Annotated in this window: 43 protein-coding genes and 1 riboswitch (2 of these 44 only partly in view); of the genes, 11 read left to right on the top strand and 32 right to left on the bottom strand. The window is 44.4% G+C overall.

Annotated features, from left to right (window positions below; genetic code table 11):
- From MKZ09_RS04660 to MKZ09_RS04635, 6 genes are all read right to left on the bottom strand, one after another.
- Positions 1-389: the 5' portion of an ABC transporter permease gene (locus tag MKZ09_RS04660; protein WP_282579979.1), read on the bottom strand. The gene continues 517 nt to the left of window position 1, outside the view; only the first 389 of its 906 coding nucleotides appear in the window; it begins with the start codon at positions 387-389; its stop codon lies beyond the left edge, outside the window.
- 124 nt (positions 390-513) lie between these two features.
- Complete coding sequence (locus MKZ09_RS04655) at positions 514-2,016, bottom strand: ABC transporter substrate-binding protein (RefSeq protein ID WP_076208098.1); 1,503 nt, start codon at positions 2,014-2,016, stop codon at positions 514-516.
- A gap of 175 nt (positions 2,017-2,191) precedes the next feature.
- A complete protein-coding gene (locus MKZ09_RS04650; RefSeq protein ID WP_076208100.1) occupies positions 2,192-3,712 on the bottom strand; it encodes a response regulator transcription factor in 1,521 nt (506 codons plus the stop codon).
- Positions 3,705-5,528 (bottom strand): cache domain-containing sensor histidine kinase, encoded by a 1,824-nt coding sequence (locus tag MKZ09_RS04645; protein WP_076208103.1) that lies wholly within the window; start codon positions 5,526-5,528, stop codon positions 3,705-3,707. The genes MKZ09_RS04650 and MKZ09_RS04645 overlap by 8 nt, the downstream gene beginning before the upstream one ends.
- 178 nt (positions 5,529-5,706) lie before the next feature.
- Entirely contained in the window at positions 5,707-10,761 is a 5,055-nt protein-coding gene (locus tag MKZ09_RS04640) for an endo-beta-N-acetylglucosaminidase (RefSeq protein ID WP_081394404.1), read from the bottom strand.
- Between the two features lie 811 nt (positions 10,762-11,572).
- Entirely contained in the window at positions 11,573-15,943 is a 4,371-nt protein-coding gene (locus MKZ09_RS04635; RefSeq protein WP_081394405.1) for an S-layer homology domain-containing protein, read from the bottom strand.
- 168 nt (positions 15,944-16,111) lie between these two features.
- Between MKZ09_RS04635 and MKZ09_RS04630 the strand changes: the two genes are divergently transcribed.
- Positions 16,112-16,237 (top strand): DUF4023 domain-containing protein, encoded by a 126-nt coding sequence (locus MKZ09_RS04630; protein ID WP_051491363.1) that lies wholly within the window; start codon positions 16,112-16,114, stop codon positions 16,235-16,237.
- Positions 16,238-16,334: 97 nt separating this feature from the next.
- Here the strand turns inward: MKZ09_RS04630 and MKZ09_RS04625 are convergent, their stop codons facing one another.
- Both MKZ09_RS04625 and MKZ09_RS04620 read right to left on the bottom strand, forming a co-directional pair.
- Positions 16,335-17,039 (bottom strand): hypothetical protein, encoded by a 705-nt coding sequence (locus MKZ09_RS04625; protein ID WP_076138458.1) that lies wholly within the window; start codon positions 17,037-17,039, stop codon positions 16,335-16,337.
- 186 nt (positions 17,040-17,225) lie between these two features.
- A complete protein-coding gene (locus tag MKZ09_RS04620; RefSeq protein WP_076208105.1) occupies positions 17,226-17,747 on the bottom strand; it encodes a GNAT family N-acetyltransferase in 522 nt (173 codons plus the stop codon).
- A 169-nt stretch (positions 17,748-17,916) separates the two neighbouring features.
- On the opposite strand from MKZ09_RS04620, the gene mbcS reads away from it, so the two are divergent.
- Positions 17,917-19,512: an acyl-CoA synthetase MbcS gene (mbcS, locus tag MKZ09_RS04615; RefSeq protein ID WP_076208107.1), complete on the top strand. Its 1,596-nt coding sequence runs from the start codon at positions 17,917-17,919 to the stop codon at positions 19,510-19,512.
- 88 nt (positions 19,513-19,600) lie between these two features.
- Here mbcS and MKZ09_RS04610 read toward each other — a convergent pair whose 3' ends face one another.
- Together MKZ09_RS04610 and MKZ09_RS04605 are read right to left on the bottom strand one after the other, a co-directional pair.
- Entirely contained in the window at positions 19,601-20,179 is a 579-nt protein-coding gene (locus MKZ09_RS04610; protein WP_076138461.1) for an SMI1/KNR4 family protein, read from the bottom strand.
- An 11-nt stretch (positions 20,180-20,190) separates the two neighbouring features.
- Positions 20,191-20,628: a HEAT repeat domain-containing protein gene (locus MKZ09_RS04605; protein ID WP_036684913.1), complete on the bottom strand. Its 438-nt coding sequence runs from the start codon at positions 20,626-20,628 to the stop codon at positions 20,191-20,193.
- 227 nt (positions 20,629-20,855) lie between these two features.
- On the opposite strand from MKZ09_RS04605, the gene MKZ09_RS04600 reads away from it, so the two are divergent.
- Genes MKZ09_RS04600 through MKZ09_RS04590 form a run of 3 tightly spaced genes read left to right on the top strand, consistent with a single transcriptional unit; the run spans position 20,856 to position 23,908 of the window.
- Complete coding sequence (locus tag MKZ09_RS04600) at positions 20,856-21,356, top strand: DUF4358 domain-containing protein (RefSeq protein ID WP_036684911.1); 501 nt, start codon at positions 20,856-20,858, stop codon at positions 21,354-21,356.
- A 6-nt stretch (positions 21,357-21,362) separates the two neighbouring features.
- Positions 21,363-22,748, top strand: a complete 1,386-nt coding sequence (locus MKZ09_RS04595) for an MBOAT family O-acyltransferase (protein WP_076208109.1) — start codon at positions 21,363-21,365, stop codon at positions 22,746-22,748.
- A 20-nt stretch (positions 22,749-22,768) separates the two neighbouring features.
- Positions 22,769-23,908: a DHHW family protein gene (locus MKZ09_RS04590; protein WP_076208111.1), complete on the top strand. Its 1,140-nt coding sequence runs from the start codon at positions 22,769-22,771 to the stop codon at positions 23,906-23,908.
- Positions 23,909-24,071: 163 nt separating this feature from the next.
- On the opposite strand, the gene MKZ09_RS04585 is transcribed toward MKZ09_RS04590, so the two are convergent.
- The 5 genes from MKZ09_RS04585 to MKZ09_RS04565 all read right to left on the bottom strand — a co-directional run bounded on the left by MKZ09_RS04585 (position 24,072) and on the right by MKZ09_RS04565 (position 28,790).
- On the bottom strand, positions 24,072-25,481 hold the full coding sequence (locus tag MKZ09_RS04585) for a HAMP domain-containing sensor histidine kinase (protein ID WP_081394406.1): 1,410 nt from the start codon (positions 25,479-25,481) through the stop codon (positions 24,072-24,074).
- Positions 25,465-26,112: a response regulator transcription factor gene (locus tag MKZ09_RS04580; protein WP_076208114.1), complete on the bottom strand. Its 648-nt coding sequence runs from the start codon at positions 26,110-26,112 to the stop codon at positions 25,465-25,467. The genes MKZ09_RS04585 and MKZ09_RS04580 overlap by 17 nt, the downstream gene beginning before the upstream one ends.
- Before the next feature lie 84 nt (positions 26,113-26,196).
- On the bottom strand, positions 26,197-27,468 hold the full coding sequence (locus MKZ09_RS04575; RefSeq protein WP_076208116.1) for a glycoside hydrolase family 5 protein: 1,272 nt from the start codon (positions 27,466-27,468) through the stop codon (positions 26,197-26,199).
- Between the two features lie 79 nt (positions 27,469-27,547).
- Complete coding sequence (locus MKZ09_RS04570; RefSeq protein WP_076208118.1) at positions 27,548-28,150, bottom strand: DUF4367 domain-containing protein; 603 nt, start codon at positions 28,148-28,150, stop codon at positions 27,548-27,550.
- Positions 28,137-28,790: an RNA polymerase sigma factor gene (locus MKZ09_RS04565; protein ID WP_081394407.1), complete on the bottom strand. Its 654-nt coding sequence runs from the start codon at positions 28,788-28,790 to the stop codon at positions 28,137-28,139. Before MKZ09_RS04565 ends, MKZ09_RS04570 begins: the two co-directional genes overlap by 14 nt.
- 200 nt (positions 28,791-28,990) lie before the next feature.
- Between MKZ09_RS04565 and MKZ09_RS04560 the strand changes: the two genes are divergently transcribed.
- Positions 28,991-29,923, top strand: a complete 933-nt coding sequence (locus tag MKZ09_RS04560) for a stalk domain-containing protein (protein WP_218643145.1) — start codon at positions 28,991-28,993, stop codon at positions 29,921-29,923.
- A 118-nt stretch (positions 29,924-30,041) separates the two neighbouring features.
- On the opposite strand, the gene MKZ09_RS04555 is transcribed toward MKZ09_RS04560, so the two are convergent.
- Entirely contained in the window at positions 30,042-30,596 is a 555-nt protein-coding gene (locus MKZ09_RS04555) for a hypothetical protein (RefSeq protein WP_038568787.1), read from the bottom strand.
- Positions 30,597-30,781: 185 nt separating this feature from the next.
- On the opposite strand from MKZ09_RS04555, the gene MKZ09_RS04550 reads away from it, so the two are divergent.
- A complete protein-coding gene (locus tag MKZ09_RS04550) occupies positions 30,782-31,225 on the top strand; it encodes a hypothetical protein (RefSeq protein WP_036684901.1) in 444 nt (147 codons plus the stop codon).
- 79 nt (positions 31,226-31,304) lie between these two features.
- Here the strand turns inward: MKZ09_RS04550 and gshAB are convergent, their stop codons facing one another.
- From gshAB to MKZ09_RS04535, 3 genes are all read right to left on the bottom strand, one after another.
- Entirely contained in the window at positions 31,305-33,635 is a 2,331-nt protein-coding gene (gshAB, locus tag MKZ09_RS04545) for a bifunctional glutamate--cysteine ligase GshA/glutathione synthetase GshB (RefSeq protein ID WP_076208120.1), read from the bottom strand.
- Between the two features lie 19 nt (positions 33,636-33,654).
- The gene (locus MKZ09_RS04540; protein WP_232061141.1) at positions 33,655-35,007 is read right to left on the bottom strand and encodes an MATE family efflux transporter; all 1,353 of its coding nucleotides are present in this window, start codon (positions 35,005-35,007) and stop codon (positions 33,655-33,657) included.
- Positions 35,008-35,076: 69 nt separating this feature from the next.
- Positions 35,077-35,376 carry a MerR family transcriptional regulator gene (locus tag MKZ09_RS04535; RefSeq protein ID WP_076208122.1) on the bottom strand — a complete coding sequence of 100 codons (300 nt, stop codon included), beginning with the start codon at positions 35,374-35,376 and terminating at the stop codon, positions 35,077-35,079.
- Here MKZ09_RS04535 and MKZ09_RS04530 point away from each other — a divergent pair.
- From MKZ09_RS04530 to MKZ09_RS04520, 3 genes are all read left to right on the top strand, one after another.
- On the top strand, positions 35,364-35,666 hold the full coding sequence (locus MKZ09_RS04530; protein ID WP_143767391.1) for a hypothetical protein: 303 nt from the start codon (positions 35,364-35,366) through the stop codon (positions 35,664-35,666). The two genes, MKZ09_RS04535 and MKZ09_RS04530, sit on opposite strands and share 13 nt — an antisense overlap.
- 265 nt (positions 35,667-35,931) lie before the next feature.
- Complete coding sequence (locus MKZ09_RS04525; protein ID WP_036684895.1) at positions 35,932-36,843, top strand: ArsR/SmtB family transcription factor; 912 nt, start codon at positions 35,932-35,934, stop codon at positions 36,841-36,843.
- Positions 36,844-36,912: 69 nt separating this feature from the next.
- Complete coding sequence (locus MKZ09_RS04520; protein WP_076208124.1) at positions 36,913-38,187, top strand: MFS transporter; 1,275 nt, start codon at positions 36,913-36,915, stop codon at positions 38,185-38,187.
- Positions 38,188-38,504: 317 nt separating this feature from the next.
- Here the strand turns inward: MKZ09_RS04520 and MKZ09_RS04515 are convergent, their stop codons facing one another.
- The 5 genes from MKZ09_RS04515 to MKZ09_RS04495 form a co-directional block, all read right to left on the bottom strand.
- Complete coding sequence (locus tag MKZ09_RS04515) at positions 38,505-39,233, bottom strand: ECF transporter S component (protein ID WP_036684891.1); 729 nt, start codon at positions 39,231-39,233, stop codon at positions 38,505-38,507.
- Positions 39,215-40,885, bottom strand: coding sequence for an ABC transporter ATP-binding protein (locus MKZ09_RS04510; protein WP_076208126.1), 1,671 nt, complete (start codon positions 40,883-40,885; stop codon positions 39,215-39,217). The genes MKZ09_RS04515 and MKZ09_RS04510 overlap by 19 nt, the downstream gene beginning before the upstream one ends.
- Positions 40,858-41,748 (bottom strand): energy-coupling factor transporter transmembrane component T, encoded by an 891-nt coding sequence (locus tag MKZ09_RS04505; protein ID WP_076208128.1) that lies wholly within the window; start codon positions 41,746-41,748, stop codon positions 40,858-40,860. Before MKZ09_RS04505 ends, MKZ09_RS04510 begins: the two co-directional genes overlap by 28 nt.
- On the bottom strand, positions 41,748-42,737 hold the full coding sequence (locus tag MKZ09_RS04500; RefSeq protein WP_076208130.1) for a DUF4430 domain-containing protein: 990 nt from the start codon (positions 42,735-42,737) through the stop codon (positions 41,748-41,750). Before MKZ09_RS04500 ends, MKZ09_RS04505 begins: the two co-directional genes overlap by 1 nt.
- Before the next feature lie 71 nt (positions 42,738-42,808).
- Positions 42,809-48,412, bottom strand: a complete 5,604-nt coding sequence (locus tag MKZ09_RS04495) for an S-layer homology domain-containing protein (RefSeq protein WP_162636651.1) — start codon at positions 48,410-48,412, stop codon at positions 42,809-42,811.
- A gap of 164 nt (positions 48,413-48,576) precedes the next feature.
- A riboswitch (cobalamin riboswitch) is annotated at positions 48,577-48,777 on the bottom strand.
- A gap of 342 nt (positions 48,778-49,119) precedes the next feature.
- On the opposite strand from MKZ09_RS04495, the gene MKZ09_RS04490 reads away from it, so the two are divergent.
- A complete protein-coding gene (locus MKZ09_RS04490) occupies positions 49,120-50,841 on the top strand; it encodes a cellulase family glycosylhydrolase (protein WP_076190126.1) in 1,722 nt (573 codons plus the stop codon).
- A gap of 69 nt (positions 50,842-50,910) precedes the next feature.
- On the opposite strand, the gene MKZ09_RS04485 is transcribed toward MKZ09_RS04490, so the two are convergent.
- From MKZ09_RS04485 to fdrA, 8 genes are all read right to left on the bottom strand, one after another.
- Positions 50,911-51,204 carry a transposase gene (locus MKZ09_RS04485; RefSeq protein WP_076136793.1) on the bottom strand — a complete coding sequence of 98 codons (294 nt, stop codon included), beginning with the start codon at positions 51,202-51,204 and terminating at the stop codon, positions 50,911-50,913.
- Positions 51,205-51,225: 21 nt separating this feature from the next.
- On the bottom strand, positions 51,226-51,807 hold the full coding sequence (locus tag MKZ09_RS04480) for a hypothetical protein (protein ID WP_076207675.1): 582 nt from the start codon (positions 51,805-51,807) through the stop codon (positions 51,226-51,228).
- A 192-nt stretch (positions 51,808-51,999) separates the two neighbouring features.
- Complete coding sequence (gene arcC, locus MKZ09_RS04475) at positions 52,000-52,950, bottom strand: carbamate kinase (RefSeq protein WP_076105343.1); 951 nt, start codon at positions 52,948-52,950, stop codon at positions 52,000-52,002.
- 36 nt (positions 52,951-52,986) lie between these two features.
- Positions 52,987-54,252: a tetratricopeptide repeat protein gene (locus MKZ09_RS04470; protein ID WP_076207673.1), complete on the bottom strand. Its 1,266-nt coding sequence runs from the start codon at positions 54,250-54,252 to the stop codon at positions 52,987-52,989.
- Between the two features lie 34 nt (positions 54,253-54,286).
- Complete coding sequence (locus MKZ09_RS04465; RefSeq protein ID WP_256719288.1) at positions 54,287-55,288, bottom strand: hypothetical protein; 1,002 nt, start codon at positions 55,286-55,288, stop codon at positions 54,287-54,289.
- Positions 55,285-55,827: a hypothetical protein gene (locus tag MKZ09_RS04460; protein ID WP_218643142.1), complete on the bottom strand. Its 543-nt coding sequence runs from the start codon at positions 55,825-55,827 to the stop codon at positions 55,285-55,287. Before MKZ09_RS04460 ends, MKZ09_RS04465 begins: the two co-directional genes overlap by 4 nt.
- Before the next feature lie 89 nt (positions 55,828-55,916).
- Positions 55,917-57,347: a YlbE family protein gene (locus MKZ09_RS04455; RefSeq protein ID WP_076207671.1), complete on the bottom strand. Its 1,431-nt coding sequence runs from the start codon at positions 57,345-57,347 to the stop codon at positions 55,917-55,919.
- Position 57,348: 1 nt separating this feature from the next.
- Positions 57,349-57,671, bottom strand: the end of a protein-coding gene (gene fdrA, locus MKZ09_RS04450; protein WP_076207669.1) for an acyl-CoA synthetase FdrA. The gene runs 1,222 nt beyond the window's last position; only the last 323 of its 1,545 coding nucleotides appear in the window; its start codon lies off the right edge, out of view — the gene reads right to left on this strand; the stop codon is at positions 57,349-57,351.

Genomic DNA, 57,671 nt, shown 5'->3' with positions numbered 1-57,671 from the left:
AGGAAACTAAATGCAAAATAGCCGACAACGACCCATGACAGGAAGTAGGGCAGGAACATGCCGGTCTGATACACTTTGGCCAGCTTCTTGTTCACAATCTCGGACAGCACAATCGCCATCAGAACCGACAAGATCAAGCCAAGCAGGATAAACGCTCCATTGTAGAGCAAGGTGTTGCGGGTAATGATGTACGCGTCATTGGTGGTGAACAAAAACTTGAAGTTGTCTAGCCCCACCCATTTGCTGTTGATAATACTCGCCCAGAAGCCGTCGCGGCTAAAGCGGTATTCCTTGAAAGCAATAATCGTCCCTATCATCGGCAGGTAAGAGAAAAAGAGAAACCAAAGCGCACCTGGTAAAACCATGAGCAGCATAATCTTGTTATTCATAATATTTTTTATAAATCCGCTGATTGTCTTCACACTTAGATCCCTCCTGTATGTCCTTATATTTCAAAAAAAGACCGGGTCCAGAGGCCACGCCCCTGCCCCGATCTTCTCTTACGTTGATGTTTTACTTGTTGTTGGACGCTTTCCAGGCATCAATTTGCGATTGCGCTTCAGCGATAATTTTGTCCAAACCAGCTGCCTTGAATTTCTCAATAGCTTTCGGTAGATACTCGTCAGGATCAACGGTTCCAGTCATTAGTGGTGACCAGTATTCTTCTTTTACGTTCTGAACCGCAGCGATTTCAGTGGTCACCTTGGAAGTGTCGAAGTTAAAACCAAGCAGCGGTGCATTTACACCGGATTCATTAAACTTTTTGAACTCTTCCCATTTGTTCTCAGGGTCACCCTCGTTCAAATAGTTGATCATGATATTGCCCAGCGAGAAGGTTGGCATGTCATAGTTCTTGGATTCATCCAGGTTCTTCATGGAATTCTCACCAGTCTTCTCGTAGTGCACGCCTTCGATTCCGGAGTCAATCATGTTGCGCAGCACCGGATCGGTGTTGAGCAGGTTCAGGAACTCCATCGCTTTCTCCGGATATGCAGAGTTAGCCGAGATGGCTTGCATCGAACCCATAACAGACCAGTTGTAGATGTAAGGTTTGCCAGCTGGCGTGGAAACTACAGGATAGCCGTAGCTTGCCGACCACAGATTGTCCGCCATCGGCTGGGTAGCCGCGCGATCCATGAACCAGTTCGAAGATTTATATAGATCATCCACCGAAGTTGTAGTTGCTACTTCCGGCGAGATATAACCTGCCTTGTAATATTTGCGAACGGTTTCAAGTGTGCTTTTGAGTTCTGGGGATTCCAGAATGTTCACGATCTTGTAATCCTTCGTGTCCATATAAACAGCCATTGGCATCTTTTCAATGATGTAGTCGAACGGCAGTACTGGCATGAAATCCTTCACCATAGCGTAAGGCGTGATGCCCGGTTCATTCTCCTTGATCGTCTTCAGCAGTGGTTCAATGCTTTCCATTGTGTTCACCCCGGAAATGTCGAGGTTATATTTGTCGAGCAGCTCTTTATTGAAGCGCCAAACTTCTTGCGCCGGAAGCTCTTTGTTGGCAGGAACGGCATAATTATGTCCATCTACCTTGGAGCCTTCCAGGAACGCCGGATCAATCGTGTCTACGATGCCTTTTCCATATTCATTAAGCAGGCTGTCCAATTCCATAAAAGCGCCTTTGCGGGCATTTTGCACATAATCGAACGCCCAGGAGCACGTAAAGAGAATATCCATGGGTTCACCAGCGGCTACTTTGACCTGCATTTTTTGTGTATAATCGCCAAAATCAATCATATTCATCTTCAGGGTGACATTTATCTTCTCTTTAGTGTACTTATTGACTTCTTCCAAGACACGGTCCAGATCCTTCTGCGGTCCGCCGATCGTGTACCAGATCAGTTCGACCGGTTTCTCGGATGGTGCACCGTCGCCGCCCGCTCCTGAACTGTTAGTTGCCGCGTTGTTTGAATCGCCGCCACATGCGCTGAGCGCAAGCGAGAATGCCATAAGTGATGTCAGTAACAGGGAAAACCTTTTTCTTTTGTTGTTGCCCATTCCTGTATAACCTCCCCTTTGTTTACCTCAAGATCGCTGGCCTAATCCGGAATTAAACCAGCAGCTTTCTCCTTCAAGGACTATCTTTACTGTAATTTATGAAAGCATTTTCAAACAGAAGATAAACTAAATAAATCATGTAGAAAATAAAGAAAAAGCTTGCAGCGGGGGTCCGCTAGACAAGCCCTTTGTACTCCGTAGGAGATATCCCGACATGCTTCTTAAATTGTTTGTAAAAATAGCCGGTCTCCCAATAGCCTACTTTGAGAGCGATTTCATGAACTTTAAGTGAGGTATTCCGCAGCAGCTCCTTCGCCTTCTCAATCCGGTATTTATTGATATATTCGGTGAATGACTCATTCACCTCTTTATGGAACAGCTGTCCCAAATACACCGGGTGAATATGGTATTGAGCACCAAGGGTCTTCAGTGACACATCTTCATTGTAGGACTCATGGATATAATTCAGCACCTGCTGCACGACTGGACTCTTTACGTCCCGAACTAAGGCGTCTACCGTAATGGTAGCGGCTTCCTGAATAATCTGAGTCAGTTCATTTATGGAAATTGTGGAGCGAATGAGGCCAAAACCGTCTGCGAAAAGCTCCGGTTCTTCCACATGACGGATCTCCTGCAGCTGCATCTTGAAGCGGATCAACCATTCCATGGCAATGCCTTGCAGCAGCACAGGTGTAATTCCCTCCATCTGCCGCAGCTGCTCAAAATGATCCTGGATCCGCACCAGCAGCGCTTCCTTATCCTTCGCCATAATCAGCTTGAGATCATCTTCCCAATTCAGCGGCATACCTTGGACAGCAACCTCATGCCTGTCCTGAACTTCCTCATAATGCAGCAGATTCCGCTCTGGAAACAGCATGAAATATTCCTGAGTCATCTTTGCATGGGCATAACTCTGAGCCGCCGCCTCCTCCATCTCCTCCACCTTTCCTACGGACAGACGCATTGGCGGACCGCCAGTTAGGGATAACAGCAGCTGCGCATGAAGCCTCTCCACCGCTTCTTTACCCTGCTGATACTCACTAAGCAGATGCAGCAGCACGGTATCTCCATCCATATCCCGGAATGCAATCAAAGACGGGTTACCGCCTACAACCTCTTCCACCGCCTGAAATAGCTCGGCAGCGTCCTGTTCAGAGCGAAGCAGGGCCACCTGCACCAGCGGCTTATCTAGTCTAAGTCCCAGAAAATCAGTCCGTTCACTGAATTCCTTCGGCCCAATCTGGCACCGCAGCCAGCGGTACATCACATTATCGCGTAGAATGGAAATACTATGCGCATTGAATTGACTCTCTTGACGGGAGACACCCAGCTTCTCGGCGGCAGTCACTAGTGTTGCCCGGAACTCTTGCAAATTAATAGGCTTGAGCAGATAATTTTCAATGCCGAGCGCCATTCCTTCCTTAAGATATCCAAATTCATCATAACCACTGAGGATAACAACTTTGATCTCCGGCTGGATCTCCCGCACAGCCCGGATCAAATCCAGCCCGTTCATCAGCGGCATGGAAATATCCGTAATCAGTATATCTGCTGGAACAAACCGCAATGACTCCAGCGCTTCTTGGCCGTTCTCGGCGTGGCCGACAATCTCCATCCCCAGTGCTGCCCAATCCACAATGTCATATAATCCTTCGATAATAAAAGGCTCGTCGTCCACAATGAATATTTTATACATGGTTTGGATCATCCTCTCCCAGATCGGGAAAATACACAGTCACGGTTGTGCCGGTACCCGCTTCGCTTTGTAATTCAATGCCATACTCACTGCCATAAAGCAGCTTCAAACGTTCATGAATACTGCGCAGGCCGAATGATTCCGATTGTTCATCTGGCTGCAAAAGACCTTCTTTGAGCTGGACCAATCTGTCCGGGGCAATCCCCCGCCCATTGTCTGTAACTACCGCACGCAAATATTGGCCATCCTTGGCCACAGCCACACTGATGTGATTATCATTCTTGTCCACGCGCATCCCATGTAGAATGTAGTTTTCAATGATGGGCTGCAGCGACATTTTGAGTACAACTCTTCCGGTAAGCTCTTTCCCGCATTCCATTGTATAAGAGAATTTATCCTTATAACGGATGCGGAACAGCTCCAGATATAAACGGCAGGCCTCTAGTTCATCCTTCATCGTATGCTTGGGTTTCTGGTGAACATAGCTTTTGAACAACACCGACAAGCTGTAGATCATCTCCCCGACGTCTGATGCCCCTTGAGAGATTGCCCTCATCCGGATCACCTCCAAGGTATTGTAGAGAAAATGTGGGTTTACCCTGGCTTCAAGCGCGGCGATTTCGGTATGTTTTTGCTTGATTTCAGCCTTAAACACACGGTCTATATGAAGATTCAGCTCATCCAGCATGTCGTTGAAGCTCTTGGAGATCTGCCCCAGCTCGTCTTCTCTGACATCGGTAATCCGGGCATCCAGGTCACCGTTTTTCACTTTGCGGGTGAACTTGATAATTTTATGAGTCCGTCTGGCAAAATTATTGATAAATAAAGTGGGTGTAATAATTGCAAACAACAGGCAGATCAAGCAGATGATGAAGATCATGTTCCGCAATCCCCTATAGGTGGCGGCTAATTCCTGCTTAGGTACAGCACTCAACACAGTAAATCCGCCTTGGGTGTGAGTCTGCTTAGTAATGATCATTCCGCCAACTTCTTCACCATCTGTATAAGCAGAATTCATCTGCTCGGGATAAGGATAGCGCTTTCCATAATAGGTGCCCGAGGTATCAAATAACACATCCCCATCCGCTGCCAGCACCAGAATCTTTCCCTTGAAGTCATCCTTATAATTGCCCATACTCCCCCAGACCTCGCTGGCATCAAAATAGACTAGAAGCTGACCAATGTTGCGCAGTGATATCTTGTTATTGACCGGGGTACGAACCGTAAACATCGGCCCCTCCGGAGATGAGATCGCCTGACTGACCCAAGTGTTTGGAGCGGTGACACTGCCTTCCTCCTCCAGATACAGCGCATCCGGTACAAAAGAGTGGGCTGCATTAGTGGAAATAATCTGAAATTTGCCTTGGTCGTTATAGACATACAGCTGCTGCTCAGCTGCACTGTAGAGCATTAAACTGCGGATATCAGGATCATCTTCAACTTGATTGCGAAAAAACTGCACGGTATCCGTCGTAGCATTACTTTCGTTGAAATAGCGGTCCAGCCGGTACCTCACGTAATCTTCATACGGATGCTCCAGCAAATACGACGTATTAGCAGTCAGCTCCGTGTCCCGGTACACGTCCCGCATCATAGACTGTACAGAGTCATATTTCTGCTCAATATAGCTATTGATGCTCTCCACGGTACGTTTCTGAATCTCCATCTGCCGCTGCACTACAGCCTGAGACATGAGCAAGAACATCAGGTAGGAGAAGGTGATAATGGTGACCACGGCAATGACTGAGAAGAGCAGGATGATTTTCATAAACAGATTATTCTTCAGATACTTTCTGTACAATTTCCCCGGAAACATCAGCAACCTCCTACAGCAGGGGGAAGACTAAGCTTCGCTGCTTGTCATTATGGATAAAGTATAGCATGAGGTGCTTCCTGCCTGTGGCTGGTAAAAGCTTGCAATCCTCCGCCAAGCAAAGACAGTCTGCCCATGGAGCAAAGGGCTCCTTGGGCAGACCGTGGTGGGGCTATATCATCTACCGGATGTAATTCAAGATGAACTGCGCAGCCTCGGCACGGGTCGCCAAGCCACCGGGAACAAAATTCCCGTCCGTGCGGCCATTCAACAGACCCAGTGATGACGCAGCATTCACGCTGTCTGCCGCCCAGGCTGCTACCTCATTGGAATCGGTAAATGTTGCCGGAGCTGATGACTGAAGCGTTCCATGCTCCAGCACATAGGCACGCATTAGCATAGTGACAATCTCCTGGCGGCTGATGTTCGCACTCGGATCGAAGTGCTCAGCAGTGCGTCCGCCTACAATACCTGCCCGGACCAGGCGCGCCAGGTCCTGCTCATACCAGACACCAGAAGGCACATCACTAAATTTCAATTCCGCCTGATCTTGCAGTCCCAGCACGCCAGCCAGCAGCTTCACAAATTCTGCTCTTGTAATACTGCGGGCGGGTTCAAATCCATTTTCGGAACTGCCTTGTACCAGATGTTTAGCCGCCAGCTGGCGGATAGTGTCCGCAGCCCAGTGAGTAGACGGAACATCAGCGAAGGATTTATTGTACTCCAGCACAGCCAGCCTACCTGTTCCGCTAAACTCCCCTTGCAGGAAGCCATTCGCGTACACTCCGCCGAGATAGGTAAGCGAACCCCCTTCAGCAATAGCATATAAACCAAGCAAATTAGTATTATAATCCGTATTTGTTGCACTCCATTGTAAGGTTACTGGTTTGCTGAAGCTTGGAAGACGGCTAGATGTGCCATTTCCCGCGATGATGCTCAGATCAAACGTCATACCCGTACCCCGCAAGACCACCCCACGCTCTGCTTTCAGTGTGCTCATGTTCAAAGTCTCCGGGCTGAGCTTCGCCTGAATCTTGCCGCCTGAAGCTTGGGCTTCATTAAGCAGAGCCTTCAATTGCACCAGCAATTCCGGCGCAATACCAAGTGTGGTTCCCGAGGCAGCCAATTCAAGTTGATGGATCCCTAGCAATTCACCTGCATTCACAGGCAGCTCAATAGCTGTAACGCCTGCCGGCACATTTACCGTCACTTTGCCGTTCTCAGTAGATGTACTGAGTGCACTTGCTGGAACTGTCAAAGTTGTGCTAGTAGGACTTGGAGGCGGCGTTGCTGTCGCTGCCGGAGTCGTCCCACCAGTTCCCATACCTGTCCCTGGAGCCAATGTCGGCTGCGGTGTAGATACAGGAGTATTGTGGACCTTAAAATCAATAGTTCCGCTCTTTTGAACAGCCGTATAAGGGTGGCCATTCAGTATTTTGGTGTTGGTGACTACGGCCGTGTACTCGCCGCTGTCCGTTTCTTTTGCAGAAGCAATCGTATAATCACGCTCCACAGCACCTTCAATGGCCTGCCCGTCTTTCAACCATTGGTAGCTTAACTCGCCATAAACTGCAGAAGCTACTACGGCAAAAGACACCTTATCACCTACAACTGCCGGATTCTTATCTACGCTATTAGAGGTGATAACTGGCGCATCGGGTGTCGGATGTACTGTCACCGTAAGTTCATTACCGGTTCTTGTTGAAGGCTCCGTTCCCTCTTTTCCAATCAGAACCACACGGAACTGCGTACCGCTGTCTGCTTCAGAAGCTGTAAACGCGTATACCGCCGAAGTCACGCTCTCCACCACAGTCCATTCCTCTGCGGTTGCTGCCTTCGTCTCCCAGCGAATTGATTCCACATCCCCGCGGATCTGTACGAACAGCTTCACTTCTTCACCCATAATGACATCAAGTGCAGACGGAAGATCGGTTATGAAATCAGGCACTTCCCATGGTGCTTCAGCCGGAGTTACATTAAGTGTGTACTCTGCTTCACTGCTGCCACCAGATTCATTGGTGACGATGATCTTGTACTTATCGCCATCCATCACTGTAGTCAAAGCAGGGATAGTATAGAAGGCGGACATTCCCAACGCATCTCCATAACCGCTGCCTGTGTCCGCATACCAGGCATAAGTCAGCTGCCCCGCGCCAGTGGCAACTGCCGTTAGTGTCGCGGACGTATTTTCACGAAAGGAGCCTTCCCCTACGATCTGCACCTTTGGAGCTTGCAAGGCCCACTTCGCCTGTAAGTTCAGTTCACCGGTTATTAGATCTTCGGCAAAATTCCATCTTCGCGCACCTTCACCTTCTCCAACATACCAGCCTTCCAGGTCATAGCCCTCTCTGGCAATACCCGTAGGCTCCAAGAGCAAAGTGCCATACACAGCCTCGGCCACAGTATTTGCTGGTTCACCCCCATTAGCATCAAAGAGAACGGGATAGCTGCCTTTCACATAGACCGGTTTGGAGCGGTTGCCTGCATAATCCTCCATCACCACATGCACAACTTTTGCCGTCGAGGTAAAGCTTAAGCTCGCCTTAGTTGTCCGTCCACGGATAATCATCGGCTTATTGCCAGAGCTATACGTTGTGGCAAAAGATTTCGGATTCCCATCTTCATACACATACATATACCGCCAGTCTCTGGTATTCGGCATCGGCAGATTCAGTTTGCCGTCCGTCCAGGACCATTCTTCCGCGTAAGGTTCCGCGACCGTGTCGATGAACCGGCCGCTGACCGAGACTGGATCGGTGTTGCCTGCGGTAACGGTGACAATGTAATCATCGCCGTTTACCGGCATCCCCGTGAACAGCGCAGTGCTTGCACCTGCCGGGGCAACCACTTGCTGTGACACCGGTTCGGATGTCGTAATCCAATTCAAAGACTGCACTCGAACGGTAATGTCACCGGAAGCTTGGGTGGAGTTCGTCCAGTTCACAGTCAACTCCCCGTCCGCGCTTGAATCCACCTTCACTCCGGAAACCGCCGCATCCAGATCAAAAGCCAACGATGCCGCTTCACCCTCCACTCCATCCGCACCCACTGCAACCACTTTAAGGGTTCCAGATTTCACCGGGAGATGCTTCAGATAGAACACCTCATCGTATTTGCCGCCCATAAATACATCATTCACGTACACATTATATTGCTTGATCTTAGTGTAATCGGGATCTAGCTTCCACTTCACAACCATTTCACCTGTATCTGTAAAAGCTTCTGCAACTGCTAATTCCGCAGGAGCTGCGGGCTTTACGGCAGACCCGTCATAAACGCGCAGCTGTCCGACGTTCATCTGGTAGGTGGACGCTGTTCCTTGCCCGGGATCGAAGACCAGTCCAAGGGCTGCAATATTATGACCCGCGTATGCACTCAAGTCCAACTCCTTTGTCACCCAACCCTCCGAGTGCTGACCACTGTTTGGAACAGCGACCTCTACTACGGTATTCGGATCATCAGCCAGGATGAGTCCTACCGCCATCGCCGAAGCATCCGTGGCAGACGGCTTATTGAAGCTGATCGACAGCTTGGAGTTGCCGTTGACCTCCAACTCTGTTTTGTACAGACGCAAGAAGTTCTTCGCATTTAGATTGCCGTTCACCACCAGTGAACTGCCACCGTTATACGCACCGATCTGCTCATAGTTGTAACGGTTTGTACCCGCAAGGTTGTACTCCGGTCCATAATCAAAATCTACGGTAAGCTTATTGCCAGCAGTATCCTGCCACCACTGCCAAGTCACTGGGATATCCTGCAGGCTCATATTAGACCACTCATCCGGGTTCGATACTTCACCGTTCACGGAATAGGACAAGCCCTGTCCAGTGTTAAAGTTGGTGTAAAAGTTCTTGTCCTTAATTACCGAACGCTCCGCAATGACGGACGAGATTCCCGGCCAGTAACGGTTGTCGGCATAAACATCGGACACGGTATTGGTTGCCGATTTGATCGTATTCTTAGGGTCCACGTTCGGGCCTGACCACCATAGCTGCTCACGCAGTTTTGTCATCCATTGGTAGCCATTTTCGGATCTGTGCGAGACCGGGTAAGACAGGTTCATGTCCTCATCCAGACCGGCATGAACAAAGTCCGCACCGAGTGTAGCCAAGCTGAGCCGTGGCAAGCCATTGCTGTCCAGCTTGCTCATCAACGCTGTTCCGTTAACGGACTTGAACCGGTCGCGGCCTGCTTCCAGCCCTGCAAAGCCAACTTCAAACAAGTTGTAGCTTGTTCCCAGACTGGCATTCAGATTGCTTAAGTAATTAGCCGCGTTGGTAATCTGCGTATTGCCAGCCCCGTAGTCGAAGAAAAACGAATTGGAGACGGGTTCCTTGGTGCTTTTATCCACTAAAAAGGAGATATTGGTATCATTAATCGTCCGGGCGAACGTATTAGCACCGGTATTGGTGTTCAGCGAGTCGTACCACTGTACATACAGGCCCCCCTCTTGCAGCACCTTCATAAACGCGATGTAATCGGGGATATCCTGGGTCGCTACATTCGGATTCATCTCTTCCTGATTTACAAAATAACCGTCAAACCCGAAATACCCGGCCATCTCGATCAGTTTATCCGCCACCGGAAAATTACCATTCTCATCTTTAACTATCATTTGTTTGTACGTCTGCTGTCCACGGTCATTATTGGAAAAAAAGATTCCCGCCAATGACAACACGCCGTTCTTATGCGCTGCATCGGTGTAGGTAGGGTTCGGGATGTTCAGCATGCCGAATTCGAACCATTTTTGCTGCCAGTCCTTCTGGGCCAATTCATCATAATATTCCGGCGGGGTGTACGCAGTCGCTGTACCGTGCCAATAGGAGTAGTAATCGATATATTGCCAAAAGTTAAAATGATACTGCGCAAACTTGTTCGTATACGGCGCGTTCTCAATAAAAGCATTCCCGTAGTCGCCAGCAACGTTGATCATCTGTGTATCTGCGCTAAGCGCTGGGTTAGCTTGGGTTGCAGCAAATGGGGCATTCCGCTTTTGCAGCGGCACCCGCGATCTCAACAGCTCTGCATCCGGATCGGTTGCCGGACTCCAGTTCGCAATATGGCTGCTCGTATATCCATGTACATTAGGCTGATTGGCACCCGGCGCACTGTCTCCTGTAAAAGGCCACGTATCGCCGGCGTAAGCCGTTAGGGGAAGTCCTGAAACTAGCAAAGCTGCCGCCAGAACAGCTGATGTCAGCTTACGACGCGCCTTTTTACCGGTGTGAAGGTTCATTTTCCACTCTCCTCGTCCTGTAGTTGTTTCGGTTACTCTCATCCATGAAGCGTAATGTGTGCTGTCTATGTCGCCGAACAGCCAGGTAGATTACTTCTGTTGTCCCGTCCCTCTGCTGCTCCTACCCTCTTCTGCTTCTACTCTCTTCTGCCTACACATTCTGTATCCAACCACATTCGTGCAAGCACATTCTATATTCAACCCCGTTTGTGCAAGCGCATTCAATTTTGTCGGCAACCCTCCTGCCTTACTTTGATTAGTCCACCCTAATCTAACCCAGATCTTTCCTTACAAATAGCCGCAAAATTAAAGATATGCTGGATAAATTAAAGATTATCGTGCTATCAGGGCTCGATATCCTGGCAATGAGTGGGTCGTTAAACATATGTTGGTTGAAAATATAAAGAGGATGAAGGAGTGTAATCTCTTTTGCCTCTCTTTCACGCCCATCCGCCGTATTCGCTCATTTCTGAGGCACTTTTGCCTCTCTTTACTGCAACTCCGCCGTATTCGCTCATTTCAAAGGCACTTTTGCCTCTCTTTTACGCCGCACCGCCGCATTCGCTCATTCAAGGGCACTTCTGCCTCTCTTTCACGCCAATCCGCCGCATTCGCTCATTTCAAAGGCACTTTTGCCTCTCTTTCACGCCAATCCTCCGTATTCGCTCAAATCAGAGGCACTTTTACCTCTCATTTCCGCCACACCACCGTATCGCCGCCTCCCTCACACTACCCAGCTACGAAAAAAAGATTGCCTCTCCGTCATCAACGATGACCTTGAGGCAATCTTTTTTCAAACGATCCGATTTAGTTACTTTCCTTGCTTCTCCAGCAGGTTCAGAATGATTGTTACTGCTTCGGCCCGGGACGCTACCTGGTTAGGTGCGAAACGGTTTTGTCCTATGCCATTCACAATGCCCGCTTCTGCTGCTGCCGCAATATATGGCACTGCCCATGCGGGTACATCCTTAGCATCATTGAAGGTTAAGGTCGCTTTTGGATCTACTGTAATGCCCAGAGCCCTAACAACCATAACTGCCAATTCTGTACGAGTAAGCTCCTGCGTAGGACGGAAGGTACCATCGTCATAGCCGCTGATAATTTGCAAAGCTACTGCCTGAGCTACAAAGAACTTAGCCCATGCCGGAATCTTCGCTGAATCCTTAAAGCTTGAAGTGCTACCACTGTCCGGCAATTGCAGTGCACGAGCCAGCATAGTGATAAATTCAACCCGATTTACTTTCTGATTAGGACGGAAAGTATTATCCGGATAACCGCTAACGAAGCCTCCTGCTACTGCCTTCTCAATAGCCGCTGCTGCCCAATGGCTGCCGGTATCCGTCAATGATGGTTTGACTACTGGCGTTGCAGATGGTGTAGGCACCGTTGTTGGTGCTGGTGTAGCTGTTGGTGCTACTGTTGGCGTTGGTGTTGCTGTTGGTTTTGTTGTTGTCACTGGTCCTGTTGATGATCCTGTTGTTGGTGCTGTCGTTGGCGCTGTTGTCGGTTCCGTTGTTGGTGCTGTCGTTGGCGCTGTTGTCGGTTCCGTTGTTGGTGCTGTCGTCGGTTCCGTTGTCGGCGTTGTTGTAGGTTCTGGTGTTGGGTTTACTTCAGGATCTGACTCCTTAATAATACCGAACTCTTCCAGAACATATGGTTTAGCATCATTAATATTCTGATCGATCTCATAAGATACAGCTGTTAATTTGCCAGCATCTACAGTAATACCTACAAAGGTCTGAACTTGACCGCGTTTTGGACGCGTAGCATCACTTGGGTCCGGTCCGTATTTAGCTGCTGTATTCTCATTTGCTACTTCGAAGAGATTATAATACGCATCTCCCAATTCTGGTTTCATGTTCTTGTAATAGACCTTCGCTCCCGCTGTAGCTGGGATCAAATAGATTGTTCCATCTGGATTTACTGTGTACTCTACAGTTTGACCATTGAAGCTTTCCTTGATCTTCACTGTGTCTGCCGCAGTTCCATCAGCTTTAATTGGCTTGGTCCGCGCATAAATATGGTCGTGGCCTTGAAGAACTAAATCAATGCCCAGTTCAGCCATCATTGGAGCAACCTTCGCTCTTTCTCCATTTGTACCCATAATGTCTTTGTCGGTAGCATGGTTAGAGGTTGTGTATGGACCTTTATGCATAGCTACGATAATCCATTTCGCTCCAGCAGCTTTCGCTGCTTTTACGTCAGCCTTCATCCAATCCAACTGTGCTTGGCTGAAGTTAGCAAATTCATCGGAATTTTCATTTGTATTCAGGACTACAAAGTGAGCATTGCTGTAGTCATAGGAATAATATGCTCCAGTTTCTGTTGCAGAGCCCGGTGCTTCCTTAATATTGTAGTGCTCATAGAAGGCATTTGCCTTATCCTCATGATTCCCCGCAACAGGCACGATGGTCGTGTTAAGCAGGGTATCTTGTGAATGACCAAGCAGCCAATTCCACTGTGATTCATTGGTTCCGGTATCTACGATATCTCCGTTAATCGCCACAAACTCAGCATTCGGGAACGTCGTAAGTGCTTTTGCCATCGTTTCACCGGAAAGAATCGCTTCATCTTCGGTCTTAGCCTGTGTATCAGCCAAATCGATGAAAGTAAATGCTCCTGTCTTAGCGGCAGTTTCAAAAGTTCCCACTGCACTCCACAGGCCTAGTCCTTTATCACCTACACGGAAGTAGTATTTTGTATCAGCTTTCAGGCCAGAGGCTTCCGCTTTATGAACTAATTCATCTTTTGAATTTCTGGAAACCGCCGAACGTCCTGTAAACTCAGCAGCCTTAGCAAAGTCTGGAGTAACGCCCGTATTTTCTACAACCTGCAGATCGTTTCCAGTAGACTTCAACGCTGTGTACCAAGTGAAGCCTTTTGCACTCACTGGGTCGCCATTAAAGGTAACTGTAACCTTTTTAATCGAATCCGTTGAAGCGATAGCAGCTTCTGAATTTGTTCTTTCACTTACAGCTTTGATAACAAATTGATAGGTTTGGTTTGGATTAGTATTTTCTACAGTGTAAGTATAAGAAGTTTTACCTTCTTCATTAGGAACACTGGCCGTCCAATTTGCGGATACCAGATCATTTTGCTCATAAATACGATATCCAGACACTGGTGCACCGGAAGCAGGCGCATCCCAAGTCAACGTTATTTTACCACCATCTGCTGCAGTAGCCTTTGCATTTTGCACAGGTTTAACTGCTACTTCCGATTTATGAATGCTGTAGTTATCATACAAGTCTGTAGAACCACCAGTTGTTGTGGTGTAGGCTTCGTAAGAAAGCTCATCATTCGTTACCGTCATCCCCGTGAACATTTCCTTGCCAGGCTGTCCGTATTTAGCTGCAAAAGGGAATGTTCCTGAAGCTACGTTGTATTTCTTATTGCCCGCTGCATTTGTAATCAGGTATAAAGTACCCTTAGGATCAGTTACTACTCCGTTTGAGTCCGGAATAATATCCGTCAATGGCTTGTTGTTGTACATCTGATAACTTCTAGCAAAGGTGTGGTCATGCCCGCCAATTACCATGTCGATACCAAGCTCATCAAACACCTTCGTTAATTGCGCTCTGTAAAAGAGTACATCTGTATCATTGGTGTGATTCGCAACGGAATAAGGAGATTTATGCAGAAGCACAACCTTCCATTTCTGATTGCTTTTTGCCGCTTCGCTACGAAGCCACTCCACTTGTTTATTGTAAATTTCGTTATTCTCAAGATTCGAGCTTGCACCATAATATTCTGTATTAATTACCATAAAGTGCGCTGAACCGTAGTCAAAAGAATATACAGAACCATCAGGTTTTGCACCTGTATTCGAAACATTCGGCAAATTAAAATGAGCGCTATAATTGCTGTAATTTTTACTTTCATGGTTGCCTACCAAAGGAACCAACGGAATATTCGCTAAAATATCCTTAGGCTTATTGAAAAACCATCCCCATTGCTCCTCAATATCACCGTTATCCACTAAATCACCAGAATTCAGGATAAACTCACTTTCCGGGAATTTAGCTAATCCTTCTTGAAGGGTATGATTCCAGATATCAAAATCTTCTTCAGTTGTTCCTTGGGAATCCGTTGTGTATAAGAATTTATAAGCCTGATTACTGGAGCTTTCTGTTTTAAAAGTTCCTACGTCGCTCCAATTATCAGCTTGTCCATCCCCAGCACGGTAAGCATATTCCGTTCCCGGCTGCAGATGATCCGCTATTACCTTATGGCTGGTTAGCACAACTGGTTTTTTAGCAGATTTATCCGCTTTTGTCATGTACACACTAGTTGTAACGGATGTTCCTTCATACAATTGAGCTCCTGCCGCTGGAAACTGGCCATTCTCCAATTTAGAAGCTTCTACTACTTCCAGTTTGGTGCCAGTCACACTTTCAGGTGCATACCAGTTGAATCCCATACTAGTCTGCGGGTTGCCATTAAAAGTAATTGCGATAGAATCAGGCTTCCCAACTCCAGGTTCTACTGTCTCCACTACAGGATAAGCAATCAGGCTCATATCCCAATAAAGGTCAGAGCTAGTGTCGCCCGTCTGGTGAACTTCAGCTGAAAGCTCATTACTTCCATCCTTCAGATTGGCTTTTACGATTTCCGTTAGGTCAACCTTTGTATACTCATTTGGATCACTGCCATTAGTTGTACTAAGTGTCTGATAGTCGATTTCACCAGCAGGCATAGCCTCGCGGTAGATTTCTGCACCATTCAGATACAGCACAACTCCGTCATCAAATGCAAAATTACCTAATACTTTATCCGATTTCGTAATCTCTTCCTTATTCACAGTTACATTTGTCCGGAAATAGGAAGTACGATATTTCTTCTTTTTATCCGAGCCGTAGCTTATATTTGTATTCAGAGCACCAAATTGCTTGCTGCTGACTCCGGCCCCAGAATCTTTATAACCAAGCGGCGCTTGGCCTGATGCCCATGTAGAATCATCGTAAACAGACCGCCATACCGAACCTTGATCCGTTCCGTTATCTAGATATTTCCATGTAGAATTGCCCGCCAGTAGTGTAATTGGCTCTAGCGTTTGTAATTGCAGTAATCCAGCATCCTCATTGCTGTCTTCTGCAAAAGCTGGCATTCCTGTAAATGTAAGTCCCAGTACCATAACGAAGGCTAGTGTCATGGATACTGCTTGTTTTAATAACCTGTTCATAATCAGTCTCCCTTACTGTTATTATGAAATGCTTGCATCCATTCATAGTAACTACTAAATATTTTCACAATGTACGGATTGATCCACTAGTTTGTAAAAACGGCTTGTGTATTTAATCAGGCAAAAGTGGTTACAGTAACGGCAAGGTTATGATCAAGGAGGACAAACATGGACGATACTCAAGCTTTTGTAGACAAAGTACACGACACCCAGAAGAAAGCAGAAAAGAACAAACAGAATCACGGTAAAGGAACACCAAGCCAAAAGCTGCCTAATAAACAGCACAGTAAATAGAACACGCCTACACGAAAACAAAAAAAGCAGCAAGCCCTCCCGGATCGGAGTGACTTGCTGCTTTACTTTTTGTATATTGAGCTTGCTTTCAAAGGAGTTATTTACTCCATTTCACCACATTCACGGCTACCTTCTCTAATTGCGCCTTGCTCAAAGCCTTGTCTGGAGAACTAATCGTCACAAAACGATCATCCAGTTTATAGGTCAAAAACAATGAATCGCTGGTAGGGCTGTACCACTTAGCTTCTGTACCATTGGAAAGCTTTATGGTATCGCCTTTGTAATCATAGGAGTAGTCACGTGGAGAAACGTTCACCCTCATATGGTTGAACAAAAAGTACACTCCATCTTCAGAGCTAGCTGCTTTTTGAAAAGCATCTCCACTCACCATTTGTGCTGGTGCATAAACCGTCTTAAACCCATCGAAATTTGCGAAAGCTTTAGAAATTTGTTCTTTTTGAGCGTTGCTGTACTGTACTGGTGTTAATGCATCTTTATCCGGCACCACAGTTCCAGTACCCAGAATGACCTGATTCGCCACTGCATCAAAAGTCACTGGCACCTTCAATACGTCAGCCAAGGCGCGTACAGGAAGGTAGGTTGTATTGTTATAAGTAATCGGAGCTAATGTGTTACCTTTATTATCAACAGGTGTATAAGCTGCACCATTCACTTTAAATCCAATGCTGTGATTGAGGTATGCGGTGATTTTTTGCAGCTTAGTTCCTGCGTACACACCAGCCGAACCTGTGATTGCCATCCCAAATACCATCGTTGCTATAATAATCTTTTTACTTTTCATATGTTATGCCTCCTTAGAAGATCAATCTCGGTTTTTACTTTAGCTCAAGTTTTAAAAGAATATGTCTCTAAGTTGTATTTAACTTGTACCCAATTTGTAAAGAAACTATTCATCTGGAGCTCTGGTTTGTATAAAAAAAACAGCAACCCGCTTATCCCATAAGGATTTAACGGATTGCTGAGAGCTTTAACCTTGATACGGAGTTGTAACCTTATACACTTCCGAATATAAAATTTCTCTATAAAGTTGGAATTCTTCTTCATCAACAGGGTTAGGGTAAGTCATAATTAAGAGTGGTAAGTCTTCATTTCCTTCACGCAAAGGAGGCTGCACATAATCGTAAGGGTTCAAATGAAAGCCCAGCCGCTCATAAAAGCCAATTCTCCGCTGCTCCATTTCACCCAGTGGCCGCTCAACTTCCAAAAGGACAGGCTTGTTAGATAGACTGATGTATTCAGTCATCAGCTTTTTGCCGATTCCTCCACCTCTGATGCCCGGGTCGACTGCTATATGTTCTACAAAACGAAAGCCGGGAAACTCCCAGCAGGCCATAAAAGCAACAATTTCACCCTCAGAGTTCATCTCGGTAATGAGACGATAATCTGGGACTTCCAATAACTCCTGTTGTCCCTCAAAGGTTCTGATCTCAGAAGTAGGAAATGAGGCTTCCATAATAGCGAATATTTCATCAAAAGTTGTGTGATTCATAACATAAGTTCTCACTTTCTGGATTTGTGGTCTATTATAAGTATACCTTACACATATTATCTTAACCCGAAATTCATTAAGAACTCAAGGTACTAGTACCTGGTACTAGGATAACGTGATATACTAAATAGAACAGTTATACACATCTTGTTTGATATAGGAGAGGTTCATATTGGATAATCAGCAATGGATCGCACCTGAGTTCTACAATCTCACTTTGGAAATGGAAACCCATGCTCCTGAGAAGATTGCGCTTAAGTGGTTAAATGAGCAAGGAGATTATGAGGAAATTACTTACGGCGAATTACGCAAACAAGCTAACCGGCTGGCCGGAGGACTTGCGAAGCTTGGGCTGCAACAAGGGGATCGTGTTCTTGTTATGGTTCCACGCCGCATCATCGCTTATGTCATCTATTTAGCTTGTCTGAAACAAGGACTTGCCATCATTCCATCCTCAGAAATGCTGCGTGCCAAAGATTTATCCTACCGCCTGCGCCATTCTGAAGCCAAAGCGGTTATTGCTTGGTCCGAAGTAACCGGGGAAGTGAATAAAATCTCAGAGGATCTTCCTGCTCTCGATTACCGTCTTTCCGTATCTGGCAGCTCAGACGAACTCGGTGAAGGCTGGCTGGATCTAGAAGATCTGATGGTTGGACAACCAGATACCTTCACAGCTGTCGCAAGCCGCCGGGATGATATGGCTATTCTCGCCTACACCTCAGGTACTACCGGCAACCCTAAAGCGGTCGTTCATAGTCATGGCTGGGGTTATGCTCACTTGCGGATCACCTCACCTCAATGGCTGGATATTCAAGGATCTGACACCGTCTGGGCAACAGCAGCTCCCGGCTGGCAAAAGTGGATCTGGAGTCCCTTCTTAACCGTTCTTGGCAACGGAGCTACAGGTTTTGTATATAGTGGATCCTTTCATCCCAAAAAATATTTGCAGCTATTGCAGGATCACAAAATTCAAGTATTATGCTGCACCCCAACAGAATATCGTCTAATGGCTAAAACAGAAGACTTAGGTCGTTACGACTTGTCTACCCTGCGTTGTGCAGTATCTGCCGGAGAGCCATTAAATCAAGAGGTCATTAACACCTTTCAGCGTGAATTCGATATCACAATCCGTGATGGGTACGGCCAGACGGAGAGCACCCTAATTATCGGAACACTCAAAGATACTCCAATACGCATTGGTTCTATGGGTAAATCAATCGCACCCGGCTTAGTCGAGGTTGTGGACGAAGACGGCAAGCCACTACCTGCTGGAGTGGTTGGTGATATTGCCGTACATTTGAGTATGCCAGCTCTGTTCCACACTTATTACAAAGATCCCGGTAGAAAAGAAAGCTCCACACACGGCGAATTCTTCATAACCGGCGACCGGGCAAAAAAAGATGAAGATGGTTATTTCTGGTTCGAGGGTCGTGGGGATGACATTATCATTAGCTCAGGTTACACTATCGGTCCTTTCGAGGTAGAAGAAGCATTGATGAAGCATGCCTCCGTTAAGGAATGTGCGGTCGTAGCCAGTCCAGACGAGATCCGTGGGCACATTGTTAAAGCATTTATCGTACTCAAGGATGAGATTGTTGGTTCACCAGAGCTTGTAAAAGAGCTGCAATCCCATGTTAAAGAGTGGACAGCCCCTTATAAATATCCGCGCAAAATCGAGTTTATTCAGGATCTTCCGAAGACGACCTCCGGTAAAATACGGCGAGTAGAGCTTCGTGAACAGGAGAACCAAGCTGCGCAGGAATAAACATAGCCATAAAGATTACCTTATTAAAAAACAAAGAGCAGCTAGTCCATAAATGGACTGCTGCTCTTGTTTATTTGGCATCAGGTCGTTACTCGGACCAATATTTCGCATCCGGGTTCAGCGACGCGCCAACTTCACCTTCTAATACTAAATCGCAATCGAGGTAGCCCTCTTCATCCAGGAAATAAACCTCCTGCTTGTAGAACTCGCATAAGGTCTCCAAGAATTTATCGGGCGAATCATACATCACGATTAAATCGCCGAAATCATGGAGCAGGTCACATACCTGTTCCACACCATCGGCAGACTTATAATAACAAATGAAATCACTGCCATAGTTCGTTAAGATAGGCAAGATAACTCCATCAGGATGTTGACCTTTTTCCTCCAATATCCCAGCTAATACCTTCATCTCCTCTTCATATTCATCCATATGAATCAGGCGGTACCCTGGAATAAATTCGATAAGGCTTGGTTCCTCTTCCTCACTGCTTGTCCCTGAGACAGTGCTATAAATAGCTTTCAGCAGTTCAGGAGTCTCCGGCAAAACTGCCGTAATCTTTGCTTCGTTACCACCCTTGCCCAAGCTGGCAATATAATCAGGGCGTAATTCTGCGGACAGCTTAAGGTATTCTTGGAATTGTTCTGTCAATTTATTGGTGTGCATATTGTCATCCTTTACTTATTTGCGGAAGTCCACATCTTCATCAGCCACGTATCGAAGTCAGCGCCTTTTTCACCTTCATAAGCGTCGTACACGTCAACTCTCATCTTCTTCAGCTTCTCTTTGAAGTCCTCGTAAGAATGATCTCTTGGCAGGCTCTTTTTAATTCTCAGCAGGATCTTGGATACGCCTTTAACTAGTTCAGGCTTGTTCTTCGATGGCACCTTAACGTCTTCACCAAAAGCCTTCAGCTTAAGGTAAGCAGCTTCTTGAACTGTATATACAGGATCGCTCTCCATTAAACGCGTCAGGATATCGATAATTTGTTTGTGGTTGGTCTGTCCCAGCTCTTCAACTGCTTCTAGACGCGCTCTCCAATCCGCAGAGCGGTTGGCAGCTTTCTTTAATTCCTCATAATTCTCCGGTAGTTCATTGTTCAGTTCTTCGATCATTCCGTTCAATCCCCTTCTATTAAAAACTATCTATCTTACAGTAACAGTATAACCAACCATTGCGCAAGCTAAGAGAGGAAGATCTTTGCATGAATTCATGTGAATATCATATTTCCGCAAAAATATGGGTAAAGTATCCGGAGTAAGTAGCCAGCGCAACATTCTATCGACTATATACGTTAGTAACTAGAGAAATTCAGACAATACATCAAGGAGAGTGACCTAAGTTGAAAAAGCATACCTTCATGCTAGCGTTAACCATTGTACTAAGTGTGGTGCTTGGCGCCTGTTCCAGCAACAACAGTAACAATGGAGCTGCCATTGAAACGAATCTGACTGCAAAAGAAATGGTCGATCAAATGCTGAGCAAAGTAGAGCAGCCATCTTTAATGGAGCTTGATGCGGCTACAGTTGAACAGCTATATCATCTCAACCCAGAATTGCTTGAAGATTATAGCATTAGAATGCCTATGATGAATGTGAAGACTAACGAAATTGCGGTTCTGAAAGTTAAAGATGTAAAAGATATGACCACTGTTGAGGATGCCATCAAAGCGCGTGCAACAGATGTCCAAAAACAATTCGAAACCTATCTGCCTGATCAATACGAAAATGCCAAGAACTATAAACTTATTAAAAAGGGTAACTATTTCCTGTTCGTTATTGCTGATCCTGCGGATCAAGATAAACTCGTAGCAGACTTCGATACTTACTTCACAGAAAAATAAATAACCATGGTATTCAGCAGCCTACTTTTCCTATTCCTATTCCTGCCGGCTGTCCTAGCGCTCTATTATGTTTCGCCCTGGCGAATCAAAAACCTCATATTGTTTTTAAGCAGCCTGGTTTTTTATGCTTGGGGCGAACCTGTCTACATTGTTATCATGTTGCTGTCCACCATTACAGATTACAGCTTTGGTCTACTGCTCAGCAGACCAAAGCTGACTGCGGTGCAGCGCAAGTGGATTGTGGTTAGTTCCGTCATTATTAATCTAGGCTTATTGTCGTATTTTAAATACGCAGATTTTCTCATCCAAAATATAAATGAACTCCTCGGTACACATATTCCTTTAACGGATTTACCTTTACCTATTGGGATTTCATTTTATACTTTTCAATCCATGTCCTATATTATTGACGTCTATAGAGGAACTTCGAAAGCACAACGCAATTGGATTGATTTTGTTACATTCGTAGCGCTGTTTCCACAGTTAGTAGCAGGTCCGATTGTTCAATATAACACCATTGCCGGGCAACTACGTGAACGTTCGGTCGATATCCCCATGTTCGCAGAAGGTGTACGGAGATTCATAATCGGATTAGCCAAAAAAGTGCTGCTCGCCAACAACATCGGTCTGCTCTGGCACACCATATCCAGCTCCAATTTAGATTCCCTGCCTGCTTTAACCGCTTGGCTTGGGATTATTGCGTTTGCTTTTCAGATCTATTTTGACTTCAGCGGGTATTCGGATATGGCTATTGGTCTCGGTCTCATGTTCGGCTTCCGCTTTAACGAGAACTTCAACAAACCTTATATCTCTCAGAGTATTACTGACTTCTGGCGGAGATGGCATATTTCCCTTAGCAGTTGGTTTCGTGACTACGTCTATATCCCGCTTGGAGGCAACCGCCGGGGGTTAGGCATTCAAGTGCGCAACATCCTCATCGTATGGCTGCTCACGGGTATCTGGCACGGGGCCAGCTGGAATTTTCTGCTCTGGGGATTATACTTCGGGGTCATTCTTATCTTTGAAAAATGGTGGGGATTAAAGCTGCTAAGCCGTCTCCCCCGTTGGACAAGGCATTTATATGCCGTAGTACTTATACTCATCGGATGGGTCTTATTCGCTTTTGAAGAACTTCCTCTGGTCATTGGCTACTTCCAAGCGATGCTTGGCTTTAATGGACAGCCGTTATGGAATAATACCACTTTATACTTCACTTACACGAACGCGATTCTACTCGTGGTGTTAACCTTTGCCTCTACACCTGTGAAACTCTCTAAGCGGATGGATTCTAGATCGGTTCCTGCTCTTGTTTGGTATGGCGTGTTATTTTTCCTATCTGTTGCCTACTTAGTAGATGCAACCTTTAATCCATTTTTATATTTCCGATTCTAACCATTAGGGGGTGATTGTTTATGAAGCAGAAGACGGATCGAATCCTGGTTGGGGGATTTGTTGCAACGTTATTTCTGGTCGCTATCCTCTTTTTCTTACTGCCTGTTCAGCGTTTCTCTGAGCTTGAGAACCGGTATTTGCAAAAGGCCCCCCATCTGACATGGGACAATTTATTATCCCACACCTATGCGGAAGAGGCCGAAAGCTTTGTAACCGATCATTTTCCATTTCGGCCCAAATGGGTATGGGTGAAATCGGCGGTGGAACAGATGAGGCTGCAGCAAGAGAATAACGGAATCTATAAAGGAAAAGACGGCTATCTTTTCGAAAAATTCGCAGCACCTGATTACACTAAAGTTCAGCAATATGCAGCAGCTGTGAAACGCTTTGCCGATAACAATCCTGATGCAAACACCACTTTCTTACTCGCACCTACATCGGTTGGCTTGTACAAGGAACGTCTGCCCTGGTTAGCTCCTGTCTATTCGCAAGCTGAGGTGAATCAAACAATAGCTAAGGATGTAGGGGATAGCCTTACTTTTATAGATGGATTTGATGTGCTTAGCCCACATGCCGCAGAGCCCATTTACTATCGCACCGACCATCACTGGACAACCTACGGTGCCTACTTAGCTTATGCAGCCTATGCTCAAAGCATGGGCTGGCAGCCTCTGTCCCGGAGCGAATACCAGATTCAGACTGTGAGTAATTCATTTCTCGGAAGCTATCATACCCGGGGGCAATTTATCGGGGTCTCACCTGATTCCATTCAATTGTACAAACCTAATCATGAGGTATCCACCCAAATGTACATTGAAGATACCGGTGAGACTTTAACAAGTATGTATGACTCAAGTTATCTGGCGAAAAAAGATAAGTACTCTTATTTCTTAGGGGGCGTACATGCGCTCATGAAAATCACCAGCCAGCTTGATCCAACAACGGTCAAACAGAAAAAGCTGCTCGTCATCAAGGACTCCTATGCACATAGCGTTATTCCTTTCCTGACTCAGCATGTGCCTGAAATCTATGTGATCGACATCCGTTATTATAATGGAAACATCAGTGATTATATGGCTCAAAATGACATCAAGGATGTCTTGCTGCTTTTTAATACGGCTACTTTTATTGATAATGCGGCGCTATTGAAGTTAAATTAAAGCCACTCAGGGAAAAGGTGTTGTGCGGGAATGTTGGACTTTCGGTCGCTGTTGTCTCCAGATGTTTTTGATTTTACCGCTATCAGCGGATAACATCCGGAGACAGCTTATGCTTCCGATGCGAGCTTTCCTTCGGAAAGCTTTCAGGCGAACGCTAACGCTCCTACAGTTCCAAAGTTCCCTCCTTAACTTCAAACCAAATACTAAAACTAATATACGAGTCCTCTAATCTGGACTCGTATTTCAGATCATTTTTGCCAAGAATCTCCGCGACGATGGACAGGCCAAGTCCAGTACCGGAGATTTCTTTATTTCGAGACTCTTCAATTACATAGAATGGGTCCCAGATATACGCTAAATGCTCCGTTTTCAGGCGAGTGGTTTTATTGGAGATCGTGAATTTTAATGTACGCGTAGTGTCACTCCGTAGTTTTATTTCAAAAAAATTCTCTTCACCATATTTAATGGCATTACTAATTAAGTTGTTGAATACTATCTCGATTTGGCTGATATCTTCTTCAACGACAGAGGATTCAAGCGAATGAAAGTCGGTCATTAAGGTTATGTTTTTATTTTTTAACGTAATATTATATTGTGAGATCACTTTTAGCAGAAGCTCTTTAAGATCAAAAGGCTCTTTATGCACTTCTGACTTCTGGATCTTGGACAATTTAATTAAATAATCCACCATATCCGACGTATACTTCACTTGCTCCAAAATGATATCCGTATACGTGCCATCATCCAGACCGTCCTGAATGCCAATCGTATATGCTTGGATTAAGGATAATGGTGTTTTCACTTCATGTGAAATGCTTGAGATAAGGGTATTTAAACTTTGATTTTTCTCCTCCAATTTGGCATGAGTGCTCTTTAGACGCTGACTCATCTGATTGATGCTTTTCGAGAGCTCTTCGATTTCATCCCCCGTTTGAATCGTCACTTGTTTAAAATCGAGATTGGATATATCCTTTGCGACATCCTGCAATTGTTCTAACGGTGTAATGATCTTTTTTGAAAAATAAGCCACTAACAGCAAACTGATAATAATCCCCAGTAGAATGGAGTAAAAGCTGAATTGATTTACGAGGGTCAAGGCATCTGTATTGTGCACAACCACAGTTCCTATGAGGATTAGACTGCTATCCTGCTCGTATATTTTCGTTAACAGACTCGATTTCAATTTGCCCTGATTAAATAAAAGATTAACCGCGTTGCCTTGTTTTACTTTTTGTAATACCTCATCTGTGATCCAAAATTTATTAAGTGCCACCTTATCTTTAAACAACGCAAATTGAATATTTTCGTTAATTTCTGCTGTACTTCCACTGTTTTCAACCCTAACAATCGTTACGTTATTATTGTTCTCGATCCTGCTTTCATTCTCCATGAGTTGATCCAAACGGAGATCCTTTACTTCGTCATAAATGCTGTTGATCTTGGTTTTCATTTTGTATAGGTAATAATCTGCTGAGAAATAGTTATGCAGGAAATAAGACGTACCAAAAACAATCAGCAAAATAATGCTCACCATGATCAATAACTTCGTACTTATTTTATGAATTTTTATCATGGAAGCTGTACCCCATTCCCCTATGCGTGATCACGTGGTCGGCCCCAATCTTATCGCGCAGCCTCTTAATATGCGTATCTACCGTTCTTTCTTCGCCTAGATAATCCATTCCCCAAACCGCAGACAATAAGGCATCTCTGGATAAAATGCGTCCTTTATGCTCGTACAGGAAGGTTAGCAATTCAAATTCTTTTTTATATAACGCCAGTTCGGCCCCATTCTTGTACACTTTCTTCCGCTCAAAATCGATTTCTAAATCCCTAATCGCAGCCACTTTTTCAGTGCCTAGCATTTTTTTAATTCTAAGCATCAAAATCCTTGGGTCGAATGGTTTTCTTATATATTCATCTGCCCCTATATCCAAGGCACTGAATTCATCATCATGGGAAGACCTTGCGGTCAGCATTACAACTTTAGCCAAACTAACCTTCTTGATTTCATTACAAACCTCAAGCCCGCTTCGCTTAGGCATCATCCAATCCAGCACCACAAGATCAATCCTATTGGAAAAAAAGAGCTCTAGCGCTTCCTCACCATCCGCTGCTGTCCAAACGTTATAGCCTTCTTTTTCAAAATAAGTCTTCAATATAATGGTCATGTGTTTCTCATCATCCGCAATTAAAATATTCAAAGTAGATTCTCCTCCCTATAGTTATCAGAAGAAAAAGGCGAAATCCTTTACAGGTTTCACCTTTTCATATATTTTCATGCTACGTTATTGCAACTTCTCTAGCCCCTTCGTCAGTACGTTCCACATCGGGTTATCGACTGTCTTTCGATCAGGCTGTTCACCCTTCTCTATCGCTTCCCAATACTCCCAGGTTGGAGGCTCAGTGCCAAGTTCATAATCCATACCATCCCAAGTATCCTCCCGGAACGCATAAAACGCCCAGTGCCAGCCGTAATCATCAAAAATCGAGATTAAATCAGCCAAGTATTGATCTGCACCTTTTACAAGCCGGTTCGTGCCAAATTCTTCAGCGACAATACGATTAGCAGGGATGTTATTCTTTTCTGCCCACTGTGCGATAGGTTCTAGAAAATCCTTTAAAGCTTTCTTATTAAATGCTTTTTCCGTCTTCTCCTCACCTACTTTAACCGTTCCAGGATATTCATAGGTTAAGCCTTTTTTCTTGTTTTGGCTGGTGAGTTCGTAGGGTTCATACATATGAAAAGCATATAATACATTCGCATCATCGATGGGTTTCAAATATTTAAAGGCCCATGGTGTAGCATACAGACCAGAATTGACGATAATAGGGGTTTCCGTATCTACGGTTCGAATCGCTGTCACAATAGTCTCATATAAAAGATTCAAATCCGCCGGAGTATTCTCCACTGAGCTATACCATTCGTTGTAATCCTCTGTCCAAAAATCATTAAATCCAGTAGCTTGTTCAGGATGTGGCTCATTAATAAGATTATAGCCGACCACCGCAGGATGATCTTTTAATCTTTCCGCAAGATCCTTCCAAAACGTTGCCGCTTGTTCATGATAACTGAAATCCTTCCAGATTCGATCATCATTTGTATAATTATTAAACTGCCGCCACCGATCTCCGGGCAGACTAAGGGCTGTCAGCACTACTTTTGAACCCCGCGCCTCAGCTGCATCCAAGTCTGCTTTTAACGCTGTAAAATCATCCTCAACAAGCCCCTCGTATTTATCTGCATTCCCTATTAAAAAGTCTTTATCTGGAGTAGCATCCGGTTGATCGTTAAACAGAAAATCACTATCTTTTGCCCATTTATCTGGCGCAAGTCGAATGAACTCTATATTATTTTCCTTCGCCGCATCATAATTCTCGGGTATAGATTTGGAATTCATGAAATTTGTTCCTTTTCGCTGTTGATCCCAGAAAGCGATCTTCTCATTGACCTCTTTCTTTACCTCCTTCTCCGGTTCATGATTTGCTTGTGGTGTTGCTGCACTGCATCCTACGACTGCCAACAAAATCAATACGATAAATCCTTTAAACTTCTTCATTCCCTCACCTCATAACCTATCGTAGCCAATCTCTGTTACAAGAGTGTCACAAGGATTAGTGGACAGCTAAACCCTACCTTTATTTTCGCTGCGCAGCAACAGAATTTGCCATATCAACTAATTCAATTTCGGTCAGTGGTTTATCGCTCATAAGAGAATAAGTGAATTTCCCGTCTGTCCAAGCTGCCACTAAATAATCACTCTCATTTCCGTAAAGCATTATAGATCCAACCTTTTTTGTTTCTGAATATCCTAAATAATCTGTAGAATCTCCTGTACCTTCTAGCATGAAATATTTCAACTGATTGGCCCCATTAGTGTATACTACCTGTGCCATTCCAAATTGATTAATTGCAGATTCGAACTGGTATCCATTTGGCAGTTTGGTAGGAATTTTTAAATGGAAAGGCAAGCTGGCGGCCAGTTCTTCCACCGTACTATATTCCACAATGCTATTTGGTCCTTGTACTCCTAATTCCTGATTCGGCTTTTGCAAATTCGTCAATATGGCAATGCTACAGATCATAAGAACAATACATGCAGCTAGTGCGCTAAATCTTCTCCACCGTATTCTTGCAGCAACCTTATTGGTATGCTGGCCTACAAACACATTGGACAATATACGGATTTCATCAGCGGGAGTAAGGCGGATTGACTCCATAATTTCGTTATATTTGCTCATCAAAATCGTAAGCTCCTTTCAAATTGATTTTCAGCGTACCCCGCGCTCTGTGTAGAAGAGAACGGACAGTAGCCTCTTTTTTATCTAGTAATGAAGCAATTTCTGCTGTTGAATACTCCTCTTGGTAATACAAATGGATTACTATACGATACTTCTCAGGCAAAATTTTGACCGCATCCCAAACAAAGCTTAAATCCTCTGTTAACTCCGCCACCGGATAATTCTCAGTCAGTTCCGAGTTCTTACGAAACCATGCAGAATTCAGCTTGTTTTTACTTAGATTAATGGCCACACGTAAAAGCCATGCCTTTTCATGTTCCGGGTTTTCGAAAGACGGATTGGCCCTCATCAATTGCAGCAGAGTATCCTGCACAATATCCTCTGCATCGCTCATGTTATGCATATAGGAATAAGCTACTCTTAGAATCGAATTCCCATATAGCTTGAGCGTAAGCCCAATGTCATTTCTGTATGCTGCTTCGACGAAATCTCCAGCAAATGATTTCTGAGACTCCTTAGAGTGAAGCTTCCCCTTTGAACTGATGAATAATGTTGTCACTTGGCGCAACAATGAGGCAGCTTTGACCCTGTATTTCAGCAGTCTTGTCCACACTGTTTCTTCTACTAGACAGACGAACATCCTTTCTCCTCCTATATCCAAACCTCTCTATCCCATATACAAAATACAAACCCAAAATGTTGCATTAACTAAATCTATTATTAATGAGTTTTAAAAAAAGAATTAAAATTCATTCTGTTTTTGCAACATTTCTTATAGTTCAACTGTGTATAAAGCAGAGTCACCAGAAGCAATTCAAATTTGAAAGGATGGTTTATATCATGAAAAAACTATTTTTAACAAGTGCCTCATTTGCACTCACGCTCACAATGTCCGCCTCCGTCAATGCTGCTGATATTTCGAACATTGCTTTAACTGCTGCTGCACCAAAGCACAGCTTAATTACAACCACACCAAAGGAGGCCAGCAAATATCAGATTATTGTAAATGGGCAAAAGACTGATGTAGATGTTGTTGTAAAGGGCCCGAGCGCTGATCTGAAGGCTGTAATGGTTCCACTACGTGAAATTTGCGAGAAACTTGGTTTTACTGTGACTTGGAACAAAGACAAAACCGTCACTTTGGATGACGGAACCATGCATAGCACAATCACGATTGGCGAAGATGCTTATATTGCTTCCACCAGCATTCCAGGAGCAATCGGTACAACGGCTCCCTTCATTTTAGGAGCAGCTCCAGTAATAATTAAAGACTCTGCTTATGTTCCTCTTGGTTTGTTCCGTGTTCTACTGGGCAACGGAGATGATGTAGTTACTATGAATGGTCATCAGATATCTATTCAAACTAAAATGCCTGATAATACACAAATTCCTAGTCCTCTTACTGAGCACACTACAATTGAAGCTCTGAAAAAAGCTGTCAGTTTTAACTTTGAAGTGCCAACTGCTCCTGCCGGTTATACAATCAGCCTTATTCAGGATATTAGCGGGAATTTAGCTGAAATCAGCTTCTCTGACAGCAAAAATACTATCAACTACCGCGTCAGTTCAGGTAGCAAAGATAACAGCGGCAATTCTAACGTATATGACAGCACTAAAGTAATTACAGTAAATAATTCTCAAATCACATGTAAAGGAAATGGCGGATCAATTAGCCTTGCTGTATGGGAAAAAGATGGCTTAAGCTTCTCTCTCTCTTCTGATGAGGGACTAACCACTTCTCAAATGCAGGATATGATAGAGAGTATTCTCTAATTTAGAGTGTATCCAAACAACAAGAAGCTCAACGAGATATTGCGTCATGACAGTATCACTAAAAAGAGATATTCCAAAACCGGACCGGCTTTAGAACATCTCTTATCTTCGACTAACCTCACAAATCATATTCATAGTTATCAAACTTGCCATCTGAGGCGAAGACATATTCACAGATGTTCTCACCCCATCTAGCTATAACACTGAAGACGCGACCCGAAGTGGGAATATCACTGGTGGATGCTGGAGGGTTCACAAATTCATATTTCCCTTCGACGAGTGTTACAGGAACTTCTACAATTGGAAGCTGCGATTCATCAAAGCTCTCAGTTAGATAGGCCATGTTTATTGTGACTTCACTCGGTGCGTAATCTCCAAAGTCGACCTGCATTTTCTCCCCTGGTTTCAAGCGACGCAGACCCGTTAGAAGCGTAGGTTCACTATGCCAAGCCGTATAGTAAAAGGAAGCCCGATCATAGTCCGCTCCATTCCAGCTCGTCTTTAGAATGACATAGTTCTCTATAGCATCTGTACTATTCTCATGTGTAATGATAAGGGGCGACGGTTCAGCAGGACTTTTGAAAGAGCTCTCGGATTTACTCATTATTCCCCCGCGTTCCCCAAGCACCACCGCACCAATGATAACTACTGCCAACAGCATCAATGAAATCAATAATATCCTTTTAGACTTATTCCTATGTTTGATAATAAGCTCCCGCCTTTCCGTAAACTTCTAACCCTTCTTTCATTTAACACTTGATCATCAAGCCATGCAAGTAGGTAGCTGATGAATTATATAGCAAATCCAAGAGGTAACTCTCCTTCTATCATATTCTATTTCTAGGAGGTGAATATAATATGACCATTCAGTTTGTAGATTTAAGACTATCCAACCAAGCAGCTTCGGATGCTACACCAGCAGTTATTCCACTAGCAGCAACTCCCCTTGTTTTTGGGGATATTGGTATTCAGACCGCAGGCGTGTCGGCTGAGAATCAGGGCAATGTCCGCGTACTTTTGACCGGATTTCTAAAAGTAGAAAACAATCCTCTTTTCAATACCAATACCGTTAATGTTCGCAGAAACGGAACGATCATTTTCACCACGACATTTGGGGTTGCGATCAGCAGAGAAAATGAAGCTTTCGGTTTTACAGCAGTAGATATTCCACCACCAGCGGCTGTCGCAACAGGTCAAATTCAGTACACAGCAGAGATCTTCACAAATGCAGCTGCAACAGATCCCTTTAATAATGTCCAAGCCAGAAACTTTAGTGGCGTTGCAGCTGCGGGTAACTCCTAACATGAACATCTAGTGGGTGGGAAGCGAATTTCCCCTTTAAAAACAGAAGCTCAACCAAAGGTACTGGTTGAGCTTCTGTTTATTCCCCAAATAATAGATCCAGAATCCGTTCATCCGCCTTTCGGTTCTTCCCTTTATAAGGATAACAATGAATATGAATCGCTGGATTAAAGTTAATCTCAATAACGCTATAGTTGGTAGCATTGGCTTCTTCCTTGATGTCATCAATCATCATATCCACTCCACAAAAAGTGGCGCCCGCAGCTTTAGCCGCTTGAATAGCCAGAGCCTTATAACTATCTGGGATCTCATCCGTAAAATCCAGGCTGTCACCACCCGTGCTAATATTAGAGTTCTCCCGAAGATAGATGACTTCGTTTAATGGAGGAATATCACTCCAAGCCTGAGCGTGGTTGTTCAAGAACATCGCTTCTGCTTCACCGATCTGAATTTTCTCAAGTGGAGTCTTGTACCCACGACCTCTTAACGGATCCTTATTCTTCTCGTGCACCAGTTGTTCAATCGTATGTACACCATCTCCAATCACATTTGCAGGAACCCGGTGCAATACTCCGACTACTTCATCACCCATGACAAGAAAACGATATTCTTTACCCGTCATGAATTCCTCTAGTAGCACTGTTCGATCAAACCCGAAGGCGATTTCGAAGGCTTTTTGATAATCTTCTTTAGAGAAGTCGTCTGTAAAAATAGTAATGCCGAGTCCAAAATTGGTTGATTTGGGCTTAATCACAATAGCCTTGTTACGGTAAGTGCCATGCGCATTCATTGCCTCTTCCAGATTTCGAAAAGCTTCTCCTGCCGGAACACGAATGCCTTGCTGTTTAAGAACTTCTTTCGTAACGATCTTATTCTCCATGATTAATACCGTACTATAAGAATCAAGGGAGGTCTTCGTAGCTTGCTTAATATATTCTTTATGATCACCTTGCGTAAGAACTACAAAGTTCTCTTCCCGATCGATCAATTGAAACTTAATGCCACGTTTAACCGCTGCCTTCAAAAGAAGCTGTGTAGATAGCTCCAGATCCTCATATCCCACAAAACGGTATCCATTCGCAAGACTTTCCTTAGCATATTGTTTAGCTTTATTCAGATGGTATTGTACAAAAGAGGATTGCTGAACTTCCGACTTCACAATAGCTGCAAAGCTCCGGTCTGGCTCTACAATTTTATTCTTAGCTCCATGCAAAACGTTCAAAAACAGTTCATTCTCCGGGTTCAACAGTTGGATCATATCCTGCATCTCATGAATACAAGTTAATGCCTGCTGCTCCATCGTTGTACATGAATCCCCGTAATCATGCAAACATCCCTTTATTCCTTCCATGATTAGTTGATCATGATTAAGATTCGCCAGCTTCTGATCCTCTACTCCGAACGGTTCGTCCTCCTTCAGCAGCATATACAGGATAAAAAGATGAATGAAAATCATCGTTTCTTTGCCGATTCCTATTTTGTAGAGTGGATTCAAATCAATAAACCGAAGCTCCAAATAAGCTATCCCATCTTGCATCAGTTCCTCTAAAGGATGTTTGCCTCTTGCTGTCTTCACTCTAACCGGACTATAAAACTCTTTTACACTTAATAATTCTTCCGATTCGATCAAAGCTTGTAAATCATGAACATAATCCTTTAACGAAGCAAAAGATACATAAAGAGGTTTTTCGTTTCGATACCCGCATTCGCTATTCCGCAGTGAATTCATATTCTGATAATAAAAGCTTTTGTCGTCATCTGATTCCCCGCGAGCTACACATTGTTCCATATATGTCTTATCAAAAACAGGGCTGGCGCCTGTTAAATAGATGAGAAGCCAACGGTACCGCAATAGGTTGCGGGCTATTTTTAAGTAGGTAGCGTCTTTGAATTCTTTAAAGCTCACCTGCGGATCTGCGATGTCATGAAGCTGTCGCAGAAATTGTTCATCAAAAGAGAAATTGTAATGGATTCCGCTCAGCAATTGTCTTTTGCGACCGTATTTGTCTGCTAGCTGATGTCTGTATTCATCCTCAATTGGATTACCCATCTTGGCAATGGGGATGTCCTGATCATTCGGTAACCTCGGAGGATTACTACTTGGCCATAGATATTCTTCCTTGAGCTCAAGCGACACAATATCCTGCAACGCCTCCAGAAAGTTATAAGTCTCATCAATAGAATCAAAAGAGGGGGTGACCATTTCAATTTGACTCTCTGAGAAGTCGGTTTGAATATACGGGCTCTCCATTTTGTTGCCAAAAGCTTTAGGGTGTGGTGTCAGCGCCAGTCTTCCCTCTGGATCCACTCTGACATTTTCTTTTTCCAGTCCAAATTCGCCGTGAAAAAGCTCCTTATTCAAATGGTTATCCCTTAGAAGCTGTATGAGTTTACGATTTAATAAAGCCATTTCAACGATCATCCTTTGCTTAGTAGTTTATCTGCTGTTTGTTCATTTTGAATAAAGATCTTCTAAACCAGAACACAAGAATAACCCCTTTAAACACACTGCTTAGAGCAATCGACATCCACACCCCATTCAGGCCAAAAGGTTCGGATAAAATCAAGGCTAGTGGAATTCGTAGTGCAGTAAATGTAATACTGAAAATCGGCGGGATATGCGTTTGGCCAATGCCGTTAAAAGCACCTACTGTCATCAATTCCATACACATAAATAATTGTGAGTAGCCAATGATGCGCATATAATCAGTGCCTAATTCCAGGCTTGTCTGATCTGATAAAAACAAGGAAAATAGCTGCTGCGGGAACGCAATAAATATAAGCGATATGATCACGCCAAAGATGGAGGTTAAGATCAAAGCCTTACGATATCCCTGCCCTATACGGTCCAATCGGCGTGCTCCATAATTTTGTCCAAAAAAGGCAGCAATAGCTCCCTGTAGTCCTCCAATAGTCATATAAGAAATAGATTCAATTTGAATCCCTACTTTTTGCACCGCAATCGCATCCGCCCCAAAACGTACTATGATCTTAGCAATGACGATCGATATGAGCGTAAAGGTGACCCGTTGGATTGTGATCGGAAGTCCCATACGGATTACTTCTTTCATTTGACGACTGTCCCATGCTGATGTGTTCGAAATGATTTCTGACTTTCTTGTCTTTATGATAAAAAGAGCCGTAACTAAGATGTTCGCTGTCAATGTTGCCGTGGCTGCCCCCGCTACTCCCCAACCTTCAAAACTGCCCCAGCCAAAAATTAAAAATGGATCAAGGACGATATTAACCATAAGACCAACGGAGAAGATCTGAAACGGTTGTTTACTATTTCCCATCGAGTTTAAGAGTGTGGCAAACAAAGTATTTACGATGGAAAATACCGTCCCGAAGATCGAAATCATTAAAAATTGTCGTGCCATCCGTTCAACTTCATCACTTCCAAGATCAAAAAAACCAACCAACTGATTGTTGGTCAACAGAACTAAACTCATATAGAGAAGTCCTAATAAAATAGACATCATAAACCCGTTTTTCATATAAGATTTAGCCTTCTCTATCTGGCCAGATCCCATACAAAACGCAACCTTAATCCCTGTACCGATCGTAATCATAGTCGACAATGCAATCGCTAGATTAATGAAAAAACTCGCCGTGCCAATCGCGGCAACAGGACCACTTCCTAATCTTCCAACCCAAATCATATCGACGAGGCCATAGGTTGTGGAAATGAAATTCGTCGCAATAATGGGAAGCGTTAATTTCATTAAGGTAGGCATAATAGGACCCTGAGTCAAATCATTCATGCCCTGCAATTCCTTCAAATCTAATAACACCTTCTTCATCTGATTTTCAGATTTATTATATAACCAAACACTTATATAATCAATTGATTATATTTGAGCAATCTGTTGGACCAGCGCTTCAAGCATCCGTATCCGATTAAGGAGTTCCAATTCTTCTTGTCTCAATCCGTCCAGCTGAAGATTCAGAGATTCGCCTACTTCCTTGATTAACTCTGCATGGGCACACCCATAACTCCTTTTCAATTTAAAAATAGACTGGATATCCCTTAGCTTCACTCCATAACTTTTCAACTCTTGAATGGCAAAATAATCTGCCAGATGCTGCTCTGTATATATCCGTTTACCATCTGGTCCCTTGGAGGGTGGTGCATCAAATGATAGGCTCAAGTCTTATAATCTTATATGGAATGGTTAGTGTGCTTGGGGCAGTGGGGATTCTAATTAAGGGCTCCGCTAAATCTGCTGTGGGTTATATTTATTTGTTTTTGCTATCTCATATTACGTTAGTCGTCATCACCCTTTATGCCTTATGTAACCGCTTAACTTCATTTGGTTTATTATCGGTTTTCTCAACTGTCTTATCTCCCGCTGGCTCAACGGTAAGTTTGTCTTCGGTACGAATAACTGGCTTCATTACTTTATTGTTGTGCTGGTCTTTGCTGTGGGCTACTTCTTAACCTAGTCTCTTCATTATGAGCCTGGAGACAGAAGGTGGAACTCCTAAAAAGTATATAAATTGTGTAGACATCAAAAGACAGTTCCTAATGCACAAAATGTGCCTACCGGAACTGTCTTTTTATCGTAATTAAAATTTCTTTTGTTTTTCAGTCGAATGGCTATTGAAAACGGATTTTAGTTCGTTTACAATAAAACCAATAATAAGTTCTATAATTATAGAACAAATAAATGTTTTAGCAACTTACTCAAAGAATGGAGAAGCTCATGGAATATAAAGTAGAAGTCGATTTTGCCCCCATGTATGAATGTGTGAACAGTATGACTGCTTTTCTAAGCAAGCAGAACCATACTGCTATGGATTCCGGTAAGCTCTGGGTACGTGAAGTCCAAGCAAGATTTGCCCCGATGTTGCTTCGTAAAATGCAAGAGGTCGTTAAAAAACTTGATGATTTCAGTTTGGCTCCCTACATTTGGTCTTCACCGGGCGAGCGTTCTGTAGACGGCTTTTTGAATTGGTTCGATGGTTTATCTTCGGGTGAACTGTATGAAATATCTGGACGTTTCGGCCAATCGGTTCCCTCTAATCTTTCTGAGCTAAGGGACACTGCCTCTGACATCCTGCGCGAATGGAACGCGGGTTACTTCAATGGAATCGACCCTAATATCCTCAAAGGGCTTGAACAGGAAGCCGAGTCAAGACGAACGACACTGAATGGGAACAATGATATGGAAGTCTTTGAAGCAGCAACCGACGGAATGCGCCTCTATCCAACCGAACGTCTGAAGCAGGTCATTATCATTCCGCAATATCATGCCCGCCCACTGGTCACCACCTCTATGTTTGATGAATTCGTTTTCACTAGCTACTCTTGTGATGTTCTCCCTCCGGAAGCTGGCCGGCCTGCTCCAGCACTACTTCGACTTACCCGGGCACTCTCGGATGAGACGCGGCTGTATATCCTTCGTTTGCTTACAGGCAAGCAGTTGAATTTCACGGAAATCGTGCGGGAAGTCGGACTTTCTAAAAGTACAATCCACTACCATCTGATCGCGTTGCGCGCAGCAGGGCTGGTCATTGTCCATACCAACGTTAAAAGCACATCGTACAGCCTGCGATTGGAAGCCTTAAATGGGCTACCACAGCAGATTGGGTCGTATCTAGAGAGTCAAGCATAAACGCCTTAAGCGTCCTTATAAGGACGGTAAGCGTATATGCGAGAAATATAAGAAAGGAGTGAACAGGCTATGATAAAACGCAGCTATTATGGTTTACTCTCAACCATAACTCTAAGTGCTTTTGGGGATGCTTTTGGCTTGTTGGCTATGGAATGGCTCGTCTATGAATTGACGGGTTCCAAGCTAGCGATGGGAGCACTCGCGCTCAGCTCCGGCATACCTGAGCTGCTGCTGCGCTTGCTGGGCTCGCCGCTGTCCGACCGGCTCCACCGGGTACGCTTTATGGCCTGCTTGGCAGCCATTCGCCTGTTAGCTATAGCACTGCCGCTAGGCATGGGTCTGGCTGGCCAACTGCAGCTGTGGCATCTGTTTGTCGCCGCTGGTCTCAGCGGGGCCTGCGCCGCTCTGTTCATGCCAACAGCCATGGCTGTTATTCCCGGCGTTGCCGATAGCCGGAAGCTGGTGCGGGCTTTTGCTATCATCGATGGCAGCAAAAGTGCAGCAGTCTTGCTAGGCCCCGCCCTGGCTGGGGCGTTGACCGCTGCCAGTGGAGCACTGCCAGCCCTTAGCATCAACATGTTATGTTATGTTGCGGCCATCATTACCTTGCTGTGCCTGCAGAAGCTACCCAAGCCCTCTCCAGCTCCAGGCCGTTTCTCCATTACCGTCTATGTTCGCGAAATTGCTGAGGGTTTTACCTTCTATAAACAATTCCCCGCCATGCTTACGATAATGATGATGGCCTCTATTAGTAATCTAAGCTCAATTGCCGTCTGGACCATGATGGTTCCTTTTGTACGCGAAGTGCTCCACCGTGATGCGGCGACGATGGGCACACTTAGTACAGTTTTCGCACTTGGAACCTTAGTCGGGCTAAGCATCATTTCCATGATAGGGGAAATTAAAAAGAGGCGGCTTGTCATGCTCGGCAGTCTGGGGACCATCGGTTTAGTAACAACATTATGGGGGTTATTTCCTAGTTTTTCTTTTGCTCTCGCCGCCGTATTCGCCACCGGAACGATAGCTCCCTTCTTCGGCTCCTTAAGCTCTTCACTCCATGGACGTCTGGTTCCGGGTAATCTGCAAGGAAGAGTCAACTCCATCCGTTTTTTAATCGGTGGCGGCTTGCAGCCTTTTGGTGCTTTTGCCGGCGCCGCGATTGCTGAACTCTATGGCGTGCCTGCGCTTTTTGTCATCGCCGGATTGCTTCCACTGCTCTGTGCCATCGCTGCCTTGCTGCTCCCCGGACTCAAAACACTGGACGGCGACCTCTCCACACTTGAAGCCACTCATAAGCCGCCCGATGCTGGGGTTCCCCCGCACAAAGTTGTTGCTGAACGTTAAGTGAATCAAAAAAACAGGCGATACCGGATACCGGAACATCGCCTGTTTGTATAAGTTTTCACCTAGGAGCATCGCTACTAGGTATATTCTCTTTTCAGTGGTTTGTCACAGTGGCTTGATTCGTAGCCACTAGTTCCCCTCCCCCTTCCGGTAAAAACCGAAGCGGGAGGCGTTGAGCCTTTAGTTTGTGTTTGTGTTTGTGTGTTGTTGTTTTGGAATTCGCGCTGATAGCAGCGGAGAGAACGGACTGATTGTGGAAAAGCGGAGCGTTCGCCAGCGTAAAAAGCGCACAGCGTCCAAAAGCTAACACCAAGAACCTAAGGCTCAATCAACCCATATTTCGTTTTTATCCGATCCAACTTCTCAATCATAGGATTAGCAATAAAAAACAAAAACACCACCGTCGAGATCGCATGCACCATATCGAACCAAAAACCTGAAATATAAGTGGTCATTAAAGCCGGCCAAGAGAACTCTGAAGTGAACATCATCAACGAGCCTATATTGATAATGCCTCCGTATACGAAAAACGTCGCTAGCCCTCCGAATATACACAGCGACAGCTTATTCTTTTTAAGCAGACCCTTCTTGAAGAAAATGCCCGCCAGGAAGCCAATGATGCCAAAACAAAACATTTGCCAAGGCGTCCAAGGTCCCTGCCCAAAGAAGAAATTCGAGACAAAACCTGCAACAGCGCCAACCAGAAAACCTGCCTCCGCACCCAAGCTTACCCCTGCGATGATGACAATAGCAACCACTGGCTTAAACTGCGGCAACATAAAAAAGGCTGCGCGTCCCGCCACGGCAATGGCTGCTAACACCGCTATAACGATCAGCTCCCTCGCCTGCGGCTTCCGGTTCTCGAACACCATCGCAAAAGGAATCATCGTATAGATAACAATTAATAGACTGATAAAATAATACTTCCGATCATTTAGCACAAAGATCCCTAATAAAATCGTAGCTGGAATGACAATGAGGATTAGTAGTGCCGCTAATAAAGTTCGACGACTCAAACGACGATCCGTTATCTGCTTCTTTGACATAAATCAATCACACCCCCTATCGTTACTCCCTCATTCCATACATGACGCGCCATACGGTTGGCAGCAGTTGTATAGAAGCTGTTTCCCGCAAAAAACTTCTGCGCTTCATTCGTAGTGATGATACTTCCATCAAAAAACATGGCGCAGACCTCAGCATACTTAGCACAAAATTCAACGTCATGCGAGACCATTACAATAGTTACTCCTTCGGCATTGAGCTTTTGCAGGAATACGGCTAGTTTCTCTTTGAAGGGCCCATCCAGTCCTTTGGTCGGTTCATCCAACAGCAGAATCTTTGGTTCTAACAAAAGCACCTTTGCCAACGCTGCACGCTGTTGTTCTCCCCCGCTGAGATCATACGGATGCATGGAGAGGAGATGTTCCAGTTCTGCAAACTTAACCACAGCCTCAACTCTGGCGGTTTTTTCTTCCTTCGTCAAAGAGAGCTGGGATAACATCTCATATAAATCTAGCTCGACTGTTTTTTTCACAAATAAGGTTTGCGGATTTTGCGGGAGGATGCCCAGATTGCTAGTAAACAACGCTTTGGCATTCATCTTCGCAGGGTTGTTCCCGCCGATTAGAACTTTCCCTCTGTAAGGCTGAAGGATCCCGCTCATCAGCGACAGCGTTGATGTCTTACCCGTCCCATTCCCGCCAACAATACAATAAAATTGCCCTTGCTTCACTTCAAACGACAAATCTTTAATGATATCCGATCCATTTTTATCATATTTAAACCATACGTCCTTAAACTTTATGACTACAGGGCCGGCCTCTTTCGTGCTAGGCTGAGTTTCTGCCATCGTTGCAGGAGTCTTACCCTTTAGAAAAGCATCCAACCATTGGCGCCCTTCCTTCACAGTAACAGGCCACGCTAAGTCATGATCTACTCCTGCAACAATCTGCATCGGCGAGGGCATGGACAGAAACATCGGATGGTTCAGCTTACTTAAAGCCTCGCCCACTTTTTGCGGGGGATCATCGGCGATCACAGCTCCCTCATTCAGCACAATCAACCGATCTGTAAGCGGAAGAACATCCTCTAGACGATGCTCGGTCATGATCACGGTTGTTCCCAGCTCACGATTTATTTTTTTGACCGTCTCCAGAAAATCGGAAGCCGCAATAGGATCTAGCTGGGAGGTAGGCTCATCGAGGATTAGAACCGAGGGATGCATAGCCATTATGGAGGCTAAGTTAAGCAGCTGCTTCTGGCCGCCTGATAACTCGGTCACACTGTTATGAAACCAGGTCTGGATCCCAAAAAAACTAGCCATTTCCGCCACACGCAGACGAATCGTAGAATTATCATACCCCAAGCTCTCCAGCCCAAAGGCAAGCTCATGCCATACTTTATCTGTCACAATTTGATTGTCCGGACTTTGGAGTACATAACCAATTTCCGTGGCCTGCGTTCTTTGATCGATCTCCTCAACAAGTTGACCCTTATAATAAATTGCCCCTTGGCGATTGCCATGTGGGGTTAGAATTGTTTTCAGTTGTCTAAGCAGAGTGCTTTTGCCACAGCCTGACTTACCACAAATAGTAATGAAGTCTCCACTTTCAATCGTTAGATTAATATTCGAAAGAGCCGCTTGCTCTTGTTCAGGAAAAGTAAAGCTTAGTTCTTCGATTCGATAGATTTCCATTTCATTGCCTCCACCATATTGATGAGCACTGGGATCATACATAACGCAAAATAAGCGATATATATAAGAATACTAAAAGGCGTAATTGCGCTCGCTTTAATCGACGGATAGAATCTCATGGTGTTCTCACCCATCACTGCCCCTACGGCTACCAGCGCAATTAAGCCTGTCATGATCAAGAGGACTACTTTGTCTCGGGCATCTAACCGAAAGATAGAAAAGCTTGTACGGCCCGGCAATCCATACCCTCTCGATCTCATGGAATCCGCTGTCTCAATCGCATTTTCCAAAGCCCAGGTGGTCATAATGGAAAGGATCGTAATCCCATTCCGCGCACGCGCGAGGAGATTCCCCTGTGAGACATCCCGGCCTATACATTTTTGAGCATTCGAAATCACCTTGATTTGCGCTAAATATCTAGGAACAAAACGAAGCACCATCGAAAAAATCAACGACAGTGCCGGCAGTATTTTTCCGAATATATAAATAAACTTATCCGAGGTCATCACGACGTTATAACAGGAGAACCAAATAATTACCGTCACAAACATACACGCCGCTGCCACGCCATAAAGAATCGATTCCTTCGTAATAGGGTTCCCGTTGTTTAAATAGAACAAGATCGTTACCCCTTGATGATTAAAAACAGGATTCATCACTGCCATAAACAGCAGAAAAGGAATCATGTAAAGCAGATTAAACCGGATGCCCTTTTTTCCTTTTAACATAGTTGAGTAGGCTACAGCACTAATAAGGGCAATCACTTGAAATATAGGATGCATGAACACCATGCTAAACAGCAATACAACAACAAAATATAGAAAATTCACAAACGGATGAAAGGTAGAAAAGCTATCCTTCATTATTTCTGAGCTCCTCCTGTGGCAACATAACCACCCACATCTCGACCTAGATCACAAGTGTATACCCAATCAATGACATCGCCATCTTTGAGAACATAACGGCTACTGCCGTAGTTAGGGAACCAGCCATTTACTTTGTACATCCATCCACTGAGCTCTCCAGCATCGAATTCATACAGATTATTTATGCCTTCAATATAATTACTGTTATAGATCGGCGTCATGCTAAATTCCATATGGATTTTATTCTTTTTCATTTCTCTTAGTAAAACATCAAACACAGACTCACCTTCATAAAAGGTTACCTTCTGCGCTTTATAAATGATACCATCTGCCGGCAATACTTCAAGCTTATCCTTATTAAAAATATCCATGTTATCTAAAATTGTTGCCGCTGAGACGGACAAGGTAGCCGTTAATTGCTTCTTCTTATCTACCGTTGCATCTTGCCATTCCACTGGTTTAGGTTTCCCGCTTGGCACTGGATCGGTAAGAAATTTATCCTTTTTCGGTTCCTGCTTGGTTTCTGTTGTCGCTACTTTTGAATCAGGTTTTGTTACGGGTTTTGCCGTCGCTTTCGTTTCCGGCACGGACGGTTTAGCCGCTTTCGGCGTTGCGGTCGGTTGCTTCGTTGCAGCAGGTTTTGTTGTTGCGGCCGGCGTTACAACTTCTGTTGGTGCTGCAGTTCCTGTTGGTGTTACAGCTTCCGTTGGTGTTGCCGATTCATTTGGTTTTAGGGTTTCAATGGGCTTAGCTGTTTCACTTGGCGTAGCTGAAGGTGTTATCTCCGTTGTCTCGGTAGCGATTGCCTCAGTGGGTTCAACATCAACATTTGTTGCGGAAGCAGTGTTCTCTGGCTCTATAACCTGTGTCTCAACGCTACTATTAGCGACCTTGTTTGGGCTCTTCTGGTAATCCCCGCCCCAAAAGAAGGCGATAGCCAATACACCTATGATTAGTATCGCTGTTAACCATTTCTTCTTGTTCATTTCTCTAGTCCCACCTTAAATAATAAGCAAGGGTATACACGCTACCCTTGCTTATCTCTCTAAATATAATTCTATTTGACGTCTGTCATATCATAAAGACGTGTCTGGCCATTAACGAGCCGATCATAGGAAACCAGTGCATACATCGCCTGATCCGTAGCCATAAGATCTACTTCTCCTGGTTGCGCGCCTCCATTGCCTACTCCACCCTGCTTCACGTGATAAAAACCACCTTCAGGTGCAGCAAAACTAAGCAATGCGTCTACTGCGGAATGTCCATTTTTAATAAATCTGGAATCCTTATGCGGGTCAATACCAAGGCCAGTTAAAGCTACAATCACCTGAGCGATGCTTTCGGAATTTGTAGATTCCCAGCTTGCAAAACCACCGTCTGCTGTCTGTGTTTTGGATAACCAAGCAATCCCCCGGTCCACAGCAGCTGTTACTTTGGCGTTGGTTTTGTAATACGGCGTTAAGCCTTGAATGACCATCCCCGTGATATCTGGATCAGCCGCTGTAGCATTACTGCCTAGTGCCCATCCACCGCCGCTGATCTCTCTGCCCAAAATATAATTAATGAGCATCTCTCTAGTCGTCTGCGTCTTTACATCCTTAACCACAGGAATGTCGTAATGATTACTGTCCAGTGCAATGAGAGCAAACACAGGACCATTAATACCTTGCTTAATTACAGTATCAAAATCCGCGAGAGGTACAAGTAGGTTATAACCCGCCACTTTATCAATATTTTTGTTGATTGAAGTTAATGCCAAAATAACTCTATCATATTCCGTATATTTTACGCTATGCAGCTTCCCAGCTTTTTCTTTAAGAGTTGCTTCTACATTCGCATAGTACTTAGCGTAATAACTATCTGGAACCTTCACACCAGAACGTGCCAGCCCAAATACTGTCCAATCCCCGCCAACCGAGGAGATGACCGGGTTTGTTACTGTTTTTTGCAAAAAGGCAGCTGTGTTCTGAATGTAAGAACTAACTGCTGTATTCTGAATAGTTGGACTAACCACTTTGTTCCCACTCTTATAATCATGGGTTCTAGTAGCTACAACAGCCGCCATTTCTCTAGTTACAAGCTCTTTAGGCTTAAATTGATTATCATCGCCTAACATCAAACCAGTCGCAACAACGGTCTCTACATCTGCTTTGGCCCATGCCGATACTGTGTTGATATCTTTAATCGCTGTTCCTGGCTTCGTCGCCGGGATAGCCAATGCTCTGACGATAATTGCGGCCATTTGCTCCCGAGTAATTTTGTCATTTGGCTTAAACTCATTATTAAAGCCTGTGATTAGACCTGCCTTATGCGCAGCATTCACATATGGATAGAACCAATCGCCTAGAGCGACATCCTTATAGGTAATGCCTTTATCACTCTTAATATCAAGTTCTAATGCAGAAACGAGAATCTTAGTGAACTCCGCTCTTGTGATATAAGCTTTCGGATTCACCTGACCATTGTTACCTTGGATATATCCTTTTACCGTAGCTGTTTCAATCGCTGAATAAGCCCAGGAAGAGATCTTATCAGCATCTGTATACAGTTGTTTAATATCATTCGTGTTCTGGTTAGGATCCTTAGGAGTCACTGTTGGAGATGGACTCACATTTGGATCAACGCCGGCTTCCGGATTAGCTCCCCCACCAGGAGCAGGAGTAGCACCAGGCTTAGGCGTTGGGGTTGGAGTAGGGCTTGTAGTTGGTATCGGTGCATTTAGATCTACACCCAAATTCGTAGTATAACGCCACTGAATTCTTTCCCCGGCACTTAGTTTATATGAAGATGCACCATAATCAGGATAGACTCCATTCACATTATACATCCATCCACTGCCGCTGCCATGGTCAAATTCTCCATCGCCTGCGATCGATTCTACATACACACTTCCATATTTACCGCTCCAAGAATCTCGATATTCGATACCGCGGCTATCTAATGTTCTTTTTAATACAGACCACACCGTGTCACCAGATTGTAGCTCTACCTGTACAGATGGAACAACATATCCCTTATTAATTGTAAGCTTATCCACGGACAGGGTTACATATGGTTTCGATGGAGTGGTTCCGCCACCATTGTTGCCACCATTGTTGCCGCCATTTCCTTCACCATTTCCGCTACCACCGTCGCCGCCAGGTGTTTGTACTGCACTGGAAGCATACGCAATGTAGTCAGTGAAGTGATTGGTTTTTACAATTAAGTCATTTCCACTATCATAGGCATACTCAGACTTACCGCTTGCAAAACCTAAGTCATCACTTGCAAATTTTTGAATGGCATGAGGGGTGCCATTTTGAATATAAGCAGCTTCTTTTCCTTTAAGGTCCTTAAAGGTTAACGTAATAAATTGACTGAATTCTACTCTTGCACTACCACCCATGGAAAATGCTTGAAGAATGTTATCAAGCTTCTTGTCCCCGGGAATAATCTGATTCACACTATCTTTTAGTGCAGATTCTGCACCGGTTAAAGCTGAAATCAGTTCAATCGCAGAGGCATCCCCACTTGTAACTTTTGCACCCTTAGGAATGACTACAGATACGTTACCTTTTATGGCCTCTATCTGAGGAAGGTCGCTGTTACTTGGTAAATTGACACTAACCTTCGATTGATTTTCTTCCGAAATAGCTACTGTGATTTCTTTGTTGCTATCTCCAGTGCTGATCGGAACGATATAATCATTAGCGTCATTTGGGATTTCTACTTTCGGGTTCTCCCCAGAAGGTAACGGAAGTTCTTTCGGACCCTCTGGTTGCCCAGGCCCCGGTTCTTCTGGTTGTTCCAGTTTCACATCATTCATATCAAAGAGACGGTTGCTATGATTGATCAGACGATCATAGGACACAAGTGCATACGTACCTTGGTCCGTTGCCATATTGTCCACTTTGCCTGTGAGGATATGCTTAAATCCACCCTCAGGTGCAGCAAAGCTAAGCAGTGCATCAATAAGCGAATTTCCACTTTTAACAAATCTAGTGTCCGTGTGCGGATCTATGCCTACACCAGTTAAGGCTACAATTACCTGTGAGATACTTTCGCTGCTAGTGCTTCCCCAGCTTGTAAATCCGCCTTGATTGTTTTGGTTATCGGACAGCCATTGGATCGCCCGATCCACAGCAGCTTTTACATCATCACGGGATGCATAATAAGGTGCAAGAGCTTGCATCGCCATCGCAGTCATATCGACATCGGCTTTGGTTACGCCTAATGCCCAGCCGCCAGCTTCTGCTGTACCTTTTTTAACCTCTTTATCTAAAATGTACTGAACCAGTTTTTCTCTTGTGGTCTGTTCTGTAACTCCATCAACTACAGGGATCTCATAGTTGTGGCTATCTAGCGCGATCAGAGCAAAAATCGGACCATTGTTGCCTTGCTTCTGGATATATTGATAATCAGCCAGTGCTTTTCTCAGATCATATCCCGCAACATTTGTGATATTTTTTCCGATAGAGGTAAGCCCTAGAATCGCTCTGGAATTCTCTGTGCTTTTATTGGCGTCGAGTTTTCCATCCTCTTTAATGGTTGATGCTATTTTCGTTGCTACATTGTTGTAATAAAGATCGTAATAACCGTTAGGTACTGTATAGTTCGCCCGAGCCAAAGAAAGGATTGACCATTCTCCACTGCCTGTTCCAAACGTTGGATTCTTTACAGTATTTAGAATATAGGCAAGGCTTTTATTTAATTGTTGTTTGGCTACTACAGTAGTAGGTTGTTCTAATTGCACATCATTCATATCAAAGAGACGGTTGCTATGATTGATCAGACGATCATAGGACACAAGAGCATACGTACCTTGGTCCGTTGCCATATTGTCTACTTTGCCTGTGAGGATATGCTTAAATCCACCCTCAGGTGCAGCAAAGCTAAGCAGTGCATCAATAAGCGAATTTCCACTTTTAACAAATCTAGTGTCCGTGTGCGGATCTATGCCTACACCAGTTAAGGCTACAATTACCTGTGAGATACTTTCGCTGCTAGTGCTTCCCCAGCTTGTAAATCCGCCTTGATTGTTTTGGTTATCGGACAGCCATTGAATGGCCCGATCCACGGCAGCTTTTACATCATCACGGGTTGCATAATAAGGTGCAAGAGCTTGCATTGCCATCGCAGTCATATCGACATCGGCTTTGGTTACGCCTAATGCCCAGCCACCGGCCTCTGCTGTACCTTTTTTAACCTCTTTATCTAAAATGTACTGAACTAGTTTTTCTCTTGTGGTCTGTTCTGTAACTCCATCAACTACAGGAATCTCATAGTTATGGCTATCTAACGCGATCAGAGCAAAAATCGGACCATTATTGCCTTGCTTCTGGATATATTGATAATCAGCCAGTGCTTTTCTCAGATCATATCCCGCAACATTTGTGATATCTTTTCCGATAGAGGTAAGTCCTAATATTGCTCTGGAATTCTCTGTGCTTTTATTGGCGTCGAGTTTTCCATCCGTTTTAATGGTTGATGCTATTTTCGTTGCTACATTGTTGTAATAAAGATCGTAATAACCGTTAGGTACTGTATAGTTCGCCCGAGCCAAAGAAAGGATTGACCATTCTCCGCTACCTGTTCCGAACGTTGGATTCTTTACAGTATTTAAAATATAAGCAAGGTTTTTATCTAACTGTTGTTTGACGGCAACTGTAGTTTCCAGTTTGTAAGTAACCTGATAAGTTACATTTGTTTTGTTTCCAGCTCCGTCAAGAGCCGTTACAGTAATTGCATTACTGCCTGAATTCAGAGTAGCTTTGTACTCCCCATTTGCAGGTGATAAAGTAACTCCATTCAGCTTCACTTCTGGAGTAATGTCACTATATACATTGTCTGTGACAGCTACTTTGAAGCTTATTTCTTTATTGGATACTTCCTGTTTATCTTGTATGCCACTTACTGTAATAACAGGGGGTTCTATGTCTAATGCATTGTTAAGACCGACAAGCGCATGATCTACACTTATTTGAGAGCTTGCCATGTTTTCGAGCACGGAATAGGCTTGATAAACTGCCGATTGCACTACTGGTCTGTCCAAAATAGTTTCTTTATTAGGGGCACTGTTAATCTCGGCGATTTCTGCAGTTAAAGCATCCTTATTGGCAAGTTGAACTGGGATTTCCCCCCAGCCGCCAAGATCAGAACCATAACCATAAGTGGTGAACTGAGTTCGAATGATGTCACCGTCTTGAGGCTTATAATCGGTCATCCCAAACGGAGGAAACACATTATTTACTGCATACATCCAACCCGACATGGAGGTATAGTCAAACTGACTTAACCACTCTGGGTCTGCTTTAGTGCCGACTGTTTTCCCATCGGCTGAAATCATATCTAAAATATATTGTGGAATATTGACTTCACTTCTGCCACTATCTTTAACTTCTGATAAATAAAAACCACTATCTATATTTCCTAAATATCTATAATTCCCATCACCTAGCGCACGTGTTATTAAAGATGCGCCATTATCGCCTTCATAAATCGGAACTTTAATAGGTTCCTTAATATACCCTTGGCCTAAGGAGAATTTCTCTACGGATACAGATACATACCCTTTAAGGGTAGAGCTTGCTCCATCTGCTTGAGCCGGGATTACACTTGTAGAGAATGTCGTAATAAATACAGCTACAATTAGTAACCACGCTAAAAACTTATTTTTCTTCATTTTTCCATAACCCTTCCCTTCATACCTATGATAAAAAACAGAATAAACTTTTCTTATAACCACAAAAAAACCACTCAACATAAACGTCAAGAGGTTAAGATAGTGAACCACAATAATCGCTGGCCAACACTATTCAAGCACCTCTCTATCGATCGTAGAGTTTGATGGTGTAACAGAAAAAGGCAGATATTCTGGCTCAAGTATCATCACCCTTGCTGCCTTCCCAGTTTCCCAGTGGCATTTTGCAAGGACTCCTCTTTCACAGCGGCGGGACCGCGCGGGATTCACACCCGCTTTCCATTTAACCAATCTATGATTGTACTTCCGCAACTATCATAGTTGGCACCTATTTCTAATTTTAAATTTTCATGCTTCATCATAACTAATATATATGCTTTTGTCATGTTATATTTCTTTTTTGTATAACGGGCAGCTAGAGATAATCCTATTGAATAACCAATTTCTACGACTAGGGGTTATTTAAATAATTTCTTTATCCAACTGTGGGGGAAATCAGTTTAAATCACTAATTCTTATATGAATTTACCACAAATTAGTAAGGTACTCGCTAAGTGTATTCTATGTTAGGGTATATTAAGAAAGCGTTTACAAAATAAAAAATGGAGGTGTTTATGTTCATCTAACCACCAAGTACAGCGTCAAAGCCAGGTCCAAGCATCCTAAATTATCTCACAAAGGAGAATTCAATGACTACGCGAATCCAGAAATCCTTCTTATCATTGACACTTGTCACCGCTCTTCTGCTCTCTCTGTTCTCATCCATGGCCGCAGCTGCAACTAAGGACGAGCAACAAGCTAAGGCAGCGCCAAAGAGTAAGATCCAATCCTATGTAGACGAAATGCAGCCCGGATGGAACCTTGGCAATACTTTAGATGCTACAGGTGAGGATGAAACCTCCTGGGGCAATCCACGTGTGACCCAAGATCTTATTAAAAAGATCGCCGCTCAAGGCTATAAAAGCATTCGGATTCCTGTGACCTGGGATACTCACATGGGTGCGGCACCAGACTATACCCTAGAAAAGGCCTACCTCGACCGTGTGGAAGAAGTTGTCGGCTGGGCACTGGACGCCAAGCTTTATGTCATGATTAATGTCCATCACGATTCCTGGCTATGGGTAAGCCATATGGAAGAAAAACACGATGAAACGCTGGCACGTTATAATGCAGCTTGGACTCAAATTGCCGATCGCTTCAAGGACAAATCCGATAAGCTGATGTTCGAGAGCATAAATGAACCTCGGTTCACCGATGGTGGAAGCACAGACGAAGCAAAAATGGAGCAAATGCTTACTGAACTTAATAACTCCTTCTATCAAATCGTGCGGAAATCCGGTGGGAAAAACGACCTCCGCCCACTTGTATTACCTTCATTAGAGTCTTCACCTACGCAAACAAGAATGGATCATCTCTATAAGACGATTACGGCTCTGAACGATCCAAATATTATTGCGACCGTTCACTTCTATGGCTTCTGGCCTTTTAGTGTGAACATTGCCGGCTACACCACGTTTGAAAAAGATACAAAAAACGATATCACTCAAACTTTTGATAACGTTTACAATACATTTGTAGCTAAAGGCATCCCTGTCATCGTCGGCGAATTTGGTTTATTAGGTTTCGATAAAGACACGGGTGTGATTGAACAGGGCGAGAAGCTTAAATTCTTCGAGTATCTGACTTATTATTTGAAAGAAAAGAAAATGACTTCCATGCTCTGGGATAACGGGCAGCATTTCAACCGTAAAACTTATAAGTGGTCTGACCCTGAACTCCACAATGTATTAATGTCTGGTCTGAAGGAGCGTTCCTCCAGCACCGAAAGCGATTTGGTCTACCTAAAAAAAGGGGCACAAATCAAAGATACCAAGGTTAAGCTAAACCTGAACGGCAATAAGCTAACCACCATTAGTGCCAACGGAAAATATCTGACCAAAGGTAAAGATTACACCTTAAATGGTGAGGAGCTCATCCTCAAAGCCAGTCAACTCAAAAAGCTCACAGCTTCCCAAAAATACGGTGAAAATGCCGTGCTGACTCTGAAATTCAACAAGGGTGTTGCGTGGAGACTTAAGGTCATTGTGTATGACACAGCTAAATTAAGCGATGCAAAAGGCACGACTGAATCCTTTGCCATTCCGACCACCTTTAATGGTAACCAGCTTGCCACAATGGAAGCTGTATATACCGCTGGTGGCAATGCAGGTCCGCAGGACTGGACTCCATTTAAGGAATTCGGCAATACCTTCTCACCTTCTTATAACACTAAAGAAATCAAGCTGCTTCCCGCGTTCTTTAAAGATGTTAAAGACGGCGAGGTTATCCTGAAGTTCCACTTCTGGAATGGGGATATTATCACCTACAAGATCACGAAGAGCGGAACAAACGTTGTAGGAAAGTCCTCTTAAGCATCGGTCCTGTTAACAACACAAATAGGGGTGTCCCTTCAGGGAACATCCCTATTTGTATTCTACCCATCACATATAAACCTCATCATACGAAATTATCATCAACCGATAAATTAAATATACGCCAAGATAGGCTCCGGTAATAAGAAACATTGGATTCAAAAATATCGCATGGATCGAGGTCATAAACACAGCATGATCTCTTAATATCTCGTAAATTGCCAAGGCGGAAATGTTTCCAAAGATAATCGCACTTAAGACCGAAACAACATTAAAAACCATACGCCACTTTATCGATTTACCCTGTAACATCAGCATAACAATGGGAACAAGAATACTACCAAGTACGATTAGAAATTTCATCCAGCTCACCTCGGTAAATTTTTAATCGTCCAACTCCACACTTTCGATTTGTCCCTCTGCATTTACCGTCCACTCGATTTCAACGCCATTATTCAATCCGAGCTTGTCTTCATCTTCAATGACTATATGATCAGGAATCGTTAAGGCTTGCTCTTTACCGCCCTCCACTTGAACGGTAACCTGTTTACCCTTAACCGCAGTGATCCTTCCGTCATATTCAATCTGCTGCAAAACAATCTTTTGATTCGGATCTGTAATGGTGACCCGCTTGCCTCCGTCAGTTAGCAGCTCAACCTTTTTATGATAGTTATCTTTTAACGAAACCTCCTTGATAACTCTCTGAATGCTAACCCCCTCTGGAAGTTTCCCAGTATTTGAGCCGGGTGCCGTAGATGTTAGGGGTTGTTCTGTTGCATTATTCGTAGGTACAGGTGTAGTTGCTTCGGCAGAAGGTGCTGCGGATTCTACTTGAGCTGTTGGAGTAGGCACTTGAGTCTCATCCGCTGCTTTAGTGCATCCACTTAGCAATACCGTACATGCACAAATACAACAAAGAATTGTAGCCCTGGAAAAACGTTGTGTTGTTCCTTTAATCGATATCATCTTTTACCCCCGCATTTTAATGTATTTTTTTCTCTATAGTGGACATAGTTTTACCTCTTATCTTCCTTTTATTCACCAGAATATGGCCATATGAAAGCAACAGTTAGATAACAATTCATGAATATGTCAAAAAACCGCCCTGATTTAGATCAGTGGCGGTCTCCATGAAATGATGAGATAAATCAGATCTTATTAATTTACAATATGTGTGCCAGCCTGTTGGCTCATCGCAGCTTTCATATTTTCCGGATTAGTAATGATAACTCTACGTCCCTCTTTTTTCAAAAAGCTAAGACTTGCTTCAATTTTAGGCTGCATACTGCCGGCAGGAAAATGACCCTGCTCCGCATATACCAACATTTCTGCCGCTGTAACTTCTTCAAGAGCCTTCTGCTCAGGCGTACCGAAATTCACACATACCTGAGGAACTCCTGTTGTAATGATCAGCGATTCTGCATCGATCTGTTCGGCCAGCAGACTTGTAGCAAAGTCTTTGTCAATGACCGCATCGATACCTTCGTAGGTATTATTTTCGGTTTTGATCACAGGAATCCCGCCTCCGCCAACAGCAATCACCACATAACCCGTCTCAATGAGTGATTTAATGACATCTTTTTCAACGATATCTATCGGCTTAGGTGATGGAACAACACGGCGGTAACCTCGACCTGAATCCTCAATGATGACCCAATCTGGCTTGGCACGCTTCATCTCCTCTGCTTGCTCAAGCGTGAAGAAGGAGCCCACTGGTTTCGAGGGAGACTGAAAATTCGGATCATTTTTGCTAACCTCGACCTGAGTAATAACTGTGGCAACCTTCTTGTCTAATCTGCGATGAATAAATTCATTTGTTAAGGCCTGCTGAATTAAATAGCCTATGCCCCCTTGCGTGCCCGCCACGCAATTGACCAACGGAGTAACATCCATTCCAGTGACTTCCGAAGCCACCTCGCTTCGTCTCAGCTCGAATCCAACCTGTGGACCGTTACCGTGAGTAACCACCACATCGTTTCCTGCTTGCACCAGATCAGCGATATTGACAGCAATTTCCCGTACTGCCTCAGATTGATCCTCTATAGAATCGCGGCCATTGTCTTTCACCAATGAATTACCGCCAATGGCTACAACTATAAATTTACTCATTCCATTCCTCCTGACGGATCAGTTGATCCTCATTTATTAGCGTTTAAGGGCCAGCTGAAATTGTTCCTTTGCGGAGTGAAAATCCGGATTGGCAGGATTATAGCTGATAGCAATATCTATTTCTTGAATGGCCGTTTCATGATTACCAAGTAAACCAAGTGACTGAGCCTTATGATGATGATATAAAGGATTGCTCGGATCGTTAGCAATTGCGTTCTCAATCGCCTCAACTGCCTCTTGATGCCGGCCAAGTGATCTCAAGCTGTTCGCCTTATGGAACGAGAAATCATACCGTCCAGGCTGCTGTTCCAGAAGCTGATCCATAACTTTGACCGCTTCCTCATGCCTGCCCAACTCTCTTAAATAGTTGGATTTATGATAGCGGAAGAAGCTTTCGCCAGGATCACGTTCTATCGCTTTGTCATACTCTGCTAACGCTTGCTCGGATCGCTTCATCATTCGGTAGGCATTTGCGGTATAGAAATAGAAATCAAGGTCATCTGGATCAACAGTAAGTGCCTGTTGATAGGCTGCCAGAGCTTCCTCATATCTCCCGAGTTCCCCTAAGAAGTATCCTTTATAGTAATAGAAGTCTGAATTATTACTGTCCTCTTGCATTGCATGTTCCATAACCAAGCTTGCTTTCAGGAAATCCTCTGCCCGAGCTAGCTCTTGAGCGCTTTGAATACTTGGATGAATCGTTAGCTTTTCTTTATTGAGAATACGGATGACCTTCTCCTGACCCATCGCTTCTGCATGCTGCAACGATGATTTGCCGTCACGATCCGGCAATTGAACATCCGCTCCAGCATCCACCAACAATTGAATAATATCGGAGTATAAACGGCCACCATTCCCGAGAATTACTGCCTCCAACAAGGCAGACCATCCCAGATTGTTCATATGGTTAACTGCAACACCTGCTTCCAAGCATTTCTGAACAGTTCTTAGATATCCCTTCTCGCTGGAGGGCAGCAGTGTAGTTCCTCCAAAACGATTCACACTGGTTGTATCCGCACCTGCGGCAAGAGTTAAAGATAATATCTCATGGAATCCATTGGCACCGGCACACAGGTAGGGTGATAACATAGTGATATCTCTTGCATTCACGTCACTGCCTGCATCAATCAGCTTTTGAGCGAGAGAAATATGATTTTTTTGCGTTGCCGCCATCAGCGCAGTTCGGCCACTGGCATCCTTATGATGAACATCGGCACCACGAGCTAAAAGCTGCTCTACGGCAGCTAAATCCCCGCGATCCGCTGCTTGAATTAAATCTTCTGACAGAGTTTGATTAGTCATGGCTTTAGCTCTCCTATTTCTTTTTATCAATTATTTATTCGGATTGCAGCTTGTTCGCTGGGTCACGAAGGTCTGAAAAATGCTTATAAACAAATAACCCTGCAACCATCAAATAGGCGTATACGAACGGCATAAGTGAAGCTTGAGCAAATCCAACAGTCGGCGCGTGAATGATCCCAAATAAAGATAGACCAGACGCGATTACAGCAAAGACAGCAGCCCGCAGTGGTTTATTCAGGATAGAGAAAATAGTGATGGAGCCCCAAATCAAGCTGCTAAGCGGTGCACCATTTCCTAAATGCATCAGGCCGTTGTAATAAACCCCTTTACTTAATAAGAGATCAATCCCCACCTTAGAAGCCGAAGTTTCAGCCGCAGTAAAAATGTTGTTCGCAAGCGTTAAAGCCCAGTTAGCAATCCATGGGAACAAGGTGATAAAGATAACGGGCACTTCATTTTTAGGTGTCTCTCGAACCACCTGATTCGCCGTAACGACCCCGACATAGACCAGAATCGGAACAATCGCCACAACAGGTATGATAGACAACAGCAGTGCCCCTATGCCAAAGAGACAAATAATTAACATGGAGAAACCAGAAGCTATGGTATAACCAAGTCCAGCCCCAATAGATTTCCAGCCTGCATGACCAATATACACAGTTACCGGGAACGGATTACCTGTGAAAGCACCAATACTTGAAGCAACCCCATTCGTTAGCATAACGTTACGAGTGTTATAAGGGTCTCCCGCAGCGTGTGCGCTCTCAATATTTTCAAGGTCAAAAATATAATTCGCCAGTCCCAATGGAATTGCAGAAGCCAGGTATGGCAAGGCATGCGGTATCCCTTGAATTAGGCTGGTAATATGCACCTCAGGTGGATTAAACCCCAGTGTTGAAAGAGCCGTTGTGATCGCTTCTGGATTCTGCAAGCCGAATATCCAAGCCAGCGCAGTTCCAGCAATCAGCAGCAGAAATCCTGTAGGAATTTTTTTGAATATCGGCGATTTGCCAAACCAGTTAATAAAGATGATCACAAGTACAACAAAAGCACCACAGGTGTTTCAAAGGATTGCAGCATCGGGTTCATGGCCAGCAATAACAATCCAAGTCCAGATAAACAAGATAAAAGTACGGTTCTTGGAATAACCTTGCGCAGCATATCTCCCAGAAATGAGCCGACAATAAGAATCAAGGCTTCAAACAGGCACCATACGAGACCAATTTGCAGCGCAAATGATGCATCATTGGTTTCTCTAAATACGGGAATTAACACTAGAAAAGTTACCGTAAAAATCGATGGAGCACTAGGTCCTGAAGGTAATGCGGTTATATCCGTTCGGCCTGTTTTTTTGGCTAGCTGATATCCAAACCAGCCATAAGCAATACTTGCGATAAAAATCGCGAGTCCAAACGCAGGAACGACTCTGCCGTAAACCATACCTTCCGGAAATCCTACTACAAAAATTAACAGTGAAATCATCGTAAGCAGATTGGTTAAATTGTTAGCAAGCAGCCCGAAAAACGCGGCCCAATCTCCCTTTTTCCAGAACATCTTCATAAATACTTGATCCATAATAAATCTCCCCCTAGATCGTTAGCGCTTACATACCAATGGCTTATGAAGCCCTCAGGCCCTTGAATAGGCCTGAAGGGCAGATGGTTCTATGAATGCATGCTCTGGCTAAAAGCGAGAATGGCTTGCTCGAAACACTCGATTGGAGGATGAGTGATTCCGGCTCCAATCATTCCGACGCCTGGATCCTTATGGGCAATAGCCGTGTTGATCACTGGCATAATGCTGGTTTGACCCACTTTACGAATATCGATTCCAGTAGGAATTCCGCGGAAGTTCAACAAAGGAATCGTCACATTTGGATTCTCCGTTGTAGTGATTTCCTTCATTTTCACAGAATAGTTCATGGCATCATCTACGGTTCCCCCAACTAATGCTACAATGGCCGGTGCAGTTGCCATGGCGAAGCCACCTATACCATACGTTTCGGTAATCGCACTGTCACCGATATCGAGTCCCGAATCTTCCGGCTTATATCCTGCAAACATCGGTCCGACAACCTTTTGAGCGGGGCCGGTAAACCAGGTATTGCCTGGCATTCCACTGACACGAATACCGAATTCCACGCCATTGCGGGCCATCGTTGTTACGATGGTACTATGCTCGATGCCATGGGCAGCATCAAGTGCACATTTACAAAGAGCCATCCAAGTTGGTCCGGAGAAATAATCACTCATTGCCACAAAGTCGAACACTTCGATTTTCTGCTCATTAGTAAAATCTGTTCTCAGGATAAGCGGCGTTAATGCCTGAATCAAAAGAGTCGTTCCAGCGTTGTTGCGGTTATGGCATTCATCTCCCATATGGAGTGCCTGTGATAACATGAGCCGCAGATCAATGCCGTTCTCAGAGAACTTCATCGCCTCACGCAGCATCGGTCCAAGCACATCTCTCATCCAGATCAAACGGGCAACGACCGTTTCATCGTTTGCACCCATCCGCAAGATTTTCGACAGTTGCTCACTAAGGTTCGTATAAGCGATGTTGCCATACGTTTTATTCTCTACAATGTGCATGAACATAGAGGCTGAGGTTACCCCTGCCATGGAACCCACACAATTATGCTCGTGACAAGGGGAGAACGTAATCTCACCTGATGCCGCTAGTTCGGCAGCTTCATCGAGATCCTTCGCCAAGCCCTCAAAGACCAAAGCGCCGGTAACTGCACCTTTCATGGGACCACTCATCTTATCCCAAGTAATCGGAGGTCCTGCATGCAATATCGTAGTTTTAGTCATCCCGGGTACGACGTTGATCGCTTGATCAAAACCAATCAATACCGGTTGTGAATTCACGATTCGCTCTACAGCCAGCTTGTTGGCAGCCTCAATTTTTGCAGCAATCCCCTCTTGCTCTAACGCATCCAGTGCAGCAATTAATTCGGGCTTACCTCCACCAGGTGGCTTCCATTCCAGATGGGTTACGTTGCCTTTTTGCTTCAGAATATCATCCTTGAACATTTCTAGGCCGACATTGATAACGTGAAGTTCACTCTTAAATAACTCATTGATTCTGCTCATGTTATACTCCCTTCTCTACAAAACCTCTGGCAAGAAGTCCTGCATTCGTATTACTGCTTGCATAGGTAACACCTGCGGATACCAACTTATCAAGCTGTTCTTGGGCGGAGGGTGTATCCAGATCGGTTCCAAGTACATAGCCGATAATCTCCAAATGTCTGCCTTCTTGTTCCGCTGCTTGCTTAGCCTCAATAATTGCAGGCACCATAACACCTACTGGATCCTCATGCGATCCATAGCCTAATACAAAATCCATAATGATCACGCCCACCGCCGGGTCCTTCGCTTCCTGCTTGAATCTGGCAATCCGTGAAGAAGGATCAA

It is taken from the genome of Paenibacillus sp. FSL R5-0908 (genome assembly GCF_038006245.1).
GTDB classification, from domain to species: Bacteria; Bacillota; Bacilli; order Paenibacillales; family Paenibacillaceae; genus Paenibacillus_AQ; species Paenibacillus_AQ odorifer.
The sequence above is the reverse complement of the archived record's forward strand: the minus strand, read 5'-3'. Positions and strand labels throughout refer to the sequence as shown.

What these genes read in the sequence shown, in the direction of transcription:
- MKZ09_RS04655 (WP_076208098.1), bottom strand. Translation starts at nt 2,016, where the DNA reads ATGGGCAACAACAAAAGAAAAAGGTTTTCCCTGTTACTGACATCACTT.
- MKZ09_RS04650 (WP_076208100.1), bottom strand. Translation starts at nt 3,712, where the DNA reads ATGTATAAAATATTCATTGTGGACGACGAGCCTTTTATTATCGAAGGA.
- MKZ09_RS04645 (WP_076208103.1), bottom strand. Translation starts at nt 5,528, where the DNA reads ATGTTTCCGGGGAAATTGTACAGAAAGTATCTGAAGAATAATCTGTTT.
- MKZ09_RS04640 (WP_081394404.1), bottom strand. Translation starts at nt 10,761, where the DNA reads ATGAACCTTCACACCGGTAAAAAGGCGCGTCGTAAGCTGACATCAGCT.
- MKZ09_RS04635 (WP_081394405.1), bottom strand. Translation starts at nt 15,943, where the DNA reads ATGAACAGGTTATTAAAACAAGCAGTATCCATGACACTAGCCTTCGTT.
- MKZ09_RS04630 (WP_051491363.1), top strand. Translation starts at nt 16,112, where the DNA reads ATGGACGATACTCAAGCTTTTGTAGACAAAGTACACGACACCCAGAAG.
- MKZ09_RS04625 (WP_076138458.1), bottom strand. Translation starts at nt 17,039, where the DNA reads ATGAAAAGTAAAAAGATTATTATAGCAACGATGGTATTTGGGATGGCA.
- MKZ09_RS04620 (WP_076208105.1), bottom strand. Translation starts at nt 17,747, where the DNA reads ATGAATCACACAACTTTTGATGAAATATTCGCTATTATGGAAGCCTCA.
- MKZ09_RS04610 (WP_076138461.1), bottom strand. Translation starts at nt 20,179, where the DNA reads ATGCACACCAATAAATTGACAGAACAATTCCAAGAATACCTTAAGCTG.
- MKZ09_RS04605 (WP_036684913.1), bottom strand. Translation starts at nt 20,628, where the DNA reads ATGATCGAAGAACTGAACAATGAACTACCGGAGAATTATGAGGAATTA.
- MKZ09_RS04595 (WP_076208109.1), top strand. Translation starts at nt 21,363, where the DNA reads ATGGTATTCAGCAGCCTACTTTTCCTATTCCTATTCCTGCCGGCTGTC.
- MKZ09_RS04590 (WP_076208111.1), top strand. Translation starts at nt 22,769, where the DNA reads ATGAAGCAGAAGACGGATCGAATCCTGGTTGGGGGATTTGTTGCAACG.
- MKZ09_RS04585 (WP_081394406.1), bottom strand. Translation starts at nt 25,481, where the DNA reads ATGATAAAAATTCATAAAATAAGTACGAAGTTATTGATCATGGTGAGC.
- MKZ09_RS04575 (WP_076208116.1), bottom strand. Translation starts at nt 27,468, where the DNA reads ATGAAGAAGTTTAAAGGATTTATCGTATTGATTTTGTTGGCAGTCGTA.
- MKZ09_RS04570 (WP_076208118.1), bottom strand. Translation starts at nt 28,150, where the DNA reads ATGAGCAAATATAACGAAATTATGGAGTCAATCCGCCTTACTCCCGCT.
- MKZ09_RS04565 (WP_081394407.1), bottom strand. Translation starts at nt 28,790, where the DNA reads ATGTTCGTCTGTCTAGTAGAAGAAACAGTGTGGACAAGACTGCTGAAA.
- MKZ09_RS04560 (WP_218643145.1), top strand. Translation starts at nt 28,991, where the DNA reads ATGAAAAAACTATTTTTAACAAGTGCCTCATTTGCACTCACGCTCACA.
- MKZ09_RS04550 (WP_036684901.1), top strand. Translation starts at nt 30,782, where the DNA reads ATGACCATTCAGTTTGTAGATTTAAGACTATCCAACCAAGCAGCTTCG.
- gshAB (WP_076208120.1), bottom strand. Translation starts at nt 33,635, where the DNA reads ATGGCTTTATTAAATCGTAAACTCATACAGCTTCTAAGGGATAACCAT.
- MKZ09_RS04530 (WP_143767391.1), top strand. Translation starts at nt 35,364, where the DNA reads ATGATAGGCTCAAGTCTTATAATCTTATATGGAATGGTTAGTGTGCTT.
- MKZ09_RS04525 (WP_036684895.1), top strand. Translation starts at nt 35,932, where the DNA reads ATGGAATATAAAGTAGAAGTCGATTTTGCCCCCATGTATGAATGTGTG.
- MKZ09_RS04520 (WP_076208124.1), top strand. Translation starts at nt 36,913, where the DNA reads ATGATAAAACGCAGCTATTATGGTTTACTCTCAACCATAACTCTAAGT.
- MKZ09_RS04515 (WP_036684891.1), bottom strand. Translation starts at nt 39,233, where the DNA reads ATGTCAAAGAAGCAGATAACGGATCGTCGTTTGAGTCGTCGAACTTTA.
- MKZ09_RS04510 (WP_076208126.1), bottom strand. Translation starts at nt 40,885, where the DNA reads ATGGAAATCTATCGAATCGAAGAACTAAGCTTTACTTTTCCTGAACAA.
- MKZ09_RS04505 (WP_076208128.1), bottom strand. Translation starts at nt 41,748, where the DNA reads ATGAAGGATAGCTTTTCTACCTTTCATCCGTTTGTGAATTTTCTATAT.
- MKZ09_RS04500 (WP_076208130.1), bottom strand. Translation starts at nt 42,737, where the DNA reads ATGAACAAGAAGAAATGGTTAACAGCGATACTAATCATAGGTGTATTG.
- MKZ09_RS04495 (WP_162636651.1), bottom strand. Translation starts at nt 48,412, where the DNA reads ATGAAGAAAAATAAGTTTTTAGCGTGGTTACTAATTGTAGCTGTATTT.
- MKZ09_RS04490 (WP_076190126.1), top strand. Translation starts at nt 49,120, where the DNA reads ATGACTACGCGAATCCAGAAATCCTTCTTATCATTGACACTTGTCACC.
- MKZ09_RS04485 (WP_076136793.1), bottom strand. Translation starts at nt 51,204, where the DNA reads ATGAAATTTCTAATCGTACTTGGTAGTATTCTTGTTCCCATTGTTATG.
- MKZ09_RS04480 (WP_076207675.1), bottom strand. Translation starts at nt 51,807, where the DNA reads ATGATATCGATTAAAGGAACAACACAACGTTTTTCCAGGGCTACAATT.
- arcC (WP_076105343.1), bottom strand. Translation starts at nt 52,950, where the DNA reads ATGAGTAAATTTATAGTTGTAGCCATTGGCGGTAATTCATTGGTGAAA.
- MKZ09_RS04470 (WP_076207673.1), bottom strand. Translation starts at nt 54,252, where the DNA reads ATGACTAATCAAACTCTGTCAGAAGATTTAATTCAAGCAGCGGATCGC.
- MKZ09_RS04460 (WP_218643142.1), bottom strand. Translation starts at nt 55,827, where the DNA reads ATGGATCAAGTATTTATGAAGATGTTCTGGAAAAAGGGAGATTGGGCC.
- MKZ09_RS04455 (WP_076207671.1), bottom strand. Translation starts at nt 57,347, where the DNA reads ATGAGCAGAATCAATGAGTTATTTAAGAGTGAACTTCACGTTATCAAT.